The organism is Martelella sp. HB161492 (assembly GCF_013184775.1).
GTDB lineage: Bacteria > Pseudomonadota > Alphaproteobacteria > Rhizobiales > Rhizobiaceae > Martelella.
In genome coordinates this window covers 340,679-398,349 of the sequence record NZ_JAATVV010000003.1, presented here as the reverse complement: position 1 = coordinate 398,349, position 57,671 = coordinate 340,679, and the positions used below count along the sequence as shown (strand labels likewise).

The 57,671-nt window shown below is 60.1% G+C and carries 48 protein-coding genes (2 of these 48 running past the window's edge); 28 read left to right on the top strand and 20 right to left on the bottom strand.

Annotated features, from left to right (window positions below):
- The 3 genes from HCK86_RS07555 to HCK86_RS07545 all read right to left on the bottom strand — a co-directional run.
- Window positions 1-162, bottom strand: the beginning of a protein-coding gene (locus HCK86_RS07555; RefSeq protein ID WP_176083839.1) for a GNAT family N-acetyltransferase. It extends 327 nt beyond the left edge of the window; the window shows 162 of its 489 coding nt (coding positions 1-162); the start codon lies at window positions 160-162; its stop codon lies beyond the left edge, outside the window.
- A 198-nt stretch (window positions 163-360) separates the two neighbouring features.
- Window positions 361-774 carry a helix-turn-helix domain-containing protein gene (locus HCK86_RS07550; protein ID WP_176083838.1) on the bottom strand — a complete coding sequence of 138 codons (414 nt, stop codon included), beginning with the start codon at window positions 772-774 and terminating at the stop codon, window positions 361-363.
- Between the two features lie 382 nt (window positions 775-1,156).
- On the bottom strand, window positions 1,157-2,035 hold the full coding sequence (locus HCK86_RS07545; RefSeq protein ID WP_176083837.1) for a branched-chain amino acid aminotransferase: 879 nt from the start codon (window positions 2,033-2,035) through the stop codon (window positions 1,157-1,159).
- Window positions 2,036-2,419: 384 nt separating this feature from the next.
- Between HCK86_RS07545 and HCK86_RS07540 the strand changes: the two genes are divergently transcribed.
- On the top strand, window positions 2,420-3,070 hold the full coding sequence (locus HCK86_RS07540; RefSeq protein WP_176083836.1) for a haloacid dehalogenase type II: 651 nt from the start codon (window positions 2,420-2,422) through the stop codon (window positions 3,068-3,070).
- Between the two features lie 15 nt (window positions 3,071-3,085).
- Entirely contained in the window at window positions 3,086-3,859 is a 774-nt protein-coding gene (gene tam, locus HCK86_RS07535; RefSeq protein WP_176083835.1) for a trans-aconitate 2-methyltransferase, read from the top strand.
- A 62-nt stretch (window positions 3,860-3,921) separates the two neighbouring features.
- On the opposite strand, the gene HCK86_RS07530 is transcribed toward tam, so the two are convergent.
- Complete coding sequence (locus HCK86_RS07530) at window positions 3,922-4,347, bottom strand: organic hydroperoxide resistance protein (protein WP_176083876.1); 426 nt, start codon at window positions 4,345-4,347, stop codon at window positions 3,922-3,924.
- A 169-nt stretch (window positions 4,348-4,516) separates the two neighbouring features.
- Between HCK86_RS07530 and HCK86_RS07525 the strand changes: the two genes are divergently transcribed.
- Window positions 4,517-4,975 (top strand): MarR family transcriptional regulator, encoded by a 459-nt coding sequence (locus HCK86_RS07525; protein WP_176083834.1) that lies wholly within the window; start codon window positions 4,517-4,519, stop codon window positions 4,973-4,975.
- Between the two features lie 132 nt (window positions 4,976-5,107).
- Complete coding sequence (locus HCK86_RS07520) at window positions 5,108-5,887, top strand: DUF6492 family protein (RefSeq protein WP_176083833.1); 780 nt, start codon at window positions 5,108-5,110, stop codon at window positions 5,885-5,887.
- Window positions 5,888-5,941: 54 nt separating this feature from the next.
- On the opposite strand, the gene HCK86_RS07515 is transcribed toward HCK86_RS07520, so the two are convergent.
- From HCK86_RS07515 to focA, 4 genes are all read right to left on the bottom strand, one after another.
- On the bottom strand, window positions 5,942-6,937 hold the full coding sequence (locus tag HCK86_RS07515) for an asparaginase (RefSeq protein WP_176083832.1): 996 nt from the start codon (window positions 6,935-6,937) through the stop codon (window positions 5,942-5,944).
- Between the two features lie 103 nt (window positions 6,938-7,040).
- Complete coding sequence (locus HCK86_RS07510; protein ID WP_176083831.1) at window positions 7,041-8,042, bottom strand: NAD(P)H-quinone oxidoreductase; 1,002 nt, start codon at window positions 8,040-8,042, stop codon at window positions 7,041-7,043.
- Between the two features lie 241 nt (window positions 8,043-8,283).
- A complete protein-coding gene (locus HCK86_RS07505) occupies window positions 8,284-8,841 on the bottom strand; it encodes an HdeD family acid-resistance protein (protein WP_176083830.1) in 558 nt (185 codons plus the stop codon).
- 164 nt (window positions 8,842-9,005) lie between these two features.
- On the bottom strand, window positions 9,006-9,869 hold the full coding sequence (gene focA, locus HCK86_RS07500; protein ID WP_176083829.1) for a formate transporter FocA: 864 nt from the start codon (window positions 9,867-9,869) through the stop codon (window positions 9,006-9,008).
- A 351-nt stretch (window positions 9,870-10,220) separates the two neighbouring features.
- Between focA and betI the strand changes: the two genes are divergently transcribed.
- The 7 genes from betI (at window position 10,221) to HCK86_RS07465 (ending at window position 18,624) form a co-directional block, all read left to right on the top strand.
- Entirely contained in the window at window positions 10,221-10,826 is a 606-nt protein-coding gene (betI, locus tag HCK86_RS07495; protein ID WP_176083828.1) for a transcriptional regulator BetI, read from the top strand.
- Entirely contained in the window at window positions 10,823-12,349 is a 1,527-nt protein-coding gene (gene betC / locus HCK86_RS07490) for a choline-sulfatase (RefSeq protein WP_176083827.1), read from the top strand. Before betI ends, betC begins: the two co-directional genes overlap by 4 nt.
- 2 nt (window positions 12,350-12,351) lie before the next feature.
- Window positions 12,352-12,996 (top strand): glutathione S-transferase family protein, encoded by a 645-nt coding sequence (locus tag HCK86_RS07485; protein ID WP_176083826.1) that lies wholly within the window; start codon window positions 12,352-12,354, stop codon window positions 12,994-12,996.
- Between the two features lie 3 nt (window positions 12,997-12,999).
- Window positions 13,000-14,466 (top strand): betaine-aldehyde dehydrogenase, encoded by a 1,467-nt coding sequence (gene betB / locus HCK86_RS07480; protein WP_176083825.1) that lies wholly within the window; start codon window positions 13,000-13,002, stop codon window positions 14,464-14,466.
- A 22-nt stretch (window positions 14,467-14,488) separates the two neighbouring features.
- Window positions 14,489-16,138 (top strand): choline dehydrogenase, encoded by a 1,650-nt coding sequence (gene betA / locus HCK86_RS07475; RefSeq protein WP_176083824.1) that lies wholly within the window; start codon window positions 14,489-14,491, stop codon window positions 16,136-16,138.
- A gap of 232 nt (window positions 16,139-16,370) precedes the next feature.
- Window positions 16,371-17,768, top strand: a complete 1,398-nt coding sequence (locus HCK86_RS07470) for a chloride channel protein (protein WP_176083823.1) — start codon at window positions 16,371-16,373, stop codon at window positions 17,766-17,768.
- A 133-nt stretch (window positions 17,769-17,901) separates the two neighbouring features.
- Entirely contained in the window at window positions 17,902-18,624 is a 723-nt protein-coding gene (locus HCK86_RS07465) for a phosphoadenylyl-sulfate reductase (protein ID WP_176083822.1), read from the top strand.
- Between the two features lie 298 nt (window positions 18,625-18,922).
- Here HCK86_RS07465 and HCK86_RS07460 read toward each other — a convergent pair whose 3' ends face one another.
- The 3 genes from HCK86_RS07460 to HCK86_RS07450 all read right to left on the bottom strand — a co-directional run bounded on the left by HCK86_RS07460 (window position 18,923) and on the right by HCK86_RS07450 (window position 22,727).
- Window positions 18,923-19,951, bottom strand: coding sequence for a LacI family DNA-binding transcriptional regulator (locus HCK86_RS07460; protein ID WP_176083821.1), 1,029 nt, complete (start codon window positions 19,949-19,951; stop codon window positions 18,923-18,925).
- A 273-nt stretch (window positions 19,952-20,224) separates the two neighbouring features.
- On the bottom strand, window positions 20,225-21,442 hold the full coding sequence (locus HCK86_RS07455) for an FAD-dependent oxidoreductase (RefSeq protein WP_176083820.1): 1,218 nt from the start codon (window positions 21,440-21,442) through the stop codon (window positions 20,225-20,227).
- Between the two features lie 178 nt (window positions 21,443-21,620).
- The gene (locus tag HCK86_RS07450; RefSeq protein ID WP_176083819.1) at window positions 21,621-22,727 is read right to left on the bottom strand and encodes a TRAP transporter substrate-binding protein; all 1,107 of its coding nucleotides are present in this window, start codon (window positions 22,725-22,727) and stop codon (window positions 21,621-21,623) included.
- A 471-nt stretch (window positions 22,728-23,198) separates the two neighbouring features.
- On the opposite strand from HCK86_RS07450, the gene HCK86_RS07445 reads away from it, so the two are divergent.
- The gene (locus HCK86_RS07445; protein ID WP_176083818.1) at window positions 23,199-24,695 is read left to right on the top strand and encodes an adenine deaminase C-terminal domain-containing protein; all 1,497 of its coding nucleotides are present in this window, start codon (window positions 23,199-23,201) and stop codon (window positions 24,693-24,695) included.
- 258 nt (window positions 24,696-24,953) lie between these two features.
- On the opposite strand, the gene HCK86_RS07440 is transcribed toward HCK86_RS07445, so the two are convergent.
- Window positions 24,954-25,124, bottom strand: a complete 171-nt coding sequence (locus HCK86_RS07440) for a hypothetical protein (protein WP_176083817.1) — start codon at window positions 25,122-25,124, stop codon at window positions 24,954-24,956.
- Window positions 25,125-25,352: 228 nt separating this feature from the next.
- Between HCK86_RS07440 and HCK86_RS07435 the strand changes: the two genes are divergently transcribed.
- From HCK86_RS07435 to HCK86_RS07370, 14 genes are all read left to right on the top strand, one after another.
- Window positions 25,353-25,928, top strand: a complete 576-nt coding sequence (locus HCK86_RS07435) for a TetR/AcrR family transcriptional regulator (RefSeq protein ID WP_176083816.1) — start codon at window positions 25,353-25,355, stop codon at window positions 25,926-25,928.
- Window positions 25,925-26,893 (top strand): HlyD family efflux transporter periplasmic adaptor subunit, encoded by a 969-nt coding sequence (locus HCK86_RS07430; RefSeq protein WP_176083815.1) that lies wholly within the window; start codon window positions 25,925-25,927, stop codon window positions 26,891-26,893. The genes HCK86_RS07435 and HCK86_RS07430 overlap by 4 nt, the downstream gene beginning before the upstream one ends.
- Window positions 26,890-27,828, top strand: a complete 939-nt coding sequence (locus HCK86_RS07425) for an ABC transporter ATP-binding protein (RefSeq protein ID WP_176083814.1) — start codon at window positions 26,890-26,892, stop codon at window positions 27,826-27,828. Before HCK86_RS07430 ends, HCK86_RS07425 begins: the two co-directional genes overlap by 4 nt.
- A complete protein-coding gene (locus tag HCK86_RS07420) occupies window positions 27,818-28,963 on the top strand; it encodes an ABC transporter permease (RefSeq protein WP_176083813.1) in 1,146 nt (381 codons plus the stop codon). The genes HCK86_RS07425 and HCK86_RS07420 overlap by 11 nt, the downstream gene beginning before the upstream one ends.
- A 175-nt stretch (window positions 28,964-29,138) precedes the next feature.
- Window positions 29,139-32,468, top strand: coding sequence for a transglutaminase family protein (locus HCK86_RS07415; RefSeq protein WP_176083812.1), 3,330 nt, complete (start codon window positions 29,139-29,141; stop codon window positions 32,466-32,468).
- The gene (locus HCK86_RS07410) at window positions 32,468-34,897 is read left to right on the top strand and encodes a circularly permuted type 2 ATP-grasp protein (RefSeq protein WP_176083811.1); all 2,430 of its coding nucleotides are present in this window, start codon (window positions 32,468-32,470) and stop codon (window positions 34,895-34,897) included. The genes HCK86_RS07415 and HCK86_RS07410 overlap by 1 nt, the downstream gene beginning before the upstream one ends.
- 12 nt (window positions 34,898-34,909) lie before the next feature.
- Window positions 34,910-35,797: a transglutaminase family protein gene (locus tag HCK86_RS07405; protein WP_176083810.1), complete on the top strand. Its 888-nt coding sequence runs from the start codon at window positions 34,910-34,912 to the stop codon at window positions 35,795-35,797.
- A gap of 217 nt (window positions 35,798-36,014) precedes the next feature.
- Window positions 36,015-38,474 carry a glycogen/starch/alpha-glucan phosphorylase gene (locus HCK86_RS07400; protein ID WP_176083809.1) on the top strand — a complete coding sequence of 820 codons (2,460 nt, stop codon included), beginning with the start codon at window positions 36,015-36,017 and terminating at the stop codon, window positions 38,472-38,474.
- Window positions 38,474-40,687: a 1,4-alpha-glucan branching protein GlgB gene (gene glgB / locus HCK86_RS07395; protein ID WP_176083808.1), complete on the top strand. Its 2,214-nt coding sequence runs from the start codon at window positions 38,474-38,476 to the stop codon at window positions 40,685-40,687. Before HCK86_RS07400 ends, glgB begins: the two co-directional genes overlap by 1 nt.
- Window positions 40,688-40,703: 16 nt before the next feature.
- Window positions 40,704-41,966, top strand: a complete 1,263-nt coding sequence (glgC, locus tag HCK86_RS07390) for a glucose-1-phosphate adenylyltransferase (protein WP_176083807.1) — start codon at window positions 40,704-40,706, stop codon at window positions 41,964-41,966.
- 4 nt (window positions 41,967-41,970) lie between these two features.
- A complete protein-coding gene (gene glgA, locus HCK86_RS07385; protein ID WP_176083806.1) occupies window positions 41,971-43,413 on the top strand; it encodes a glycogen synthase GlgA in 1,443 nt (480 codons plus the stop codon).
- A gap of 3 nt (window positions 43,414-43,416) precedes the next feature.
- Entirely contained in the window at window positions 43,417-45,045 is a 1,629-nt protein-coding gene (locus tag HCK86_RS07380) for an alpha-D-glucose phosphate-specific phosphoglucomutase (protein WP_176083805.1), read from the top strand.
- Window positions 45,046-45,052: 7 nt separating this feature from the next.
- Window positions 45,053-47,059, top strand: coding sequence for a glycogen debranching protein GlgX (glgX, locus tag HCK86_RS07375; protein WP_176083804.1), 2,007 nt, complete (start codon window positions 45,053-45,055; stop codon window positions 47,057-47,059).
- A 40-nt stretch (window positions 47,060-47,099) separates the two neighbouring features.
- Window positions 47,100-47,588: a MaoC family dehydratase gene (locus HCK86_RS07370; protein WP_176083803.1), complete on the top strand. Its 489-nt coding sequence runs from the start codon at window positions 47,100-47,102 to the stop codon at window positions 47,586-47,588.
- On the opposite strand, the gene HCK86_RS07365 is transcribed toward HCK86_RS07370, so the two are convergent.
- From HCK86_RS07365 to HCK86_RS07345, 5 genes are read right to left on the bottom strand one after another with little or no spacing between them, the layout of a single operon-like run.
- Window positions 47,589-48,146 carry a sarcosine oxidase subunit gamma family protein gene (locus HCK86_RS07365; RefSeq protein WP_176083802.1) on the bottom strand — a complete coding sequence of 186 codons (558 nt, stop codon included), beginning with the start codon at window positions 48,144-48,146 and terminating at the stop codon, window positions 47,589-47,591.
- Window positions 48,139-51,096 (bottom strand): sarcosine oxidase subunit alpha, encoded by a 2,958-nt coding sequence (locus HCK86_RS07360; protein ID WP_176083801.1) that lies wholly within the window; start codon window positions 51,094-51,096, stop codon window positions 48,139-48,141. Before HCK86_RS07360 ends, HCK86_RS07365 begins: the two co-directional genes overlap by 8 nt.
- Window positions 51,093-51,401: a sarcosine oxidase subunit delta gene (locus HCK86_RS07355; protein WP_176083800.1), complete on the bottom strand. Its 309-nt coding sequence runs from the start codon at window positions 51,399-51,401 to the stop codon at window positions 51,093-51,095. The genes HCK86_RS07360 and HCK86_RS07355 overlap by 4 nt, the downstream gene beginning before the upstream one ends.
- Before the next feature lies 1 nt (window position 51,402).
- Window positions 51,403-52,239: an alpha/beta hydrolase gene (locus HCK86_RS07350; protein ID WP_176083799.1), complete on the bottom strand. Its 837-nt coding sequence runs from the start codon at window positions 52,237-52,239 to the stop codon at window positions 51,403-51,405.
- Between the two features lie 11 nt (window positions 52,240-52,250).
- Window positions 52,251-53,504 carry a sarcosine oxidase subunit beta family protein gene (locus tag HCK86_RS07345; RefSeq protein WP_176083798.1) on the bottom strand — a complete coding sequence of 418 codons (1,254 nt, stop codon included), beginning with the start codon at window positions 53,502-53,504 and terminating at the stop codon, window positions 52,251-52,253.
- Window positions 53,505-53,907: 403 nt separating this feature from the next.
- On the opposite strand from HCK86_RS07345, the gene rpsU reads away from it, so the two are divergent.
- Window positions 53,908-54,120, top strand: coding sequence for a 30S ribosomal protein S21 (rpsU, locus tag HCK86_RS07340; protein ID WP_141149114.1), 213 nt, complete (start codon window positions 53,908-53,910; stop codon window positions 54,118-54,120).
- Between the two features lie 159 nt (window positions 54,121-54,279).
- Window positions 54,280-55,140 (top strand): tetratricopeptide repeat protein, encoded by an 861-nt coding sequence (locus HCK86_RS07335; RefSeq protein WP_176083797.1) that lies wholly within the window; start codon window positions 54,280-54,282, stop codon window positions 55,138-55,140.
- A 135-nt stretch (window positions 55,141-55,275) separates the two neighbouring features.
- On the opposite strand, the gene HCK86_RS07330 is transcribed toward HCK86_RS07335, so the two are convergent.
- The 3 genes from HCK86_RS07330 to HCK86_RS07320 all read right to left on the bottom strand — a co-directional run.
- Window positions 55,276-55,641 carry a VOC family protein gene (locus HCK86_RS07330; protein ID WP_176083796.1) on the bottom strand — a complete coding sequence of 122 codons (366 nt, stop codon included), beginning with the start codon at window positions 55,639-55,641 and terminating at the stop codon, window positions 55,276-55,278.
- A gap of 38 nt (window positions 55,642-55,679) precedes the next feature.
- Window positions 55,680-57,212, bottom strand: a complete 1,533-nt coding sequence (locus tag HCK86_RS07325) for a TonB family protein (protein ID WP_176083795.1) — start codon at window positions 57,210-57,212, stop codon at window positions 55,680-55,682.
- 117 nt (window positions 57,213-57,329) lie between these two features.
- On the bottom strand, window positions 57,330-57,671 hold the 3' portion of the coding sequence (locus HCK86_RS07320) for a hypothetical protein (protein ID WP_176083794.1). Its footprint extends 105 nt past the window's final position; the window shows 342 of its 447 coding nt (coding positions 106-447); its start codon lies off the right edge, out of view; its stop codon occupies window positions 57,330-57,332.

Below are 57,671 nucleotides of genomic sequence, written 5' to 3'. Positions count from 1 at the left end.
AAGGTCACGCCGCAGATCGTCTTCATTGGCTTCCAGCCCATCGCCGTGATGGGCAGCCAGAAGGCCTATCATTTCTAGGAGTTCGGGTATATCGGCCTCAATCACCCGGCGGATCGTCACGATCGCCGGCCGTTCCAGCACGATTTCGGTATCTTCAGTCATTGTGGTCGTCCCTTGGTTCTGGTTCACCGCCGGGACGTTTTGTTCAAAACCTTGCCGCCCCAGGCGGCCGGTGTTGAACATGATCAATCGCGGCCGCTTCTATCGAAACAGCCAAAAATACTTTGCAGTGTGGAGCGCGATGTTGATCATGCGGCATTTGATGCGCCGAAAAGCGGCATCTGTCAACTCAAAATGGTCTCAATGCTCGTGCTCGCACAGGCTATGATCTGATAGTGAGCGCAGCACATAGCACTCGCCAACCGCATGGCCATCGCATCGGGAGGCGATCCGCTCCAGCTCGGCTTCGAGCGTCTGCAGCCGCGCAATCTTGCTGCGGATGGACGCCAGATGCTCCCGCGCGATGGCATCGGCTCGCCCGCACGGCTTTTCCGGATGGCCTGACAGTTCGATCAGCTCCAGAATTGCCTCCAGCGACATGCCGAGATCGCGCGCATGACGGATAAAGCTCAGTCTTTCCAGCTCTTCCGTGCCATAGCGACGCTGGTTGCCCTCGGACCGCTCGGCCGGGCGAAGCAGGCCGCTTTGTTCATAATAGCGGATCGTCGGCACCTTCACGCCAGTGCGGCGGGAGAGTTCACCAATGGAATACATGCGCGTCCTCCTGCTTAAAAGCTCCAGAGACTAGAGATATGGGGATCATGGCCGCCAAAGGCAAGCGCCGCGGACGCGCTGCGCTGCAGCGCATAAAAAACGCCCGGCAGACTGACCGGGCGTCGGATTGCTGACAAAGTCATTCAGATTGCCTGTTTGGGGCGGAATAGCCGCGCCCTCCTTCGTCATCCCCGTGCTCGTCACGGGGATCCAGGCTCTTCATAGCATTGATTATAAGAGTCTTTCGCCGTGCAGACGCACGGCGGCTGGATGCCTGTGACAAGCACAGGCATGACGTCAGCGAAAGGGGAAGCGGTTTATCAGCAATCTGAACGCCCGGCACAATGACCGGGCGTTCCAGATCGCGGAAAGCCAGAAAGCGTTATTTCTTGCAGGTGGCGCGGGCCCAGTCCATGTAGAGTTCCATGGCTTTCTTCGCCATCGGGCCATGGGCAAACTGGCGGTCATCAAGCTGGATGACCGGAGTGACCTTGCTGTAATTGCCCGTCAGGAACAGCTCGTCAGCTTCCATGAAATCCTTAACCTGCAGTGTCTTCTCTTCAGCCGGAATACCGTTGTCACGGAACAGCTTCAGGATACGCTTGCGGGTGATGCCCGCCAGGAAGCAGCCATTGTCTGCCGGCGTCATCGGAATACCGTCCTTGACCAGGAAGATATTCGCCGATGCGGTTTCGGCAACATTGCCGTTCATGTCGCGGGCCAGCGCATTGTCGAAACCGCGGGACCGCGCCTCGATCATCATGCGGCCGGAATTGGGATAGAGCGAGCCTGCCTTGGCAAAGGTCATGGCGACTTCCGGCGACGGACGGCGGAAGGGCGAGACGGTGAGCTTGACCGGCGTGGTCGAGGTCATCGGCGTTTCAAACAGGCAGAGCGCAAAACGGGTCGACGCCGGATCGGCAGGAACGAGACCGCCCATGCCATGTTCAGCCCAATACATCGGCTTGATATAGACCGCCTTGTCGCCAGCGAATTTTTTCAGGCCTTCCCAGACCAGCGCTTCGATTTCTTCCGAGGTCTGGGTCGGCTTCAGGCCGAGATTGGTCGCCGAGCGATTGATGCGCTTGCAATGCTCATCGAGATCAGGCGCCATGTTCTCGAAATAGCGTGCCCCGTCAAAAACAGTCGAGCCAAGCCACATGGCATGTGAGGTCGGCCCGATCAGCTTGGGATTGCCGGGAAGCCACTCGCCATCGACATAGGTCCAGGTTGTGGAAGCGGGGGAAGTATCGACTGCCATTTCATTCTCCTTGCGATGCCGCCGGTCACCCGTCACACCGCCATCGCACCAGCGCCGGAAACATGGCTGAAGCCGGTCAGAGCAGCGTTCGGTCGGGCGTGAAAGGAGGCGGCCAAAACAGATGCCGCAGGAAAGACCACGCGGGCAAACAAGGTCAAGCGCAATCTGTGCGAAACAGTGTGTTTGCTACCATTAAGCACAGAACCAGACCTGGAAATCTCCAAAAAGTTGCCGATACTTCACCGGGAAAGATGGATGCATCAACAACATTTATGTGGCCAGAATGAAACGTTTCGACGCAATTCCATCCTGACCCGATTGAAGATGGTTAACGAAGCGCCTACAAGCATTGGCACAACAGGCATGTCGAAGAGGGATTCATCAATGTCACATGAAGCTTACATCTTCGACGCCTATGGGACTCTCTTCGATGTCCATGCTGCAGCGCGAAAGCACGCCGATCGCGCCAATGGCCAATACAAGCTTCTGTCCAATGTCTGGCGCGCCAAGCAGCTGGAATATTCGTGGGTGCTGACACTTTCCGGCCAGTATGAGGATTTCTGGACGCTGACGGAGCGGTCGCTGGATTTCGCCATGCACTCGATCGGCCTGATCGACAAGAGCCTGCGGGCGGACCTTCTCGACACCTACTGGACACTCGACTGCTATTCCGAAGTGCCGGAGGTCCTGCACCGGCTGAAGGCGCGCGGCGCCAAGATTGCCATTCTCTCCAATGGTACCGTCGCCATGCTGGAAGCAGCTGCCCGCAAGGCCCACATCGAGGATCTGCTCGATGACATTTTCTCCGTCGAGGCTTTGCGTCGTTACAAACCCGCGCCGGAGGTCTATGATCTGGTCATCTCGTCCTACCGGGTGTTTCCCGATGCCGTGTCGTTCCAGTCATCAAACCGCTGGGACATAGCGGGGGCGGCCAATTTCGGCTTCCGCACGGTCTGGATCAACCGGCATCAGACACCCAATGAGTATGAGGGCATGGGGCCGAACCTGATCCTGCCGACACTGGACGGGCTTTAACACTGGGAGCCAGACATGGCGTGGTCGGCAACACAATATCTCAAATTTGAAGACGAACGGTCCCGGCCTGCCCGAGACCTCCTCGCCGCCCTGCCCGATATCGCTGTGGGTCACGCCTATGATCTTGGCTGCGGCCCGGGAAATTCAACGGCACTGGTCAAGCAGCGCTTCCCCGATGCCGCAGTCACCGGCGTCGATCTTGATGACGACATGCTTGCAGAAGCGCGCCGCCGCATGCCGGATACTGAATTCCTGCAGGCCGACCTGGCCGGCTGGCGCCCGGCAAAAGGCGCGGATCTGATCTTCTCCAATGCGACCTTTCAGTGGCTACCGGATCATCTGAGCCTTTTGGCGGCACTGGCCGGTTCCCTCGCCGATGGTGGGGTGCTCGCCGTCCAGATGCCGGACAATCTCGGCGAGCCGACGCATCTGCTGATGGAAGAGACCGCCCTTGACGAGCCCTTTCGTGAAAGCTTCCTGCGAAACAGTGCAAGGCGCACACCACTTCCCGGCCCGGAACGCTATTATGAAGCGCTGACCGCGGCTGGCTGCCGGGTCGATATTTTCCATATCGTCTACCACCACCCACTGTCGGGGCCGGCGGCGATTGTCGAATGGGTCAAGGGAACCGGGCTCAGACCCTATCTTGACCGCGTTCCGCAGGCCCTGCGGGCTGACTTTCTTGCCGGTTACGAACGCCGCATCGCTGCCGCCTATCCTGCCATGGCCGATGGCAAGGTTCTGCTTCGCTTCCCGCGCCTGTTCATTGTTGCGGCGCGTGCGGGCTGACCCCAGAAGACAAGGGCCGGCGCATGGCACCGGCCCTTTCGAAAACTGATCGTTTCAGATCCTCAGTCAGCAAGACCGACCGGAACCTCGTAGCTCACCCGCAGCGCATGGCTGTATGGGCAGACGATATGGGCCTTCTTGACCAGATCTTCGGCGACATCACGGTCAAGGCCGGGGATCGAGACGGTGAGAGCGACATCGATGCCGAAGCCCTGGCCGTCATCGCGCGGTCCGACACTCACCGTTGCCGTTACGGCAGTGTCATCCGTCAGCTTGATCTTTTCGCGCATGGCGACATTGCGGAGCGCGGAGTGGAAGCAGGCAGAATAGCCGGCGGCAAAGAGCTGTTCCGGATTGGTGCCATCGCCGCCGGCGCCGCCCATCTCCTTAGGCAGAACCAGCTTGACTTCGAGCTTGCCATCTTCGGTCTTTGCCGTGCCTTCACGTCCACCCTTGGATGTTGCTTTGGTCGTATAGAGCGCCTTGATCATGGTCTTCGTCCTTTCGTCTCCAGCCTTCCGGCCGCTGTGACTGTCTGATTGCGTTACGCGTCAAACGGCAGATCGTTCCGTCCGGCGTTGCAAAAATTAAATAGCGCCAAATTAAATTGTGTGCAATACAATTTTGCAAATTTTATTTTTCTGCTATAACGGCGCCATGAACACAGATGAGAACAATGCGCCCTCGATTGCCGAAATGATGCATCTGGACAACCAGATCTGCTTTTCGGTCTACGCTGCCGCCCATGCCTTTGCCCATGCCTACAAGCCGCTTCTCACGCCGCTCGGGCTGACCTATCCGCAATATCTGGTCATGCTGGTTCTGTGGGAAAGTGCTGCGCTTGGCGTGAATGAGATCGGCCAGCGCCTGGGGCTCGACTCGGGCACGCTTTCGCCGCTGCTGAAACGGCTGGAGGCGGCCGGGCACATTGTCCGCAAGCGCGCCGACGGCGACGAGCGCCGCGTCGTCATCTCGCTTACGCCGCAGGGCAAAGCGCTGCAGAAGCAGGCAGAGACCGTTGCCGCGGCAATCGGCCGGAAAACCGGTTGCACCATCGAAGACGCCGTTGACTTACGGAACCGGCTCAACTTATTGTCCGCGCAACTCAGAGCCTGATACGCAAGGCGGCATCAACACATGACCAAAGAACCGCAGGCGCGGTATAGGCACAAGGCGTCGGAAACGATTGATACGCTTGTCAGTGTCTGTTCAGCGCGAGACATCAAAGTCTGGCGTTTCACGGCAAGAATGACAGTCAAACATATCGAAGCACGGCGGTATTGCGTCATCGTTCCCGATGACGCTGTCGCATTGTTCCGTCAGGAATCACCGGAAAACTACGATGTCATTGCCGAGGGTGCGATCGCAGCACCCTATATTGACATGCTGCGCGAAGCCGCTGCGGCTTCTGGGTCGAAGCGCTTCGGCTGGTATCTTCAGCAATTGCTGAAAATCTCCTTTTCCGCCAGCTGTGACGATGACGCCCTCGTGGTGATCTGGGATGCGGACACCGTGCCGCTCGTCCCCTTGCGTTTCACCGATGAAGACGGGCGCCTTCAGATCTTCACGTCGGACGAATACCATCAGCCCTATTTCGCCAATATTGAACGCCTGACCGGCATGAAACGGCGGGTCGAACACTCCTTCATTGCCCAGTGCCTGCCCTTCCGTGCAATCTGGCTCAAGACACTTCTCGGCGAGATTGCCGCCGCAAGCAACGGCCTCAGCCCGGAACAGGCCATCATTCGCTCGATCGATTTCCATGAGGATTCGGGCTTCAGCGAATTTGAACTGATCGGCACCTATATGGACGCACACCATCGTGCCGATATCAGATATAGCGACAGACGCTGGACAAGGGATGGCTACCGGCTATTCGTCAAACCCGAATTCACCCAGAGCCGTTCAGCGCGGCTGATCAATCGCGGCTATGATTTCGTCGCGTTCGAGGGCTGGAACAAGCCCGGCCGCAAGCAGCGGCGCCGGCGCCGCATCCTGCTGACGGGGGCACGGGCCATCCTCGGCTGAGGCCGGCCGCAAACGTCGATCCGATCTGTTCGAACCGGCACGTCAGCCCATTCTTCAGGCCGGCAGCACAGCGCGCACTTCGCCAACAGTGATCCCGTTCCAGTTCTTCATCACCGTCTTTGCACGGCCGCGAAGAGCCTCTGCAATATCGCCGTCGAAATAACGGGAGAGTACGGCGGCAACCATGGCCTCTGCTGCCCGCGTGGTTCCATCTTCGCATTTGAGCGCAATTCCGATGCCCTTCTCGGGAATGGCAGCACAGAACACGCCTTCGGCACCGGTCTTGGCGTAGAGGCGGCCCGGCGCCAGCGCCATCAGTTCGGTGCAGGCCCGGCCGGTTCCGGCGACATAGAAAGGCTCGGCCATGCAGGCACTCAAAATCCTTTTGCCAGCCGCCGCCCGCACGGTGCCAAGACCATTGCCGGTGGCAAGCTTGGCAAATCCATGCGCCAGCGCCCTCAGCGGAACGGCATAGGTCGGGATCGAGCAGCCATCCGTTCCGCAGGTGTCGGCGCCGACGACTGCGCCGGTCACGTCTTCCATCGTCGCGCGCAATTCGCGCTGAAGCGGATGATCGTAGCCGACATAGCCACGCGGATCGATATCCTGATGGCAGCAAGAACAGATGAAGCCGGCATGCTTGCCGGAGCAATTGTTGCAAAGCGCATTCGGGTGATCCATGGTCCGGGCCTGATGGATCAGCGTCGTCTGATCGGACGACCAGTGCGCACCGCATTCAAGATCGGCAACGGAGCGGCCGGCCTTTTCAAGCATGGCCTGCGCCAGCACGATATGCGCATCCTCGCCGGAATGGGAAGACGACGACAGGGCGATCTCCCGATCGGTAAAGCCGTAGAAATCCGCCGCCCCGCTTTCGACGACCGACAGGGCCTGAATAGCCTTGCAGGCAGAGCGCGGAAATACCGCCGCCTCAATGTCACCCGCCGAATAGACCAGGCCGCCATCGCAATCGACAACCGCAATCATTCCGCGATGCCGGCTTTCAACCAGCGCGCCACGTGTGACTTCAACCAGAACAGGATTGGACATAAGGATCTCCCTTGCCGCCCGCAAAACGTTGCCCGAAAAACTGGCATTTGCCACGTTCAGACACGCCTCGCAAGCGGGTTTTGGCTTACCTCCCTCCGCTGCCTCACGCCAGGCTGAGAACCAGCTTGCCGATATGGCTGCTTTCTTCCATCAGCCGATGGGCTGCAGCAACGTCATCCAGGGCAAAGACCTTGTGAATCACCGGTGTCACCTGCCCGGACACCAGAAGTGGCCAGACCTGGGCTTCCAGCTCATCGCGGATGGCTTGCTTCTCCTCCTCGCTGCGCGGCCGCATGGCCGACCCCGTGATTGTCAGCCGCTTGAGCATGATCGGCGCGAGATTGACATTTTCGGCCCGGGCGCCGCCAAGAAAGGCGATGATGGACAGGCAGCCGTCCTTCGCCAGAACCGACAGGTTGCGCTGAAAATAGCTCGCGCCAATCATGTCGAGCACGACATCAACGCCTCGGCGCTCTGTCTTGTCCTTGATGACATCGACAAAGTCCTGCTTTTTGTAATTGATCGCCACATCAGCGCCGAGCCCAAGGCAGGCTTCGCATTTGTCTTCCGAACCGGCTGTGACAAAAACGGTCGCCCCGAATGCGCGGGCGAGCTGGATCGCGGTCGTGCCAATACCGCTCGTGCCGCCATGAATCAGCACACTCTCGCCCTCGGTCAGTCCGGCCATCTGAAACAGATTGGCCCAGACGGTAAAGAAGGTTTCGGGCAGTGCAGCTGCCGCAATCATGTCCATGCCCTGAGGGACTGGCAGAACCTGCCCCGCCGGCAGCAGGCAATATTCGGCATAGCCACCACCATTGGCGAGGCCGCAGACCTGATCACCGACGCTGAAGCGGGTCACGGCATTACCGATGGCAACAATGGTGCCAGCGACTTCCAGCCCCAGAACCGGGCTGGCGCCGGGTGGCGGCGGATAATTGCCCTGACGCTGCGCGACATCCGGGCGATTGACGCCCGCCGCGGCGACCTTGACCACAACATCATTGGCGCCAGGCGTCGGCCGCGGCCCGCTCACGATCTGCATGACGTCTGCAGCGCCGAATCCCTTCAGCGTCACATATCGCATCGATCCATCATGAGTCATGACTGTCTCCCTTTCCTGATCGGCATGATTTTTGGCGTTTCGCTATTGCTAGCAAATTTGCCCGCCAAGTCGAACCGCCAATCTGTCGCAAGCGCACCGACATGCAATCTGGCTGGCGCCGCGGCGCCCGAAAACTGCGACCGACGACCGGGCCGGCGGCGGAATGGGCGCCCGGCATGCCAATAAAAAAGGGACGCTGGAAAAGCGTCCCCGGCAGGCAGGTCACATTAAGACCGCGCCATCAATTGGTCGGCTTGATCGAAAGCGCGAAGACGACCAGTGAAATACCGTAAACCAGGAAGTCGACGGCAACGAACAGACCAAGCAGCCAAAGTGAACTATGCGCGAAATCAGACGCGATCATGATCGCACTCAGCAACAGAACAAGGCCTGAAATCACCAGCCAGCCCCAGCCCTTTATCGGCCGGAACGACATGCCAAGATACAGCCGGAAACCACCGGCAACGGCCAGGGAGATCCCGATAATCACGGTGAAAAGGCGTGACGCCATGATCGGATTGTAGATCACGAAGATGCCGGCAAGAATATATAGAATGCCTGTTGCCAGCCAGAAGATTACCTGCCCGCGCACCTTTGCATGCATGAGCTGAACCAGATGGAATACGCCAGCCAGCATGATCATAACGCCAAAAAAGACGACAGATGCAATGGTCGCCACGAACAGATTGGCAATCAGAACGATACTGAAACCAAGCAAAATCAAACCAAAAGCAAGGATCCAGCCCCAACGCTTCTGGATCGGCAAGATTTCCGGCTTTTCCTCCTCGAGAAAGACCATCGCGATTCATCCTTTCCTTCTGGCCATTTACAGCAAACACACTAGGTGTGAACCGGGGACGAATCAACCGGACTTAACCCTGCAGTGGACGTTTCAGCCCCGCAGATCCACTGAAATGTGTGCGGGGCTCCATGACAGTTCGTTTGCGCTAACGGGAAACCTGCCTAATGTGCTGCGTCACGTACACTCGGACGCAGATAGATCACCCAATAGGCAAGTCCGACGATCACGCCACCGCCGATGATATTGCCGATCGTGACGGGGATGAGATTGTGGAGCACGAAATTGGCCCAGGTGAGATCGGCAAACTTCGCCGGATCGGCACCGCTGGCCGCCCAGAATTCCGGACCGGCCAGATGCCGCGTCAGAATGGCCATCGGAATCTGGAACATGTTGGCGACGCAGTGCTCGAAGCCCGAGGCCACGAACATGGCAACCGGCAGGACCACGGCGAGAAGCTTGTCCGTCAGGCTGCGTCCGGCATAAGACATCCAGACACCAAGGCAAACGAGCACATTACACATCGCCCCCAGTGCAACGGCCTGAATGAAGCTGTGATGCAGCTTGTGCTGGGCGATTGCCATATAATTGATACCGAGAAGACCGCTGTCACTTTCCCAGTGCTTGGCGAGCTGCATGATGATGACGAGGCCGAAGGCGCCAACAAAGTTTCCGGCATAGACGATCACCCAGTTCTTGCCGAGCTCTGCCCAGGTGATCTTGCCGCTTGCCTTGGCCACCACGGTCAGCACCGTGGAGGTAAACAGATCGCCGCCATTGACGACGACAAGCATCAGGCCGAGAGAGAAGGCGAGACCGCCAATAAACTTGTTCGCGCCCCAGCCCATCGCGCCGTTATCCGTCGTCACCACGGTATAGAAGACAAAGGCGATACCGATGAAAGCCCCCGCCGTCATGGCAGAAACGAAACAGGACAGGTTATCCTTGTGAACCTTGGCAACACCGATATCTTCGGCCTTGCGGGCCATTTCATGCGGCGGAAACAAATCGAAACTCTGATTTTGCATGTTCTTGGCTCTTTTCGATTGCGCCGGCAGGCGCATGAATAGCGTGAAAGCATGTCCCGATCCGGCCGGCGAGCGCCATGCGCAAAACGGGATGGCGTGGTCCGGCAGCAAGGTCGGGAAGCTGAACGAGAAGGTCTTGGGGCCCTTCCCACGCCCTTGATCTAGCAGACTGAACCAGCCCCTCGTTGATCTCGATCATAAAGGGACAGTGCGGCATACCGGATGAGACTGGGCCTGTTGCGGCACTGCGTCAATCATACCGTTGTACAGCTTGCCAGCAGCTTTCCGTTTTTTTGATTGATTAGTCAATTAAAAACATTACCCTTGGGACAAGGCCACGCAGGAGACATCATGCCGAAACTCGGAATGGAAAAGATAAGGCGTCAGGACCTGATCAGCGCGACCCGCCAGTGCATCGCCGCGAGCGGTTCCCTGAACGTCACCATGGCTGAAATTGCGCGGGTCGCAGCCGTTTCACCGGGCCTTGCGCATTTCTATTTCCAATCGAAGGATCAGCTGATCCGCGCCATGTTCACGCGCCTTATCAGCGAATATCGGACGGATCTGCAGCTTTCATCACGGCAGGCAATCACCCCGAGGCAAAAGCTCTCGGCCTTTGCCAATGCCTGTTTTTCCGAGAAACACTTCACGACAGAGGCGATTTCCGTCTGGCTGGTATTTTTTGCAAGTGCGAAGGAAAACCCCGAGATTGCGCGGCTGTTCTCGATCTATGCCCGGCGGACACGGTCCAATCTGCGCGCCGTACTGACAAGGCTGGTGCCGGCGGAAAAGGCCCGTTTCATCGCTGAGGGCATCGCCGCCATGGTTGACGGGCTCTACATCGCCCATAGCCTTGAAAGCCCGGTCCGCAACCGCTCTGACGCGGTTCGGCTGCTGGAAAACTATATCGACATCCAGCTTTCCGGACACGCAAGCAAGGAAAACTCCGCCGCATGAAGAAAAGCCCCGATATCCTCATCATCATGGTCGATCAGCTGAATGGCACCTTCTTCGATGACCATCCAGCCGGCTTTCTGCATGCACCGAACCTCAAGGCGCTGGCGAACGGGGCGGCCCGCTTCACCCGCAACTACACCGCCTCGCCGCTCTGCGCCCCTGGCCGCGCCGCCTTCATGGCCGGCAGCCTGCCAAGCCGCACCGGCGTCTATGACAATGCTGCAGAATTTGCCTCCGACATTCCGACCTATGCCCATCATCTGCGCCGCGCGGGCTATTACACTGCGCTTTCCGGCAAGATGCATTTCGTCGGCCCTGATCAGCTGCATGGTTTCGAAGACCGGCTGACCACCGATGTCTATCCGGCCGATTTCGGCTGGACGCCCGATTATCGCAAGCCCGGCGAGCGGATCGACTGGTGGTATCATAACATGGGCTCCGTCACGGGAGCGGGAACCGCCGAGATCACCAATCAGCTGGAATATGACGACGAGGTTGCCTTCCTCGCCAATCAGAAACTGCACCAGCTTTCCCGCATGAATGACGATCAGGACCGCCGCCCATGGTGTCTGACGGTCTCCTTCACCCATCCGCATGATCCCTATGTCGCGCGCAGACAATATTGGGATCTTTATGAGAACTGCCCGGCGCTGGAACCGGAAATCGGCGCGCTGCCGGAGACAGAGCATGATCCGCATGCGCGCCGCCTGCTGCGCTCGCTGGATTGTGCCAGTTTCGATATCACACCGGATGATATTCGCCGGGCAAGACGGGCCTATTTCGCCAATATTTCATATCTCGATGACAAGATCGGCATGCTTCTGGCGACGCTGGAGAAAACCGGCATGCGCGATAATACCGTCATTCTGTTCTGCTCCGATCATGGCGACATGCTCGGCGAGCGCGGCTTGTGGTTTAAAATGAGCTTCCGCGAGGGATCAGCCCGTGTGCCGCTGATGATTTCCGGTCCTGGCATAACCGCCGGCGCCCATGACGCGCCAAGTTCGAACCTCGATATTCTGCCGACGCTTTGCGCGCTCGCCGGCATTGATCCTGCGCCGCTTGCAGCCTGGAGCGATGGGACAAGCCTTATCCCCACCATGAACGGCGAAAGCCGGACAGAGCCGGTGCTCATGGAATATGCCGCCGAGGGGTCCGAAGCCCCGCTGGTCGGCATCCGCGCCGGGCGCTGGAAATATGTCCATTGTCCGCTTGATCCCGATCAGCTCTTCGATCTTGAGGCTGACCCGCATGAGATGGTCAATCTGGCGGAGGATCCGGCTTGCACAGAGGTGCTTTCGGCGTTTCGCCAGCAGCGCGACCAGCGCTGGGATATGGCCCGTTTCGATGCTGCGGTTCGCGAAAGCCAGGCAAGGCGGCTCGTCGTCTATGAGGCACTGCGCAACGGCGCCTATTACCCGTGGGACCATCAGCCGCTGCAACAGGCATCAGAGCGCTATATGCGTAATCACATGAATCTCAACGTGCTTGAAGACAGGCAGCGTTACCCGCGAGGAGAATGAACATGCTGAAGATCTGGGGCCGGCGGACATCGTCCAATGTGCAGGCATTGATGTGGGCAGTCGGCGAACTTGGGCTCGATTATGAGCGCACCGATATTGGCCATAAATACGGGGGCAACAGGACGCCGGAATTTCTGGCGATGAACCCGAACGGCCTCGTGCCGGTGCTCAAAGACGGCGCGGACGGTGAGCCCTTGTTCGAAAGTGCCGCGATCATACGGTATCTTTCAAGCCGTTATGGCGCCGCCCCGTTCTGGCCGGAAGACCCCGTCGCCCGCGCCCATGTCGACAAATGGGCCGAGTGGGCCAAGGCAACGGTGGCCCCTGCCTTCACCATGCCGATCTTCTGGCTTGCCGTGCGCACGCCTGAAGCCGAGCGTGATCCGGCAAAGCTTGAAGCCGCTGTCGCCAATTTCGCCCGGCTTCTCGATATTGCCGAGGCCGAACTTGCCGCCCATCCCTTCCTTGCCGGGGATGATCTGACCGTCGCCGATATCATGTTCGGCCATCTGCTCTATCGCTATTTTTCCGCCGATGAGATCGCGCGGCCATCACATCCAGCCGTCGAAGCCTATTACAGCCGACTGACGGAGCGTCCGGCCTACCGGGAACATGTGATGGTTTCCTATGAAGAACTGAGGGCCTGAACCATGCGCGCGCAGCCAAAAGCCAGCCATTTCATCGACGGCGCCTATGTGGAAGACGCTGACGGCACCATCATCGAGAGCATCTACCCGGCCACCGGCGAGGTGATTGCCCGGGTGCATGCGGCAACGCCGGCAATCATTGAAAGGGCTGTTGCTGCGGCTGAGCGTGCACAAGCCGGCTGGGCGGCCATGCCCCCGCGTGAGCGTGGCCGCATTCTCCGCCGTGCTGCGGAGATGATCCGCGCGCAAAACCGCGAGCTGTCCGAGCTTGAGACGCTGGACACCGGCAAACCGATCCAGGAGACCACGGTTGCCGATCCGCTGTCGGGTGCCGACAGTCTGGAATATTTCGGTGAGATCATAGCCTCGGCGCTGAATGGCGAGCATATTCCTCTGGGCGATGACGGCTTTGCCTACACGAAACGCATGCCGCTCGGCATCTGCCTCGGCCTTGGCGCATGGAACTACCCGCAGCAGATCTGCTGCTGGAAGGCAGCACCCGCGCTGGCAGCCGGCAATGCGATGATCTTCAAACCGTCGGAGGTTACCCCGCTTGGTGCGCTGAAGATCGCCGAGATCCTTGCAGAAGCCGGTGTGCCGAAGGGCGTTTTCAATGTAGTTCAGGGCGACCGCGACGTCGCGCCCCTTCTGGTCAGCCACCCTGAAATCGCCAAGGTTTCCCTGACCGGCTCCGTTCCGACCGGTCGCAGGGTCTATGCCGCTGCAGCTGAAGGGCTGCGCCATGTCACCATGGAGCTTGGCGGCAAGTCGCCGCTGATCATTTTCGAGGATGCGGACATCGAAAGCGCGATCGGCGCTGCCATGCTCGGCAACTTCTATTCCACCGGCCAGATATGCTCCAACGGCACCCGTGTTTTCGTACAGCGCAGTATCAAGGAACGGTTTCTGGAGCGGCTGAAGGCACGCAGTGAAGCCATCAGGATCGGCGACCCGCTGGATCCGGAAACACAGCTCGGGCCGATGGTCTCCATGGCACAGCGCGACAAGGTTCTGGCGCTGATCGCCACAGCGGAACCGGAAGGCGCGCGCCTGATCACCGGCGGCGGCATCCCGGCAGACCGTGCCGGTGAAGGCTACTATATGGAGCCGACCGTTTTTGCCGATGTCGCTGACCAGATGACGATTGCACGGGAGGAAATTTTCGGGCCGGTCATGTCGGTTCTCGATTTTGATGACGAGGCGGAAGCCGTTGCCCGCGCCAATGCCACCGCTTTCGGCCTGGCGGGCGGCGTCTTCACCGCCGACCTGGCCCGCGGTCACCGCGTCGCCGACCGGCTGGAAGCCGGCACCGTCTGGATCAACGCCTATAACCTGACACCGGTGGAAATGCCGTTTGGCGGCATCAAGCAGTCGGGTTTCGGCCGCGAGAACGGCCACGCTGCGCTGCAGCATTATACCCAGCTGAAGAGCGTCTATGTCGGCACGGCGCCGGTCAGTTCGCCCTACTGAAAGAAAGACCAAGAGTAAGACCATGCAAGCGGATTATGTGATCATCGGTTCGGGCTCGGCGGGTTCGGCACTCGCCTACAGACTGTCCGAGGACGGAAAGAATACGGTTCTGGTGCTGGAGTTCGGCGGCAGCGATGCCGGACCTTTCGTCCAGATGCCGGCTGCCCTCGCCTATCCGATGAACATGAAGCGCTATAACTGGGGCTATCAGAGCGAGCCGGAGCCCCATCTCAACAATCGCCGCATGATCGCACCGCGCGGCAAGGTGATCGGCGGGTCATCCTCCATCAACGGTCTGGTCTATGTTCGCGGCCATGCCGAAGACTACAATCGCTGGCAGATGCTTGGCGCACACGGCTGGGCCTATGCCGATGTGCTGCCCTATTTCAAGCGCATGGAAACGAGCCATGGCGGTGAAGCCGAGTGGCGCGGGACCGACGGTCCGCTGCATGTGCGTCGTGGCGATGTGCGAAACCCGCTCTATCACGCCTTCATCAAAGCCGGTCAGCAGGCAGGCTTTGAAACGACGCCAGACTATAACGGCGCCAAGGGCGAAGGCTTTGGCCTGATGGAACAGACCAGCCATCAGGGCCGGCGCTGGTCTGCGGCCAATGCCTATCTGAGGCCGGCGCTCAGACGAACGAACTGCGATCTCATACGATGCCTCGCCCGCCGGGTGATCATCCGCGACGGCCGCGCGATCGGCGTCGAGATCGAGCGTGGCGGCAAAATCGAGGCCGTGATGGCGAACAAGGATGTGATCATCGCCGCCTCCGCCTTCAACTCTCCGAAACTGCTGATGCTGTCCGGTATCGGCCCGGCTGCCCATCTCGCAGAACACGGCATTGACGTCGTCGCCGACCGGCCGGGCGTCGGCGCCAATATGCAGGATCATCTCGAATTTTACCTGCAGCAGGAATCGCTCGAGCCGATCACGCTCTATTCCAAGAACAACCTGTTCTGGATGGCGGTTATCGGCGCGCAATGGCTGTTCCTGAAGACAGGACTGGGAACCTCGAACCAGTTTGAAGCCGCTGCCTTCATCCGCTCGGCGGCGGGTATCAAATGGCCGGATATCCAGTATCACTTCCTGCCTATGGCCATCTCCTACGACGGCTCGTCACCGGCAAAGTGCCATGGATTTCAGGCGCATGTCGGTTACAACATGTCGAAATCGCGCGGCAGTGTGACCCTGCGCTCCAGCGAGCCGAAAGCCGATCCGGTGCTGCGTTTCAATTATATGAGCGATCCGGAAGACTGGGTGAAATTCCGCCATGCCGTGCGCATCACCCGCGAGATCTTCGCGCAGGATGCCTTTGCCCCCTATCGGGGCCGCGAGCTAGCCCCCGGCCCCGACGTGCAGTCGGATGATGAAATCGATGGCTTTCTGCGCGAACATCTGGAAGGCGCCTACCACCCCTGCGGCACCTGCCGGATGGGGGCAGCGACTGATCCGATGGCCGTGGTCGACCCAGAAACCCGCGTCATCGGCATCGACGGATTGCGCGTGGCTGATTCGTCCATCTTCCCGCATATAACCTATGGCAATCTCAATGGCCCCTCGATCATGGTTGGCGAGAAGGCGTCCGATCACATTCTGGGCCGGACGCCGCTGCCGGCATCCAACCAATCCGCCTGGATCAACCCTAGATGGCAGACAAGTGACCGTTAACAGGTGCATCCCCCGTTCGATTTGATCTCTGTCAGCGGCGCAAATCACTGTGGTTGCTGATGAACAATCGCGTCTGATACCCCGATCATGCTTGCACGGGGAGCGATTCTTCCCGATGATGCAAAGATGCCACTTGAAACTTGGAGGTATCACTCCTATGGCCAAGGGCGCATGCCGACCGCGCCACGCGCCGCCGGGACGAAATATTTGAATCCAGCACCGAAAGCCAGCCATGCGTCCTCGTTACAAGAATGTGAAAATGTTCCGCCGTTCACGAGTGATGTGGGGTTCCTGGCGCATCTGGGAGCCGCGACTGGTCTTTTGGTTCGGCGCTCTGGCCATCGGCGTCATCTCGGTTCTGTTTGCCCGTGCCGCCGACCGGGCACAGGAACTGTTTGACACGCTGCGGCATACGACGGAATTCTCGCCCTATCTGCCGCTGATCATCACGCCGCTCGGCTTCATGTTCTGCTCCTATATTGCCTCGACGGTCTTTCCCAATTCGCAAGGCTCAGGCATTCCGCAGGCGATTGCCGCACGTCATCTGCATGAGCCGCAGCTGCAGCACCGGCTCCTCAATCTCAGGATCGTCATCGGCAAGATCGCCCTTACCATCGTCGGGCTGTTCTGCGGTGCCTCGATCGGCCGTGAAGGGCCGACCGTGCAGGTTGGCGCATCGATCATGATCCAGACGGCGCGGCTTGGGAAAATGATCCAGACCAAGGGGCTGATCGTTGCCGGATCTGCTGCCGGCATTGCCGCCGCATTCAACACGCCGCTTGCCGGTATCGTCTTTGCCATCGAGGAGATGAGCCGGTCATATGAATCGCGCGCCAATGGTCTGGTGATCTCGGCCATCGTGCTCTCCGGCCTGGCCGCGATCGGCCTTGCCGGCAATTACACCTATTTCGGCTATGCCTCGGCGATTGCCGTCAAGCCGGAAGACTGGCTGGCCGTGGTGATCTGCGGCGTCGGCGGCGGTGTTCTCGGCGGTCTGTTTTCGCTCTATTCGCTCAAGGCCGCCCGGCGCCTGAAACGCTGGGCCCAGCCGGATCCGGTCAAGCGCATGGCGCTGTTCGCCGGAATTTGCGGGCTGATTATCGCCGTGATCGGCATCGGTTTCGGCGGCGAGACCTTCGGTACCGGCTATTCCCAGGCCAAGACCGTTATTGAAGGCGGATCGATCAATCCCGGCTATTTCGTCGGCAAGCTGGTTGCGACCTTCCTGTCGCTGGCATCTGGCATTCCCGGCGGTCTGTTCGCCCCGTCGCTCTCCGTTGGCGCGGGCTTCGGTTCATCGGTTGCGACCGTGCTCGGCATTTCTGTCAGCCTCGGCGCCATTCTCGGCATGGCCGGCTATTTCGCCGGTGTCGTCCAGTCGCCGATGACAGCCTTCGTCATCATCCTCGAAATGACCGACAATCACGACGGCATCATCACGCTGATGGCGACGTCGATGCTGGGCTATATCGCCTCGCGCGTCATTTCCGCAGAGCCGCTTTACCATGGCCTGTCGCGTGCCTTCATCGCCGACAGCATCAAGTATCAGCGGGCTCAGGTACGTTCGACCTCGGAAGACGGCCCCGCGACCAAGGAAAAGGATGGGACGGAAGCGCCGCGTTCCGCTTGAGGGAAGTGTTTTTCCAAACAGGCGCTGAAGACGGCAAGCTTTTGCCAAGAACTGTCATTTTGCAAAATCCCGTTGGCTGGCGAAATTGTCGCACTGTTGCGATAGTGTCGTCAGGAACCGGAAAGGCGATGACATGCAGGAAATTACGATTGAATCCGCTGAAACGCTAAATGACCAGCTCGCTGCGCTTGCGCTCGAGGAACGGCTGGCGCTTGTCGCCGGGCTTGGCGGCGATGCGGTTTTCACCACCAGCCTTGGCCTTGAGGATCAGGTAATCACGGCAGCGATAGCGCTCAACGGGCTTCAAATCCGCGTGGCGACGCTTGATACCGGGCGGCTCTTTACCGAGACCGTGACCTTGATAGCCGAGACCGAGAGGCGCTTCGGCATCGCGATCGAACGTTTCCGTCCCGACCCTGCTGCCGTTACCGACTATGTCAGCCGCTACGGCCGCAACGGTTTTTACGACAGTGTCGAAGCCCGCCATGCCTGCTGTCAGATCAGGAAGCTGGTTCCGCTTGCCCGCGCACTGCAGGGCGCCGGCTTCTGGGTTACCGGCCTTCGCCGCAGCCAGTCCGGCAACCGGGCCTCAACACCCTTTGCCGAATATGATGCCGAGCGGAACCTCATCAAGATCAACCCGCTCGCAGACTGGTCGATCGAAGACGTGAAAACCTATGTCGCCGACAATGCCGTTCCCGTCAATCCGCTGCATGAGCGCGGCTACCCCTCGATCGGCTGCGAGCCCTGCACCCGTGCGATCAAGCCCGGAGAACCGGAACGCGCCGGCCGCTGGTGGTGGGAAAATGACGCCAAGCGCGAATGCGGCCTGCATGTGGCACAGGCAGCCGGTTAACAAAGGCGAATTTGAGCCAGGGACTAAAAACGCCGCATATGTTGCGGTGTCAGATTGCTTACAAAGCCATTCCGCTTACCTGTTTGGGGTGAATAGCCGCCCCCTCCGTCGTCATCCCCGTGCTCGTCACGGGGATCCAGATTCATAAAGCATTGAATAGACGGGGTCTTTCGTCGCGCGGACGCGCGCCGGCTGGATGCCTGTGACAAGCACAGGCATGACGACAGCAAAAGGGGGGCAGCTCTGTCAACAGCCCTACGCCGCAACAGATGCGGCGTTTTTGTCCACGGTTCAGGCGTCAGAAACGCGTTGTCCGTCCTTCAATGATCGTCGCATCCAGACGGACCGCATCATTGGGCCTCTCCCCTTCGCTCATGAAGCGGATGATCAGTTCAGCGGCCTTCTCGCCGATCTCATAGAGGGGCACCTGAACCGTTGTCAGCGGCGCATTATCCATGCCGGCAAAGGACATGCCATCGTAGCCGCAAATACCGAAGTCTTCCGGCACTCTGAGGCCCAGCTGCACCGAACGGAAATAGACGCCAAGCGCCAGCTCATCACTGTGGCAGAAGGCAGCATCCATATCCGGCCGCTGCGCATGGAGCTGATCAAGAAGCACCATGCCGAATTCCAGCGAATGTTCGCGCTCGGAATCGATCACCAGTGCCGGATCATAAAGTCCGGCGTCGACCAATGCATCGCGATAGCCGTCAAACCGCCGGCGAGAGCGGATATCCTTGCTGGCGCCCAGCGACGCTATGCGCCGGTAGCCCTTGGAAATCAGCATCCGGGTGGCAGCAGCCGCCGCCTCGCGGTGGCATATGCCAACCCCCATATCCAGGGGATCGAGACTGGTATCCATCATCTGGACAACCGGGCAGTCGATCTCGGCAATCAGCTTCTTGTTGACGGGAAATTCGGCAAAGCTCTCGATAATGATCCCCGCCGGGTTCTGGGCCAGAAACAGCTTCAGCTGCTGCGCTTCTTCGGCAGCATTGAGACCGGTATTGGCAAATTGCGTGCGCAGATCAGAGCGCTGGAAGCGATCCTCCACACCCTTTGCCGCCAGCGAAAACGCGCGCGACCCCAGAATGGGACCAAGGACGGCAACGACGCCGCTATGCCGGCTGGCCAGCGACCGCGCGGCAAAATTCGGGACATAACCGATGTCATCGACGATGGCCAGGATCTGTTCGCGCAGCTTGTCGCTAACCTTCTGTGGCTCTCGGAGCGCGCGTGAAACCGTGATCGGGCTGACACCTGCGATATTGGCGACATCATTCAAAGTTGTTCTTGGCTTGGCACCACCACGCTGACGAGAAGACAAATACGTATCCTTTTCCATTCGCCCAAGGCGCTCAATCGGTCCGAGCCGACACCGCATCATTTATCTCTGAGAGCCAGAACACTACACACGCACAACTAAAAATAACGTAGTCACCCCCATTTTGTTCCAACAGAATGCAAGCTCAAAATATTTTTTTTGTGACCGGCGAATTACTTGCCCGCAGCCTCATCGAATCATTCATTACAACCACATATTAGTAAAATACGATAATCCGGCAAGCAGGCTTGCCGCCGCCCCCGCCGATAAATTGGCTCAGCCAAGCAAGGACTTCAGGTCCGTCTCGGGATCTGCAATCCGTTCGGGGGACGGATTGGTTCCTGCGGCCAGCATCTTCTTGGCGGAGACATAGGCCTTCGCATCGTTGACCGCATCCACCGCCAGCAATTCCCCGCCCCGGAAATACCAGACGGAAACCGCACCTTCGCGCTGACCGGGCCGTGTCACCGTGCGGTCATAGCCCTGATTGAAGCCGGCAGTCTGCAACTTGACATCATATTGATCGGACCAGAACCAGGGCTCGGGCAGATAGGGCCTATCGTCGCCCGCCAGGACAGCCGCAACGGCATCCCCCTGATCGACGGCATTGGGGACCGATTCCAGCCGGATGCGAGCACCGCGGAACGGAAGTTCCGCACAATCGCCAACGGCAAAAATCGCCGGATCCGAGGTTCTGGCCCGGTCATCAACGACAATGCCATTGGCAACCTCCAGGCCGGCATCCTTGGCCAGCTGGTCGTTCGGCGTCACGCCGATGCCGACAACAACAATATCGGCGGCAATCACCGTGCCATCGGACAGAACCGCGCCCGTTACCCGGCCATTGTCGCCGACAAGCCGCTCAAGCCCGGTCTGCTCGCGGATCGTCACGCCGTGTGACTGATGGATGGCGCGCATGATATCGGCCGTCGCGGGAGACGCCACACGCTTGAGAATGCGGTCTGCCATTTCGATGACCGTCACGGCGAGCCCGAATTTGCGGGCGACGGCTGCGGCCTCCAGGCCGACATAGCCACCACCGATCACGAGAAGCGATTTTCCAGCCTCCATCACGCCGGCAAGACGGTCGGCATCGCGCTTTTCGCGCATGACAAAGACGCCATCAAGATCACCGCCAATGGCCGATGGCAGCTTTCGGGGCGTGGCTCCGGTGGCAATCACCAGATGCTCATAAGCGATCACCTCGCCATTCTGCATCACCACCGTTTTGGCAGACCGATCGATTGCCTCGACGAAATGCCCGAGCCTGAGATCAACATCATTGTCCGCGTACCACGTCTCGGGGCGGAACATCAGGCGGTCAAAGCTCATCTCCCCGAGCAGATATTTCTTCGACAGCGGCGGACGCTGATAGGGCGGAACGGTTTCGGAACCGATCATGGTGATGGGACGCGGATCCTTCAGCGCCCTGAGCTTTGCCGCGACCGCAAATCCACCCTGTCCCGCACCCACGATTACCAAACGTCCAGCCAATGCCCGCTCCTGTCACCCGATCGAAAAACAACCCGTACTGCTTAAGTCCGCGGCACCAGAGCGTCAATTCCGCCAGTTCCATCAAATAGGCATCGGCCTGTGCGCCCAAAGTGTTCCCTGACAAAAAAGCCCGGGCTCATCGCCCGGGCTTTCTGCAATGCCTTCGATCCCAGAGAGATCAGAGGTTGTTCTTGCGCTGCTGGATCATCATGAACTTGTCGAACGAGAATTCGGCAAGCTGCATCCAGAGATAGGCGTCCTTCTTGAAATCGATCTGGCTGTCATAGATCTTCTTGAAGGTTGGGTTGTCAGCCGAAATCTGGGCAAAGACTTCCTTGGAGGCGGCGAAGGCTGCTTCCATGATGTCATCGCTGAAGGGCTTGAGAACCGCACCCTGAGCAACGAGCTCGCGCAGGGCCTTCGGGTTCTTGGCATCATACTGCGCCAGAACATCGAGGTTCACCGCGTCGCAGGCATCAATCATGATGCGCTGGTAATTCTTCGGCAGGCTTTCGAACTTCGCCTTGTTGATGAAGGCATGAATGGTCGGGCCACCTTCCCACCAGGCAGGATAGTAGTAATATTTCGCCACCTTGACGAGGCCGAGGCTCAGATCGTCATAGGGGCCGACAAATTCACTGGCATCAATCGAGCCGCGCTCGAGTGCCGAATAAACATCGCCGCCGGCGATCTGCTGCGGGGTGACGCCAAGCTTGGCCATAACCTGGCCGGCAAGCCCTGCAATACGCATCTTCAGACCCTTGAGGTCATCAACCGAGTTGATTTCCTTGCGGAACCAGCCACCCATCTGGGCACCGGTGTTACCGGCCGGACGGCCGACAAGGCCCTGCGTGGCGAAGAATTCGTCAAACAGCTCATTGCCGCCGCCCTGATAGAGCCATGCATTCTTCAGGCGTGCATTCATGCCGAAGGGAACAGCCGTTCCAAGACCATAGGTCATGTCCTGACCGATATAGTAATAGGACGGCGTATGGCACATTTCGATCGTATCGTTGCGCACGGCATCCAGAACCTGCAGCGGCGGAACAATCTCACCGCCTGCATAGACCTGGAGCTTGAACTTGCCGTCCGTCGCTTCAGCCACACGATCGGCAATGCCGGTCGAGGCGCTGTAGAGAATATCAAGCGACTGGGGGAATGCAGATGAGAGACGCCAGTTGATCTCAGGGCTTTCCTGAGCAATGGCCGGGGCTGCCAGCGCAGCCGGGACGAGGGCACCCGCCGAAGCGACGCCCGCCTTTTTGAAGAATGTGCGGCGGTCCATGGATGGTTTCCTGCTTCATGTTTCTTGGGGCCTGGGCCGGGAAAACGATCCCGGCTGTACCGTACCGCGCGGTACTAATTACTTTTGTTCAGACTTTCAAGCCCCCACCACCCGAAATTGCCGCGTCGCAGCAACTTTCTTGCCTTATTTGCCTAACAAGGCGAAATTTTAGGCGCGAAACCAGCCTCAAGATGCGATCTTTATTGCCGGAGGCGATGATTTCGGCTGTCTGGCACCCGGCAACGGCAATGCAAGAGGCAGCCGTGACAGTGGCACGGCCTCAGCGGGATTGCGTGAGGATAAGCCTTTTTCGCCCCCCACCTATACGAATTTGTCGTTGATTTGACACAGCAACGACCTATTTAGGCGCTAAAAGCAGCGCATACACAACCAATACGCTGATTCTTGCGATCAAGACACGCCGCGCGGTATCTGAACGAAGGCCGCGCCGTCACACGGAAAGATGAAAATATGGCCGGCAGAACATCGTCGGAAGCCCGGTCCACGGTAAAGAGCGTGGGCGGCAGAACGGCTACACCAAAAAGCGACGCGCCTGATCTTGTGATCCGCCGCGCGACGCTTGTCGATGTGACGACGGGAGAACTGCGCCCGGCCGATGTCTGCGTGAAGGCAGGCCGGATCACCGCCGTTCTTGCCCCCGGCAGTGCGGGCAAGGCCCGCAGCGAGATTGACGCCTGCGGCCTGTTTCTCGCCCCGGGCTTCATCGACATGGCTGCGCGCATCGAAACGGCGATGGTGTCACCGCAGCATTATGCCGATACCGTTCTGCCCCATGGCGTCACGACGGCCGTCTGGCGCAAAAGCGAGCGGCCATCATCCGGACAGGCCACAGGGAACATTGTCAAGGCGGCAGGCAAACTGCGCCTCTTGAGCTCTGTCGACGATCTTGGCGGCAATGACAGCTTCGTCATAGCCACCTCGGCTGGCGAACTCACGGCCATGCTGCGTGACGGGCTTTCCGTGATCATCGACGGCTCCTACCCCCAGGCCCTGCCCGACTTCGTCAAGGCCTTGAAGCGGCTGCCACAGTTTCCGCTGTCGCTCACGCTCTCAAGCGGTCACTGCCTGCCGGACACGCTCGACCGCGAGGGCGGGCTGATTGCACTGATGCAGCGCCTCGTGCGCAACGGCCTTGCACCGTTGCATGTCATCAAGGCCGCGACCATTAATGCCGCCATCGCCCTTGGCCGCAAGGATCTCGGCATTGTGGCGCCGGGCCGAGCGGCGGATCTCGTGCTGCTTGACGATCTGAACGACCTGACCATTCACACCGTCATCGCCGGCGGAACGATTGTCGACAGGACGGCCATGCGCAGACCCGTCATCGCAGCCACAGGCGCTGGCGTACCGCTGCCCTGCGGCCACATAGAAGCCGATCACTTCCGCATTGCGACCGACAGTCCCGCAATCTCCGTCGCCGCAGCGCCCGGCGATGCGCCTTACGGTCAGATGGAAGGCAAGATCCGCAAGGGCATGCTTGCCCTGCCGGATGACGTGGTCATGGTGGCCCTGATTGATCCGCATTCCAAACGCGCAGCGAAGCCGGACATCCGGTTCATCTCGGGTTTTGGCCGTTGGCGTGGCGCCTTTGCCACCACGCTGTCTTATGCGCCGGGAAAGCTTCTCGTGATTGGCCGTGCGGAACAGGATATGGCCGTTGCAGCCAATTCCGTCATTGATGCCGGCGGCGGTATGGCCGTTGCCGCCGATGGCTGGGTTCATGCGCTGATGGCGCTGCCGCAACATGATATCGGCAACAGGCGCTCCCTGCCGGAAGCCGCCGAAGCCCTGGCGACAATCCGGGACGCGCTGGCAACGGTGGTGGACTGGCCGCAGCCCTTCATGCTGTTCCGGCTGCTGACCGGCCTCACCCCCAATGCCCGGCCGCCGGCCGCCAATGAAGCAGAAGACGCTCAGTCGCTTATGCCCATCGCTGCTGCCGGCTGAGCGCGGCCGCGTCCCTCTGCGCGGTCATGAACTGCAGGCCCCGACCACTGACGGGGCGCGGCAACGGGCTTCGCCGTCGCCCCGTCTCATTGCCCTTTTGCGCGCTGATCGATCAGCTTTGCGCTCGCCAGGCCTGAGGGCAATGCGGCACGGCCATGTCGGAGCGAAAAGCCCTTCTTGACCGAGTGCATCTTGCAATCTTGTGGTTTCGGCCCGGCGCTCTGCGTGACTGTTCATGCCCCCTTGATCCTGTCGCTCTCAGGTCAGGCTGGCCGGATCACGCGCCAGATCGTCCCGCCCCTTTGCCCCCCCGCCGGTGCTTACGGCCATCCAACGGCCAGAGCCAATGCTCGACACCATCGCGCCCCCCTTCCAGGTCCGACGCTCGCCGCCATCGCCCCCACCGCTCGGGTCGATGCTTGCTCTCATCACGCCCGCTTCTCGGGCCGATGCTTGCCGCCATCGCGCCCTTTCCTTGGGCTGACGCTTGCCGCCATCGCACCGCCCTCTCCGCCTGCCCGAACATCCGCAAGTTCTGGTTGCCGTAGCAGGCCACCGATGATATGACTGACTGGTCAGTCAGAAAAATGGAGCGATTTCACGGTGACCACGACGGAGCGGAAACGGCAGGCGATACCACCGGAGGAGCGGCGACGCATGATTCTGGAAGCAGCGCTGACGGTCTTTGCCGAAAAGGGCTTCGCCAGCGCGCGGATCGAAGACATTGCGCGGGCGGCCGGGCTCGGCAAGGGGACAATCTATCTCTATTTCTCCGACAAGCAGGCGCTGTTCATGGGACTGGTGGCCGAGCTGATGACGCCGTTGATCACCAATGGCGAGCAGTTGCTGGCCCATGAGGAATTCACCGCGCGGGACATCCTCGCCTCGGTCTACCAGACCTTCTCCGTCGAAGTTCTGGCCACGCGCAAGGCCGACCTCCTCCGCCTCGTCATCACCGAAATGGGCAACTTTCCCGAACTCGCGGCCTATTATCACAATAACCTTATCCGCCCGGGACTTGATCTGCTCGGTGTCCTTCTCGAGCGGGCAAAGGCGCGCGGTGAGCTGCGCTCCACCATCGTGATGCGCGCGCCGCAGGTGATCTTCGCTCCGCTGGTGATGACCGTGGTCTGGAACACGCTGTTCCAGCGGTTCGGCCGCTTCGACAGCGAGGCAGCCTTCCAGTTCTTCCTCGATTCCCTGTTTCACCCCGCTGAAGGAGCGGAGCAATGAAGCGTTTCATCGCGATCGTCGCTGTGCTTGTCGCTGGCCTTTCGGCAGCACTCTATTTCTTCGCCCCCAAGACCGAACAAGGCTGGCTCGGCTATGTGGAGGCCGACATGCTCTATATCGGCGCGCCATCGACAGCGCGGCTGACATCACTGAGTGTTACCGAGGGGGACGAAGCGCAGGCGGGACAGGTGCTGTTCACGCTTGAAAGCACCTCAGAACAGGCCGCTGTTGACACGGCAGAGGCCACGCTTGCGCGCCAGCAGGCCGCTCTCTCACTGGCAAAAGCCCCGCAGTACCGCCCGGAAGAGCTGCAACAGCTTCAGGCTGCCAAGGCGGAAGCGGAAGCCGCCCTGACCTATGCCAAACAGGCGCTTGAGCGCGCCCGCGCGCTTTACCAGCAGCAGACCGGCACCAAGGCCAATCTCGACAACGCCGTCAGCGCCTTCGAACAGGCAAAGGCGGCGCTCGACAAGATCAATGCCCAGATTGCGCTTGGCAAGTTGCCGCAGCGTGACGAAAATATCGCCGAAGCCGAGCAGGCCGTGTCTGCAGCCAGATCCGATCTTGCCGCTGCCAAAGCCGTCGTTGCGCTGAAAACCATTTCAGCGCCCGCTGCCGGCAGCGTGCAGGAAACCTATTACCGCACCGGAGAGGTTGCTCCGGCTGGCCGGCCGATCGTGGCGCTTCTGCCGCCCGGCAATATCAATATCGAATTCTTTGTCCCTGAAGGCGACATCGCCAGCCTGAAGGTCGGGGACAAGGTGGCGCTATCCTGCGACGGCTGCAACGGCGAAATGGCGACTGTCAGCTTCATGGCCCGGTCGGCCGAATATACGCCGCCGGAAATCTTTTCCCGCGAGGAACGCGCCAAAATGGTCTATCGGCTGAAGGCGAAGCCGGATAATCCGCGATCGCTGCCCGTTGGCCTTCCCGTCAGCGTTTCGAAAGCCGGAATGAAGCCATGAGCGATGCGGGCGAGAATGTCATCGAGGTCCATGAGCTTTCGAAAAGCTTCGGCGGCAAGACCGTGGTCGACAGGCTGTCCATGGCGGTGAAAAAAGGCACGATCCACGGCTTTCTCGGACCCAATGGCTCCGGCAAGACCACCACGATCCGCATGTTGTGCGGCTTGCTGACACCTGATTCCGGCACCGGCACCTGCCTTGGTCTCGATATTACCAGGGATGGCGAGCGTATCCGCCGGCGGGTCGGCTATATGACCCAGCGCTTCTCGCTCTATCAGGATCTGACGATCCGCGAGAACCTCGAATTCGTCGCCCGCATTCATGGCCTGAAGGATCCGAAGAAGCGCGCCTCTCAGGCGATTGAAAAGCTCGGCCTCGGCGGCCGTGAAAAACAGCTCGCCGGCAATCTTTCCGGCGGCTGGAAGCAGCGCCTTGCCCTTGGCGCCTGCACGCTGCCCGATCCCGATCTCTTGCTGCTGGACGAACCGACCGCGGGCGTCGATCCCAAGGCCCGTCGCGAATTCTGGGCCGAGATCCACGCACTTGCCGCAGACGGCCTCTCCGTGCTCGTCTCGACCCACTATATGGACGAGGCGGAGCGCTGCCATGAGATTGCCTATCTCGCCTATGGCAAGCTGGTGGTCTCCGGCTCGGTGGATGATGTGGTCGCCGCCTCGGGCCTGCAGGCCTGGATGATCTCGGGGCCGAACGTGCATCAGCTGCAGGGCGAGCTCGAGCGTCTCGACGGCATCGACCTGGTCGCGCCCTTCGGCGCCTCGCTGCATGTCTGCGGCCATGATGCCGCTCTTCTGGAGCAGTCGCTTGCACCCTATGCGGCGCGCAGCGATATCCGCTGTGTCTCGGGCGAAGCGACGCTGGAAGACGCCTTCATCTACCTCATGAACGCCTCGAAGGACAATTTCGATGATGGCTGAACGGGGATCCTTTGCCGCATCCTTCAACCGGTTCCGGGCGATGACCATCAAGGAATTCATCCAGATGACCCGCGACCGGCTGACGCTCGGCATGATGGTGATGCTGCCGATCATGCAATTGCTGCTGTTCGGCTTTGCCATCAACACCACACCGCATCACCTGCCAACCGCGATGATGATGTCGGAGAGCACCGACACTTCGCGCGCCATCATCGCTGCGCTGGAGAATACGGATTTCTTCGATATCACCGAAACCGTGACCCGTCCTGCGGACATGGACAGGCTGCTGGAATCCGGCAAGGTTCTGTTCGTCGTGGAAATTCCGCCCAATTTCGAGCGTGACATGCGCCGCGGCCTGTCACCGGCGCTGCTGGTGGCAGCCGACGCCACCGACCCGGTGGCCTCCTCCTCGGCGCTCGGCGCGCTTTCGGGCATCATTTCGACCTCGGTGGCGGGACTGCGCCATGTCCGCATCGAGGCGGCGACCGATCCGCCCTATCAGATCATCCAGCATCGCCGCTACAACCCGGCAGGAAAATCGACGCTCAACATCATTCCCGGCCTGCTTGGCACCATCCTCACCATGACGCTGGTGGTCTTCACAGCCCTTGCGGTGACCCGCGAGACCGAGCGCGGCACGATGGAAAATCTGCTCGCCATGCCGATCACCCCGCTGGAGATCATGCTCGGCAAGATCACACCTTACGTGCTGATCGGGCTGATGCAGGCGCTTCTGATTATCACTTTCGGCCTGTTCATCTTCCGCGTACCGGTGCTGGGCGACCCCTGGTCTCTGGTCGGGCTGACGCTTCTGTTCGTGATCACCAATCTTTCGATCGGCTACACCTTCTCCACTATAGCTGCCAATCAGCTTCAGGCCGTGCAGATGTCGGTGATGTATTTCATGCCGAGCATCCTTCTGTCCGGTTTCATGTTCCCCTTCGACGGCATGCCGAAATGGGCGCAATATCTCGGCGAATGCCTGCCGCTGACCCATTATCTCCGGATCGTGCGCGCAATCATGCTGAAAGGTGCCGATATCACCCTGCTCGGCTATGATTCTCTGGTTCTCGGCGCCATTGCCGTGATCGCCATCATCATTGCCGTGACCCGTTTCCATACGACGCTCGACTGAGGCCGATTATCCGCCGGCGCAACGGCCAGCCGGACCAGGGGTGCGGCGGCGGAGACACGGATACGCTGCAAGCGCGATCTGCGTTCAAATGGCGCTTGCTTTATTGACAGGCTTTGCCCAAACTTTCTCCGATAAGAATGAGGGGAAGAGGCCGGAATGGCCGGACAGGATAATAATGTCAATTAAAGCAGCAATTTATCATCTGACTCATTACAAGTACGACAAGCCCGTTATTCTCGGGCCGCAGATCATAAGACTAAAGCCCGCTTCCCATTCCAAGACCAAAGTCATCTCCCATTCGCTGAAGGTCACGCCGTCCAACCACTTCGTGAACCTGCAGCAGGACCCCTATGGCAACTATCTTGCCCGCTTTGTCTTTCCCGAGCCGGTACGCGAACTGAAGATCGAGGTCGACCTGGTTGCCGACATGACGGTCTATAATCCGTTCGACTTCTTCGTCGAGGAACAGGCGACCAAATATCCTTTCGAATATGACGAGGGCATCGCCGAAGATCTTTCGATCTACATCAAGCCCGAGCCGATGGGCCCGCGCCTCGCCGCCTATATGAAAAAGCTCGACCTGACGCCCGGCCAGACAACCGTCGATCTGATTGTTGGCATCAATGCCGGACTTCAGCATGACGTCAACTACATCATCCGCATGGAGCCGGGCGTGCAGACGCCTGAGGAAACGCTGGAACGCGCCTCCGGCTCGTGTCGCGATTCCGCCTGGCTGCTGGTGCAGATCCTGCGCAATATGGGGCTCGCCGCCCGGTTCGTCTCCGGCTACCTCATCCAGCTGGAACCGGATCTGAAGGCGCTTGACGGCCCCTCGGGCACGGATCACGACTTCACCGACCTGCATGCCTGGGCCGAAGTCTACCTGCCGGGTGCCGGCTGGATCGGCCTTGATGCAACCTCCGGCCTTCTGACCGGCGAGAGCCATATTCCGCTGGCCGCCACGCCGCATTTCCGCAATGCCGCGCCGATCTCCGGCGGCCTTTATGGCGACGCCGAAACGACGTTCGACTTCGACATGAAAGTGTCGCGCGTGGCCGAACATCCGCGTATCACCAAACCCTTTTCGGATGAAAGCTGGGAGGCGCTGAACGCGCTTGGCGAAAAGGTCGACACGATCCTTGAAGATACGGACATGCGGCTCACCATGGGCGGCGAGCCGACCTTCGTCTCGATCGATGATTTTCAGGCCGACGAATGGAATACCGGCGCCGTCGGCCCGATGAAGCGTGGTCTTGCCGACACGCTGATCAGGCGGCTGCGCGAGCGCTTCGCGCCCGGCGGCTTCCTGCATTACGGTCAGGGCAAGTGGTATCCCGGCGAAAGCCTGCCGCGCTGGACCTTCTCGCTCTACTGGCGCAAGGATGGCCTGCCGATCTGGAACAAGCCGGAACTGATTGCCGAGGAAAAGAAGGAAACCGGTATCGACGAGAATGATGCCGGCCGCCTGCTGCAGGCGATTGCCACCGAGCTCGACATCGCACCCGAAATGGTTGCTCCCGCCTTCGAGGATCCGGCAGAATGGATCATGCGCGAAGGCTCTCTGCCGGAAAATGTCGATCCGTCCAACTCCAAGCTCAAAAATGCCGAGGACCGCGCCCGCATTGCCCGCGTCTTCGAGCGCGGACTGACACGGCCGACCGGCTATGTCCTGCCGGTGCAGGCCTGGCAGGGCCGTGCCTCCGGGCTCACCTGGGTGTCGGAGAAGTGGACGACGCGGCGCGGCCGCATCTTCCTCATTCCCGGCGACAGTCCGGTCGGCTTCCGCCTGCCACTCGATTCGCTTGCCTATATTCCGGCCGCCCAATATCCCTTCATCAACCCGCTCGACCCATCGGTGAAACGCGATCCGCTTCCCGATTTCCGCCACGATGAGGGACGCCCGCTGCCGCAGGCAAGCTTCAAGCCCTTCGAGGATACGCCGACCTCCGCCAATCCGGTTGCCGGACAGTCGATCGGCGGCTTTGTGCGCACGGCGATATCGGTTGAACCGCGCGACGGGCGGCTCTGCGTCTTCATGCCGCCGACGGTGACGCTGGAAGAATATCTTGATCTGATTGCCTCGGCCGAGCGCGCCGCCGAAAAACTCGGACTGCCAGTGCATATCGAAGGCTATGCGCCGCCGCAGGACGAGCGCATCAACGTGATCCGCGTTGCCCCCGATCCGGGTGTCATCGAGGTCAATATCCATCCGGCGTCCAGCTGGAAGGATATCGTCAGCACCACAACCGCGCTTTATGAAGAAGCCAGGCAATCCCGGCTTGGCGCCGACAAGTTCATGATCGACGGTCGCCACACCGGTACCGGCGGCGGCAATCACGTCGTCGTCGGCGGCGCCAATCCGGGCGACAGCCCGTTCCTGCGCCGGCCCGACCTTCTGAAAAGTGTCGTGCTGCACTGGCAGCGTCACCCTTCGCTTTCCTATCTGTTTTCCAGCCTGTTCATCGGCCCGACCAGCCAGGCACCGCGTATCGACGAGGCCCGGCACGATTCGCTTTATGAGCTGGAAATTGCACTGTCGCAGATCCCGCATCCGCAATCGGGCTATCTGCCGCCGCTGCCCTGGCTCGTCGACCGGCTGTTCCGCAACCTGCTGATCGATGTTTCGGGCAATACCCACCGGGCGGAAATCTGCATCGACAAGCTGTTTTCGCCGGACAGCTCGACCGGGCGTCTCGGCCTTGTCGAGTTCCGTGGATTCGAAATGCCGCCAAATGCGCGCATGAACCTCGCCCAGCAGCTTCTGGTACGCGCCCTTCTGGTACGCTTCTGGAAGAACCCGCTGGATGGCAAGTTCACCCGCTGGGGCACAGCGCTTGCCGACCGCTTCATGCTGCCGCATTACATCTGGACCGACTTCATGGATGTGCTGGGGGATCTGAAGCTCAACGGCATCGAGATGCGGCCGGAATGGTTCGAAGCCCAGCTTCAGTTCCGCTTCCCCTTCTTCGGTGAGGTCGAATATGAGGGCAATCGCCTCGAACTGCGCCAGGCCCTTGAGCCATGGCATGTCATGGGCGAGCAGGGAGCGCCGGGCGGAACAGTGCGTTACGTCGATTCTTCCGTGGAACGATTGCAGGTGCTGCTGGAAAGCAGCGCTCCGGACCGCTATATTGTGACCTGCAACGGGCGGCAGGTTCCGCTGAAGCCAACCGGAAAATCCGGTGTTTCAGTGGCGGGTGTCCGTTTCAAGGCCTGGCAACCGGCCTCGGGCCTGCATCCGGTCCTGCCGGTCAACTCGCCCCTGACGTTTGATATTTACGACACATGGTCGGCTCGTTCGATAGGCGGGTGCATATACCATGTTGCACATCCCGGCGGGCGGAACTATGAGACCTTCCCCGTCAACAGCAACGAGGCAGAAGCGCGGCGACTGGCGCGGTTCGAGGCTTCGGGCCATACTGGCGGCTGGCACACGATCTATCGTGAGGCCCCCTCGCCGGAATTCCCGACGACCCTCGATCTCAGGCGTCCCGCAGGACTTTAATGGCAGAAGCACAGGCAGCCAGAGCGGCTGAAATTGACGAGAAGGCAACCGAGCCGGACGCCTCCTCCGATTTGAATGCTGCGGACTACAGGTCCCTTCCCGGTGTCCCCGATGAAATGGTGGACGCGGAAGGCAACATGCGCCCTGTCTGGAAGCCATTTCTTGACGCGCTTCAGGCCATGTCCGGCGACGAGCTTGCCGAGCGCTTTGCCCGCGCCGATCGCTATCTGCGCGATGCCGGCGTGTTCTACCGTGCCTATGACGGACAGGAGGGCCCGCGTGCCTGGCCCTTCTCGCATATCCCGGTTCTGATCGATGCAGGCGAATGGGAAATGCTTTCGGAGGGGCTGAAACAGCGCGCCGATCTGCTTGAGGCGATGATGGCGGATTTTTACGGCGAAAACCGGCTGGTTCAGGAAGGTTTTCTGCCGCCGTCGCTGATCGCTGCAAACAGTGAATTCCTGCGCCCGCTCGTCGGCATTCAGCCCGCTGGCGGGCATTTCCTGCATTTCATGTCGTTTGAGATCGGCCGTGGACCGGATGGTCACTGGTGGGTGCTGGCCGATCGCGCCCAGGCGCCCTCGGGTGCCGGTTTCGCACTGGAAAACCGTGTCGCCACGGCACGTGCATTCTCCGATATTTACGGCGATCTTCATGTCCACCGCGTTGCCTCCTTCTTTGGCGCGTTTCGCGATGCGCTTCAGGCCGAAAACAACGATGGCGAAGGCCGGATTGCCGTTCTGACGCCGGGTCCGGCCAATGAGACCTATTATGAGCACGCTTATCTTGCCCGCTATCTCGGTATCTCGCTTCTCGAAGGCGAGGATCTAATCGTCTCCAATGACCGCGTCATGGTCCGCACCGTTGCCGGCCCGAGACCTGTCAATGTGCTGTGGCGGCGTCTTGACGCGTCCTACACCGATCCGCTGGAACTGAACCAGAATTCGCGCATCGGCACGCCCGGCATGGTTCAGGCGATCCGCGCCGGCAATCTCACCATGGTCAATGCACTCGGTTCGGGCATCGTCGAGACCCGCGCCCTGCTCGCTTTCCTGCCGGCGATTTCCCGGCGGCTGCTCGGGGAGGAGCTCAAGGTACCCTCCGTCGCCACATGGTGGTGTGGCGGTGGCGCGGAACGCGACCATGTGGCGCAGAACCTGCAGAATATGGTGATCGGACCGGCCTATTCGCGCATGCCCTTCTTCGATGATTACGGCCAGTCCTTCACCGGCACGAAACTGGCCGACCGCAGGCCCGGCTCGGTCGAGCGCTGGCTGGAAAAGCGCGGCCCCTTCCTCGTCGGCCAGGAAGCCGTGAAGCTTTCGACCGCACCTGCCTTCGTCGACGGCAAGCTGACGCCACGCCCCTTCTCGCTGCGTGTCTTTGCCGCCCGCACCAAGAATGGCTGGCACATCATGCCCGGCGGCTTTGCCCGGATCGGCTCCAGCGCCGATGTCGCAGCCCTCGCCATGCAGACCGGCGGCCGCGCAGCCGATGTTTGGATCGTCAGCCAGACCCCGGTGGCACGGCCGAGCCTTTTGACGCATGAATCGCGTGTGCCGCGCAACCGCCCGTCAAACCTGCCGAGCAGGGCCGCTGACAACCTGTTCTGGCTTGGCCGCTACATCGAGCGCGCCGAAGGATCCTTGCGCATCCTGCGCGCCTGGCACAGCCGCTTCGCCGAAATCGCCGATCGCGAGCAGCCGCTTCTGGCTGAAGTCGAAGACTATCTCGAGACGCTCGGTATCGACCTTTCGGAAACGGCCCTGCCCCAGGCGCTTCTGCGCGACATCGACAGCGCCGTCTATTCCGCCGGCAATATCCGCGACCGGTTCTCGCCCGATGGCTGGCTGGCGCTGCGCGATCTTGCCAAGACCACGCGCCGCTTCGTTGACATCATCAAGCCCGGTGACGATGCCGCCCATGCGACGACCGTGCTGTTGCGCAAGCTCGCAGGCTTTGCCGGCCTGGTGCATGAAAACATGTATCGCTCCACCGGCTGGCGTTTCCTGTCGATTGGCCGCTATCTTGAACGCGGCCTTCACATGACCCGGCTGCTTGCCCGCCTTTCCGGGGAAGACGCGCCCGACGGGGCCTTCGACATGCTGCTGGAAATTGGCGACAACGTCATGACCCATCGCCGCCATTACAATGTTGATACCGACCGGGTTACGGTCACCGACCTTCTGGCGCTTGATCCGCAAAATCCGCGTTCGATCCTGTTCCAGCTCAATGAGCTTCTGGGTGAGGTCGAGCAATTGCCGAGCCAGGCATCGCAACTGCAGATGTCACCGCTGCATCGCGAGACCATGCGGCTGCAATCCGGCTTGGCGGTGATGACGGCCGACACGCTGACACCGGAGTTTCTTCAGGCGCTGGAGCTGGATCTGGAAGCGCTTTCCGACTGTCTGGCCCAGACCTATCTTTGAGGACGGGAATTCATGCTCTACGACCTGTCACTGAAGATGGAATATACATATGACACGCCAGCCTCGCTGGCGCGTCACATCACGCGCGTCATGCCGCTTTCCGGCACGAAGCACCAGCGGCTGATCGCCGGCAGCGTGAATTTCGATCCCCGGCCCGACGAAGAGCACGGCTTTGTCGATTTCTTCGGCCACCCTGCAATCTCCACCCTTGTTGCGCCGCCGCATGAAAGCTTCACCATCATGATGAAGGCGCGCGTTGCGGTGGAACCACCGAGCCCGATCGTCGAATATGCGCCGCCGCGCGCCGTGCTCAGGGAGGAATATGGCCGCGCACTTTCCTTGAGCGCGGATTCGCCGCACCACTTCCTCTCCCCCAGCCCGCGTATCCCTTTTGACCGGCAGATCGTTGCCTATGGACATCAGGTCCTGAGCGAACGGGACATGACCGTGTTCCACATCGCCCGGGAAATATGCAGCCTGATCCACCGCGATTTCAAATATGATCCGGAAGCAACGACGGTCGACAGCTCGCCCGCAGAAGCCTTCATGCTGAAGGGCGGCGTCTGCCAGGATTTCTCGCATGTGATGATCTGCGCCCTGCGCGGTCTCGGCATTCCGGCGGGCTATGTGTCCGGCTATCTCAGAACCATCCCGCCGCCCGGAAAGCCCCGGCTTGAAGGGGCGGACGCCATGCATGCCTGGGTCAGGGTCTGGTGCGGCGAGCGGCTGGGATGGATCGAATTCGACCCGACCAACGACATTACGGTCAGCAGCGATCATATCGTTGTCGGCTATGGCCGCGATTATTCCGATGTCGCGCCGGTGGTCGGCGTGCTCAAGACCTATGGCGAACACCAGGCCACCCAGGCCGTTGACGTCGTGCCTGTAGCGGCGGAATAGGCCATAAAGCCGCGACTTACATACAAGTCGGACTGCATGCAAAACTGTTCTTGTCTTCCAATCGTCAAAATTAATTTGTCTTGTTGCACGCGGCTTTATTGCAACTGCGTCACATCAGTGCATAAACTGTGCCTCATAAGACGCGCATGACAGGTGGCTCAGTCCTAACCGGCTGATCATTCTTTACTTTATCGCTATTCATTGACGGATCCCTACAATGAGCCAAGTGACAAATCCCGACCTGCCGCTTCCCACGCCACGCTCCTTTGATTCCAAGAAGCTCGCGGCGGATATTCTCGAAAAGCTAACCTATACTGTCGGCAAGGACACGATCGTTGCCGAGCCCCATGACTGGCTCCGCGCCATCAGCCTGACCGTGCGCGACCGCATCGTCGACAAGTGGATGGAATCCACCCGGCAGGCCTATGACACCGGCGCCAAGCGCGTTTACTACCTCTCGCTCGAATTCCTGATCGGCCGCCTTCTGCGTGACGCGATCTCCAATATGGAGATGGTCGAGCAGATCAATGAAGCGCTCGAGCATCTGAATGTCTCGCTGGTCGAAATTGCCAAGCTGGAACCTGATGCCGCGCTCGGCAATGGCGGCCTCGGCCGTCTGGCGGCCTGCTTCATGGAAAGCCTCGCCACGGTCGATGTACCCGCTTACGGCTATGGCATTCGCTATGTTAACGGCCTTTTCCGACAGGAAATCGCCGATGGCTGGCAGGTCGAACTGCCGGAAACCTGGCTTGCACATCGCAACCCCTGGGAATTCCACCGCCGCGAAGCCGCCTATGAAATCAATTTCGGCGGCACGGTTCAGATCATCGAGAATGGTGGCGACGAACCGAAATATGTCTGGAAGCCTGCCGAGCGCATGCTGGCTGAAGCCTATGACACGCCGGTCGTCGGCTGGCGCGCCAAGCGCATCAACACGCTGCGCCTCTGGTCAGCCAAGGCGATCGACCCGATCCTGCTCGACAAGTTCAATGCCGGTGATCATATCGGCGCATTGCAGGAGAGCACCAAGGCGGAAACCCTGACGCGCGTCCTCTATCCGGCAGACGCCAATCCCGCCGGACAGGAACTGCGCCTGCGCCAGGAATATTTCTTCTCGTCCGCTTCGTTGCAGGACGTGCTGCGCCGCCACATCGAGCAGTTCAAGGATATCATGCTGCTGCCGGAAAAGGTGGCGATCCATCTGAACGACACCCATCCCTCGATTGCCGTCGTTGAGATGATGCGGCTTCTGATCGACAAATATGACGTCGAATTTGACACGGCCTGGGATCTGACGACCAAGACCTTCGCCTACACCAACCACACGCTCCTGCCGGAAGCGCTGGAAAGCTGGCCGGTTCCGCTGTTCGAACGGCTGTTCCCGCGCCTGATGCAGCTCGTCTATGCCATCAACGCCAAGATACTGCTCAAGGCCCGCAAAGAGAGCAGCGCTGCCGATGACGCGATCCGCTCGATCTCACTGATCGATGAGGGTGGTGAGCGCCGCGTGCGCATGGGCAATCTCGCCTTTCTCGGCTCGCATTCGGTCAATGGCGTTTCAGCGCTGCATACCGATCTGATGAAGGAAACGGTGTTCTACAATCTGCATCGCCTTTACCCGGACCGGATCAACAACAAGACCAATGGCATCACCCCGCGGCGCTGGCTGAACGAGTGCAATCCGAAGCTCACCGCCCTTATCCGTGATGCGATCGGTGACGGGTTCCTGGATGACCTGGAACGGCTGCAGGACCTCAACAATCTTGCGGAGGATTCGAGTTTCCAGGAGAAATTCGCCGCCATCAAACGTGAAAACAAGGTGGTTCTGGCCGGCGAAATCGGCAGACGGCTTGGTACGCGGATCGACCCCTCTGCGATGTTCGATATCCAGATCAAGCGCATCCACGAATATAAGCGCCAGCTGCTGAACATCATCGAGGCTGTCGCGCTTTATGATCAGATCCGCTCCCATCCGGAAATGGACTGGGTTCCGCGGGTCAAGCTCTTCGCCGGCAAGGCCGCGCCGAGCTATCACAATGCCAAGCTGATCATCAAGCTGGCCAATGATGTCGCCCGCGTGATCAACAATGATCCATCGGTGCGTGGCCTGCTGAAGGTCGTCTTCATTCCGAACTACAACGTCTCCACTGCCGAGGTGATGATCCCGGCGGCTGACCTTTCGGAACAGATTTCGACCGCCGGCATGGAGGCATCCGGCACCGGCAACATGAAATTCGCCCTGAACGGCGCGCTGACGATCGGCACGCTGGACGGCGCGAATGTCGAGATGCGTGACTGGATCGGCGCCGAAAACATCGTCATCTTCGGCATGACCGCGGCGGAAGTCGACAAGGTCAGGGCCGAGGGGCATAACCCGCGCGAGATCATCGAAGGTTCGCGCGAACTATCCCAGGCGCTGAACGCGATCGCCTCAGGGGTTTTCTCGCATGATGATCCAGATCGTTACAAGGACCTGATCGGCGGTCTATATGATCACGACTGGTTCATGGTCGCAGCCGATTTTGATGCCTATGCGGCAGCCCAGCGCGAGGTGGACGCGATCTGGACGGATAAGGCGGCCTGGAACACCAAGGCCATACGCAACACCGCCCGCATGGGCTGGTTCTCGTCGGATCGTACGATCCGGGAATATGCACGGGAGATCTGGAGAGCTTGATGAAAAAGCCGGAATCAAAAGGTCCGGACAAGGAGCGGGGCGACACCCCGTCGCGGGAGGACATCGACAGAATTCTTGATGCCACACATTGGGACCCCTTCGCAGTCCTTGGCATCCAGCAGACAGCAGGCGGCGGCCACGTCGCGCGCTGTTTCATTCCCGGTGCGGAAAAAGTCGAGGCGTTCAGCCTCGACGGCACCCCGCTTGGGAGCCTGAAATGTCTCGATCCGGCCGGCTTCTTTGCCGGTCCTGTCTCCCTCAACAGCTTTGTCCCGGTTCGCTACCGCGCCACACGTGCGGATGTCGAATGGACTGTCACCGACCCCTACAGCTTCTGGCCGGTTCTCGGTCCGATGGACGATTATTTCGTTCGTGAAGGCTCGCATCTGAGGCTGTTCGACAAGCTCGGCGCCCGCCCCATGGTGCATCAGGGTGTCGCCGGCTATCACTTCGCCGTCTGGGCCCCCAACGCCAAACGCGTTTCCGTCGTCGGCGATTTCAACAACTGGGACGGCCGGCGTCACATGATGCGGCTCAGGCGGGATTCCGGTGTTTGGGAAACCTTCGCACCCGATGTCATGGATGGCTCGGCCTATAAGTTCGAGATCATCGGCCCTAACGGCAATGTGCAGCCCCTGAAGGCTGATCCCTTCGCAAGACGCAGTGAATTGCGGCCGAAGACCGCGTCGATCACGGCGCCGGAACTGAAGCAGAAATGGGATGATGCCGCACACCGCAAACATTGGGGCACGACCGACAAGCGTCGGCAGCCCATGGCGATCTACGAGGTGCATCCGGGTTCCTGGCAGCGCGGCGACGACGGCTCGTTCCTCACCTGGGACGAGCTGGGCGACCGGCTGATCCCCTATTGTGCCGACATGGGCTTCACCCATATCGAATTCCTGCCCGTTTCCGAATATCCCTATGACCCCTCCTGGGGTTATCAGACCACCGGGCTCTATGCGCCGACAGCGCGCTTCGGCGAACCCGAAGGCCTTGCCCGCTTTGTCAACGGCTGCCACAAGGTGGGCATCGGCGTCATCCTTGACTGGGTGCCCGCGCATTTTCCGACCGATGAACACGGGTTGCGGCAGTTCGACGGCACGGCTCTTTACGAGCATGCAGACCCGCGCCAGGGCTACCATCCGGACTGGCACACGGCCATCTATAATTTCGGCCGTACGGAGGTCGCCTCCTTCCTGCTCAACAACGCGCTTTACTGGGGCGAAATATTCCACGTCGACGGATTGCGCGTCGATGCGGTGGCCTCGATGCTCTATCTCGACTATTCGCGAAAGCATGGCGAATGGGTGCCGAATGAATATGGCGGCAATGAAAATCTCGGCGCCGTGCGTTTCCTGCAGGAAACCAACAAGGCGGTATACGGGCAACACCCGGAGATGATGACGATCGCCGAGGAATCGACTGCTTGGCCCAAGGTCTCACAGCCCGTGCATGAAGGCGGTCTCGGTTTCGGCTTCAAGTGGAATATGGGGTTCATGCATGACACCCTGTCCTATCTGGCGCGCGAACCGATCCATCGTCGTCACCATCACACCGAAATCACCTTTGGCCTTCTCTATGCCTTTACCGAAAACTTCGTGCTGCCGCTTTCGCATGACGAAGTGGTGCATGGAAAGGGCTCGCTGATTGCCAAGATGGCTGGCGATGACTGGCAGAAATTCGCCAATCTGCGGGCCTATTACGCTTTCATGTGGGGCTATCCGGGCAAGAAGCTGCTGTTCATGGGGCAGGAATTTGCCCAATGGAGCGAATGGAGCGAAGCGCGTTCGCTCGACTGGAACCTGCTGCAATATCCGATGCATGAAGGTGTCAGGCGGCTGGTGCGTGACCTCAACTTCACCTACCGGGCCAAACCGGCACTGCATGCCCGCGACTGTGAGCCGGAAGGCTTTGAATGGCTGATCGTTGATGATCACGAGAATTCCGTCTTCGCCTGGCAGCGCAAAGCACCCGGCGAAAAGCCGGTCATCGTGATCTGCAATTTCACGCCGGTGGTGCGTGATTTCTACAATGTTCCGCTCCCCAAGGCAGGTTTCTGGCGTGAGATTCTCAATACCGATGCAGAAATCTACGGCGGCAGCGGCAAGGGCAATGGCGGGCGCGTCCGCGCTGATGTCAACGGTGATGGTGCCATTACCGCAAGTGTGACACTGCCGCCGCTAGCGACAATCATGCTTGAACCAGAATAAGATGCGGGAGGATGGAATGAACAACCGACATAGTCACCCACTGGCCCGTGACGCGATGGCCTACGTCCTCGCAGGCGGCCGCGGCAGCCGGCTGAAGGAACTGACCGATACGCGCGCCAAACCCGCCGTTTATTTCGGTGGCAAGGCACGGATCATCGATTTTGCGCTTTCGAATGCACTCAATTCCGGCATCCGCCGCATCGGCGTCGCGACCCAGTACAAGGCGCATTCGCTGATCCGTCACCTGCATCTCGGCTGGAACTTCTTCCGCCCCGAGCGCAATGAAAGCTTCGATGTCCTGCCAGCCTCGCAGCGCGTGTCCGAGACACAGTGGTATGAGGGCACGGCCGACGCCGTCTACCAGAACCTGGACATCATCGAATCCTACGGCCCCGAATATATGATCATTCTGGCCGGCGACCACGTCTACAAGATGGATTACGAGCTGATGCTGCGCCAGCATGTCGATGAGGGCGCGGACATCACCATCGGCTGCCTGGAAGTGCCGCGCGAAGAGGCCCGCGGCTTCGGCGTGATGCATGTCGACGAAAATGACCTGATCGTCGATTTCGTCGAGAAACCCGCCGATCCGCCCGGCATTCCCGGCAATGAAGACATGTCGCTTGCCTCGATGGGCATCTACGTCTTCAAGACCAGCTTCCTGGCGGAGTGCCTGCACCGCGATGCCGCCGATCCGACATCAAGCCGCGATTTCGGCAAGGATATCGTTCCCTATATCGTCAAGCACGGCAAGGCGATCGCCCACCGCTTTTCAAAATCCTGCGTGCGCTCCAGCCAGGAAAAACAGTCCTACTGGCGCGATGTCGGAACGGTGGATGCCTATTGGCAGGCCAATATCGATCTGACGGCGATCGTTCCGGAACTCGATATTTATGACAAATCCTGGCCGATCTGGACCTATTCGGAAATCACGCCACCAGCGAAATTCGTTCATGATGATGAGAACCGCCGCGGCTCGGCGATTTCTTCCGTTGTGTCCGGCGACTGCATCATTTCAGGTTCCCAGCTCTACAAGAGCCTGCTGTTCACCGGCGTCAGGGCCAATTCCTATTCCCGCCTTGAAGGCGCCGTCATCCTTCCGCACGTTCACATCGGGCGGCATGCCCGGCTCAAGAATGTGGTGATTGATCACGGCGTCCAGATTCCGGAAGGCCTGGTCGTCGGCGAGGATCCCGAACTCGACTCCAAGCGCTTCAGGCGGACGGATAACGGCATCTGCCTGATTACGCAGACGATGATCGACAAACTGGAAAAGTGAAGACATGAAGGTACTTTCCGTCGCCTCGGAGATCTATCCGCTTATCAAGACCGGCGGCCTTGCTGATGTGGTCGGTGCACTGCCTCTGGCATTGACCGGCTTTGGCGTTGAAACCCGAACCATCATTCCCGGTTATCCGGCCGTGATGAAGGCGATCGATGCGACGGAACCCTGCCTGGAAATCCCAAATCTTCTCGGAGAACCGGCAAAGATCTTTGCTGCCCACCATGCCGGCCTTGATCTTCTGGTGGTTGATGCACCTGCCTATTTCAGCCGCTTCGGCAATCCGTATAATTCCTCGAGCGGTGAAGGCTATTCCGACAACTGGCGCCGTTTTGCCGCTTTTTCCAAAGCGGCCGCCATGGTCGCGGAAGGTGTGCTTGGTGACTGGTCACCCGATGTCGTCCATGTGCATGACTGGCAGGCGGCGATGGTGCCGATCTATATGCGCTATTCCGACGTGCCGGAAAAACCGTCCGTCCTCACCATCCACAACATCGCGTTTCAGGGCCAGTTCGATGCGACGATCTTCCCCTATCTGCAATTGCCGGCGCATGCCATGGCGGTGGATGGGGTCGAATATTACGGTTCGGTCGGCTTCCTCAAGGGCGGACTGCAATCGGCCTGGGCTGTTACAACCGTCAGCCCGACCTATGCCGAGGAGATCCAGACGCCGCAATATGGCATGGGGCTCGAAGGCCTCATCTCCGTACGCTCGGATACGGTAAGCGGCATTGTCAACGGCATCGACACGGATGTATGGGACCCGGAGACCGACGATACGATCGTCAAGCCTTATAATGCCGCAAAGCTGCGCCAGCGCGTGAAGAACCGCGAGATCGTCGGCGAACGATTCGGGCTCGACAATGACGATGCACCGATATTCTGCGTCGTGTCGCGTCTGACCTGGCAGAAGGGCATGGATCTGCTGGCCGAAGCGATTGACGAACTGGTGGCACTCGGCGGCAAGCTTGCGGTGCTTGGTACCGGCGAACATCATCTGGAGCAAGCCTTTCTGGAGGCGGTGCGCCGTCATCCCGGACGGGTCGGCGTGATCATCGGCTATGACGAGAAACTGTCGCATATGCTGCAGGCTGGCGCGGATGCAATCGTCATCCCGTCACGTTTCGAGCCCTGCGGCCTGACACAGCTTTACGGCCTGCGCTATGGCTGCGTGCCGGTTGTCGCGCGCACCGGCGGTCTGGCTGATACAGTGATTGACGCCAATCCGGCAGCGCTTTCGGCCAATGTGGCAACGGGTGTCGTCTTCGCCCCGGTGGAAACGGGAACGCTGATCCGTGCGATTCGCAGAACAATCAGGCTCTATTCAGAAAAGAAGGTCTGGAGCCAGATCCAGAAACAGGGCATGAAGTCGGATGTCTCCTGGGATGCCAGTGCAGCACTCTATTTTGACCTTTATTCCCAACTCAAGCCTATGGCGACTTGAACCATGACCAAGACCGTTTCGACCACCCCCTTTGCAGACCAGAAGCCCGGCACATCGGGCCTGCGCAAGAAAGTTCCGGTTTTCGCCCAGCCGCATTATGCGGAGAACTTCATTCAGTCGATCTTCGATTCGCTTGAAGGGTTCGAAGGCAAGATGCTGGTGATCGGCGGCGACGGCCGCTATCTCAACCGCACGGTCATCCAGACGGCGATCCGCATGGCCTCGGCCAATGGTTTCGGCAAGGTCATGGTTGGACAGGGCGGCATATTGTCGACGCCGGCCGCCTCGAACATGATCCGCAAATACGGCGCTTTCGGCGGTATCATCCTGTCCGCCAGCCATAATCCCGGCGGGCCGGAGGAAGATTTCGGGATCAAGTACAATACCGGCAATGGCGGCCCGGCACCGGAAAAGATCACCGACGCGATCTTTGCCTGCTCCAAATCCATCGCAAGCTACAAGATCGCCGAGACGCCGGACCTGCCGCTGGATGTAATCGGCACCTATGATGTCGAGGGCATGGCGGTTGAGGTTTTCGACCCGGTTGCGGACTATGCCGCGCTGATGGAGGAACTGTTCGATTTCGACGCCATCCGCAGCATGATAGCCGGCGGCTTCCGCATCGCCTTCGACGCGATGAGCGCCGTCACCGGCCCCTATGCCAAGGAAATCATCGAGAACCGCCTCGGCGCGCCGGAAGGATCGGTACGCCATTTTGTCCCGCTGGAAGATTTCGGCGGCCACCACCCGGACCCGAATCTCGTCCATGCCAAGGACCTTTACGACGAGGTCATGAGCGCTGACGGCCCTGATTTCGGCGCCGCCTCGGATGGCGACGGAGACCGCAACATGGTGGTCGGCAAGGGCATATTCGTCACGCCGTCGGACAGCCTTGCCATTCTCGCCGCCAATGCCCATCTGGCCCCGGCCTACAAGACCGGGCTAGCCGGTATCGCCCGTTCGATGCCGACCAGCCAGGCGGCCGACCGCGTCGCCGAGAAGCTCGGCATCGGCGCCTATGAAACCCCGACCGGCTGGAAATTCTTCGGCAACCTGCTCGATGCCGGCAAGGCAACGCTTTGCGGCGAGGAAAGCTTCGGCACCGGATCGAACCATGTCCGCGAAAAGGACGGGCTCTGGGCGGTGCTGCTATGGCTCAACATTCTGGCGGTGCGCGCCGAACCGGCACTTGCCATCGTCACCGGTCACTGGGCCGAATATGGCCGCAACTACTACTCCCGCCATGATTATGAAGGCATTGAAACCGAGGCTGCCAACGCGCTGATGGATACGCTGCGGGCGAAGCTTGCAACCCTGCCCGGCAGCAGCTTCAACGCACTGACAGTGGCCAAAGCCGATGATTTCGCCTATCACGATCCGGTCGACGGCTCTGTCAGCCGGAACCAGGGCGTACGGATCATGTTTGAAAGCGGATCGCGCGTCGTCTTCCGCCTGTCAGGAACCGGCACATCGGGTGCAACCTTGCGCGTCTATCTCGAGCATTACGAGCCTGATCCGGCCAAGCACAGCGCCGACACGCAGGAAACACTGGCTGAGCTGATCGCCTATGCCGAACATATTGCCGCGATTGCCGAGAGGACCGGCCGGGATGCTCCGACCGTGATCACCTGAGCAGGAGATGATGACGACATCGCTTGAAAAACCAGGCGTCCGGATCACCGATCAGGGCGTCACGTTTTCCGTGTATTCGGAAACGGCAAATGGCATCGAGCTGGTGCTGTTTGATGAAGGCGGTGCGCTTGAAACCCGGCGCCTGCCCATGGCGCGTGGGGAGCAGAACCTGTTTCACCTCTTCGTCCAAGGTGTGAAACCCGGCGCCCGCTATGGCTATCGCGCCTTCGGCCGCTATGAGCCGATGAAGGGGAGCTGGTTTGATTCCTCCAAGCTTCTGGTCGACCCCTATGCCAGGGCAATCGACCGCCCCTACCGGTTTGATCAGTCGCTCGGTGAGCTTGGTGTCGATACGGCCAGTATCACACCGCGCGCGATCGTTGTCGAAGACCTGCCGGTCTGTGAAACCCATATTCCGTTCCCGACCGGTGGCCTGATCTACGAGGCAAACGTCAAGGCCCTGACACAGCTGAACCGCCACGTGCCTGAAAATGTCCGCGGCACGGTGGCCGCTCTCGGCCATCCGGCCATCGTCCGGCACCTGCAGGAACTCGGTGTCGATGCCATCGAGCTGATGCCCGTCACGGCATGGATTGACGAGCGCCATCTCGGCCCTCTCGAGCTCACCAATGCCTGGGGCTACAACCCGGTCACGTTCATGGCGCTCGACCCCGAAATCTGCCCCGGCGGCATTGCCGAACTGCGCGCTGCCTGCGAGGCGCTTCATTCCGCCGGCATCGGCGTCATTCTCGATCTCGTCTTCAACCATACCGGTGAGAGTGATCAGTTCGGCGGCACGCTTTCGCTGCGCGGCATTGATAACGCAACCTACTACCGGCACGCCGATGATGACCGCTCGGTTCTGATCAATGACACAGGCTGCGGCAACACGGTGGCCTGTGATCATCCGGTAGTGCGCCAGCTGATCATCGACAGTCTCTGCTTCTTCGTTCAGTCCGGCGGCGTTGATGGCTTCCGCTTCGATCTGGCGCCAATCCTTGGACGCAAGGCGACCGGATTCGAAACCAATTCCGAAACGCTGATGGCCATTCTCAGCGATCCGGTACTCAAGGATCATCTGATGATCGCCGAACCCTGGGATATTGGCCCCGGCGGCTATCAGGTCGGCCATTTCCCGGCCCCCTTCCTGGAATGGAACGACCGGGCGCGCGATGATATCCGCAGCTTCTGGCGCGGCGATGGCGGCATGACCGGCAGGCTTGCCGACGCGCTGGCCGGATCGTCACACCTCTTTTCCCATCACGGTGCCAAGGCAACGCGCTCCGTCAACTTCATCGCTGCCCATGACGGTTTCACGCTCAGCGATGTCACCGCCTATGCCCACAAGCATAATGGCGCCAATGGCGAGCATAACCGCGATGGCCATGATGAGAACCATTCATGGAACAACGGTATCGAAGGCGAGACCGATAATCCGATCGTCAATGAAAGGCGGCTTCAGGACGTGAAAGCCCTGCTTTCAAGCCTGTTCATCTCCCGCGGCGCCATCATGCTGAAGGCCGGTGACGAGGCCGGCCACAGCCAGGGTGGCAACAACAATGCCTATTGCCAGGATAATGAGATCACCTGGCTTGACTGGGACCGGTTCGACCGGTCGCTGATCCAGCATACCGCCATGCTGAGTGCATTGCGCAAGCGTTTTTCGGTCTTTTCCGAGGTCGATTTCTTCAGTCAGAAGGATGTCGAATGGCTGCGTCCGGATGGACGGCCAATGGAAATAGCCGACTGGGAGAACCCGGACTGCGATTGCCTGAGCATGGTGCTGCACACCATCGATCGCAAGAGCGGCCACAAGACACGTCTCGCCGTACTGATTAACCGCTCTTACGAAAGAATGGCCTTCGATCTCCCCGTTATCGACGATCACGGCTGGCATCTCCTGCTCAATGAAGCCGGGAATTCCATCGAGATCGCTCTTGAACCACGATCCGTATCGTTTTATGCGGAAGAACTGAATGCGATCGATGCGCAAACGGCGCTAAATCCAGAGTAACCCGGCAAAACAGCGCCGCTATTGCACGTGAAGGACTGACATGCCCAAGGAAATTTCGCTTGCCGAGGTCAGAGGCCTTGTCGGGCAGGAAGTCGGTGTGTCGCGGTGGTTCACCGTCGATCAATCGATGATAGACACGTTCGCCGATGCGACGCTCGACCACCAGTTCATCCACACCGATCCGGAACGGGCCAGCGCGGAAACGCCCTTTGGCGGGACCATCGCCCATGGCTTCCTGACCCTGTCGCTGCTTTCGGCCATGAATTTCGACTGCGTGCCGCGCGTGCGCGAACAGACCATGGGTATCAATTTCGGTTTCGACAAGGTCCGCTTCATGGCTCCGGTCAAATCCGGCGCGCGCGTGCGCGGTCATTTCATGCTGCGTGAAGCACGGTTTCGCGGCGCTGAGCTTCTGTCGATCGGCTATGGCGTGACGGTCGAGATCGAAAATGAGCGCAAGCCGGCACTCACGGCCGACTGGATCACACTCATCCAGTTTCCGGCCGAAGCGCGCCCTGCAAACGCCTGATCAGACGCGTGCGGCATCCCGGGCGCCTTCATCGAGAAGCGCAAAAACATAAGGCGCAAAGGATCGCCAGCACTCCACGTGATAACGCTCCGTGCCCGCCCGGTAGAGCACGATCTCTGCCTTGCCAAGAACCGTGCGGGTGACCTTCCCCACCGGAAAGGCGTGATCGCGCAGGTCGATCGGGCAGGCAAAGGCAAGGGCCGCCGCCGCGCCCGGCCCATCCAGAAGAATGGCAGCGTTGCGATGCGCGATATCAACGGCGGCATGGGCGGCAACGACCGACGCACAGAGACCGGCCAGATCCGCCGCATCCGTATCGATCAGCAGCCATTCATCCGGTCCGAGCCAGAAGGCAGTCCGCGCACCGGCAAGCGACGAGCCGCCGGGTGAGACCGGAAGCGTCAGGCCGAGCGCCTGAGACAGCGCATCAATGGCCTCGGAGCCCGCGCGCAGCGAAATCCGGCTGGCCGGTTTGGCCACCGACAGCCGCGCAACCTTTGAGCCGCCAACCATGTCTTCAAGGACGACGTCGCGGTCCATTTCACCAAGATCAGCCATGGATGCGGATCCCTTCCCTGTCATAGAATATCGTGTCGCAGATCTCGACGGCGATGGGCCCATCCGGCATGGCGACATGGAGTGTTTCGCCGATCCGGCTGTGCCCGCCTTCAATCAGCGCCATGGCGATGCCGGAGCCGCAGTTTTCCGACCAGTAGGACGAGGTGACATGGCCGAGCGGTTTTGCCGGGCTGGCGCCAGGATCGGCGACCAGATGCGCGCCCTCTTCCAGAACCGTCTTCGGATTGCGTGGCTTCAGCCCGACAAGCTGTTTGCGGTCCGGTTTCACCAGATCAGGGCGCTTAAGCCCGCGAATACCGACGAAATCGGCCTTCTTCTTCGAGACTGCCCAGCCAAGACCGGCGTCAAACGGCGTCACCGTGCCATCGGTATCCTGACCGACGATGATGTAGCCCTTCTCCGCTCTGAGCACATGCATGGTCTCGGTGCCATAGGCACAGCCGCCGACGGCGACAACCCGCTCATGCACTGCCTTCCACACGGAAAGCCCGTAATCGGCGGGCACATTGATTTCGTAGCCGAGCTCCCCGGTGAAGGAAACACGGAACAGCCGCGCTGGCAAACCGGCAAAGCGGCATTCGGCAATGCTCATATGCGGGAAGGCTTCGGCGGCAATATCGACCCCCTCGACAAAGGGCTGAATGATCTCGCGGGCCTTCGGGCCCTGAACGGCGATCACCGCCCATTGCTCGGTCGTCGAGGTCAGCCAGACTTTCAGATGCGGGAACTCGGTCTGGAGATAATCCTCCATATGATTGAGCACGCGTGGTGCACCACCGGTCGTCGTCGTGACGTGGAACCGGTCCGGCCCGATCCGGCCGACAACGCCATCATCATAGATGAAGCCGTCCTCGCGCAGCATCAGGCCATAACGGCACTTGCCGGGCTTCAGCGTCGACCAGGCGTTGGAATAGAGAAGATTCATGAAGGTTTCGGCATCGGGACCGGCCACTTCGATCTTGCCAAGCGTGGAGGCGTCGAAAATGCCGGCGGTGCTGCGCACCGTGGTGCATTCGCGATCGACCGCCTGGTGCTGGGTTTCGCCGGCGCGCGGAAAATACCAGGCGCGCTTCCAGTTGCCGACATCTTCGAAGGCAGCCCCTTGCGCTTCTGCCCAGTCATGGATCGCCGTCTTGCGCGCCGGATCAAACAGATCGCCGCGCGAATGATTGATCAGCGTCCCGAAGGTGACTGGCGTGAACGGCTGACGGAAGGTGGTGAGCCCCACCTGCGGGATCGGCCGGTCCAGCATCTCCGCGGCGATTGCAAGGCCGTGCATATTGGAAAGCTTGCCCTGATCGGATGCCATGCCATTGGTGGTGAAGCGCTTGATATGCTCGATCGAAGCCATGCCCTCATGCACCGCCTGGCGGATATCCTTGGCGCAGACGTCATGCTGATAGTCGATAAAGGCCTTCACATGATCGTCCGGCCCTGCGCCGTCTGCTGCGCCCAGCATACCGCCGGTCCAGACATGGGCGGCCTCAGCCGTCACCGACAGGTCGCCACCGCCGGCCGCGACCGATTCGGCGATCAGCGCCCCAAGCGCGTCGGTCCCGTTGCAGGCACCGACCGAAACGGAATTCTGCACGTGGAGATTGGGCAAGAAACGCTGATTGTCCGCATCGAATGCCAGTTTGCCACGTGATTGCGAGAACAGATGAACCGACGGCGTCCAGCCTGCCGATGTAACAAGGGCATCGACGCGGATATCGCGCGTTCTGCTGCTGCCCGGCGCGCGCACGGTGATCGACGAGACGCGCAAACGTCCCTTCGTGCCGACAACACCATGCTCGGTCAACACTTCGATGCCGAGGGATGCGGCCTCGGCAAGCAGGCCGTCGCCCGGTGCAGCCCGGCTGTCGATGATCGCTGCCACGTCGACACCGGCGCGCTTCAGATCGAAAGCAGTGTCATAGGCGCTGTCATGGGCGGTATAGACGCCGACCCGCCGGCCGATCGCAACGCCGAAGTGATTGAGATAAGTGCGCGCCGCCGATGACAGCATGATGCCCGGCCGGTCATTTTCGCCGAAAACCATCGGCCGCTCGATCATGCCGGTTGCAAGGATCACCTTGCCCGCTCTGACCTGCCACAACCGCTCGCGCGGGCCCGTTGCCTTCTCGTTTGGAAGGTGATCGGTCAGACGCTCGGTGAGCGCGACAAAATTATGGTTGTAATAGCCGAAAGCGGTCGTGCGGGTCATCAGCCGGACATTGGGCATGGCCGCAAGTTCTGCTGCCTTTTCCTGTGCCCATTCATAGCCTGGCTTGCCATCGACCAGGGTCGAGGTGTCGAAATGGAAGGCACCACCGGCTTCCGCCTGTTCATCGCAAAGGATGACATCGGCACCGGTGGCCGCCGCCGACAGCGCCGCCGTGAGCCCGGCAAGACCGGCACCGACCACCAGCACATCGCAATGGGCGAAGCGGTTGGCATAGCTGTCCGGGTCCTCCTCCTTCGGCGCGACGCCAAGACCGGCGGCGTGACGGATCACCGGTTCGTAAAGCTTGTGCCAGGCAATGCGCGGCCACATGAACGTCTTGTAGTAGAAGCCGGCGATGAAGAAAGGCGACAGATAGTCATTCACCGCGCCGACATCGAAGGACAGTGACGGCCAGCGATTCTGCGAACCGGCGACCATGCCATCAAAGACCTCCTGCACCGTTCCGCGAACATTGGGCTGACGGCGCGCGCCATCACGGGAAATGTCGAACAGCGCGTTCGGCTCTTCCGGACCTGCCGTCAGAAAACCACGCGGACGATGATATTTATAGGAGCGGCCGACCAGATGAACGCCGTGGGCCAGCAGCGCAGAGGCCAGCGTATCCCCCGCAAGCGCCGTATAATGCTTGTCATCAAAGGAAAAGCGCGCGGTTTTTGCCGGCGTCAGCCGACCCTTGCCGGCAATGCGAAACGCCCCGCTCATGCCTTTTTCTCCTCAAGCTGAAATGCCGCCAGATCCGGTTTCGGCTCGCCCGCCTTGTAGGTCAGCAGGATACGGTCGCTCACCGTGTCACGCACGGCATTGAAGAAGCGGCCGCATCCATGGCGATGGCGCCAGCGCTCGAAATGCAGCCCCTTCGGGTTGGTCCGCATGAAAAAGTAGTCCGCAAACGCGCTGTCGGAGACCTCCGCAATCATCTCCGGCCTCGCAATATGGGCTTCGCCGGCAGCGGCAAATTCCAGTTCGCTTCTTTCTTCTTCACAATAGGGGCAATGGATCAGCAGCATTCTACATTCCCTTGAGTTCGGGCAGCGTATCGGGGATTGCAATCAGGGCATCGAGAAGTTCGCGGGGTGCCTCAAGCGGCGGCAGATGGCCGGCATCCGGCAGATGATGCAGCGGCACGCCGATCTTGGCGGCCAGCGCCCTGCCGCGCTCCAGCGGGATCCACGGATCCTTCTCACCCCAGATCAGCGTGACCGGGCAGTCAATATCGCCAAGTTTCGGCTCGAAGGCACGGGTCAGCGCCTGATCGGCTTCGGCAAACTGATTGTAGAAGCTCACCTGCCCTTCCGGCGACATCCACGGCAGAACCAGCTCATGCAGGTCGGTCTCGGCGATCTCGCCGACCAGCGCCGAGCGGATATAGGCCTCGACGATCGCCGCATGGATGTGATGCGGCAGCGGCCGGAAAGCATCCAGATGACGCCCGACATGATCGAAAAACTCCGAGCCCCATGGGCTGAGCGCGACACAGTTCATCAAGATCAGATTGGTGAATGCGACACCATCAAGAAGATGCGCGCGCAGCGCAACTGCCCCGCTCAGGTCATGTGCCCAGACCGTTGGCCTGTCTATGTCCCAGATTGCAAGCATTTCGGCAAAGACTTTTGCCTGAACGTCGATCCCGGTGGCCTGCCCCTCTTTCTTCTCGGACCGGCCATAACCCGGCATGTCGTACCAGTAGACGCTATAGCCATGGCTCAGCGACAGCAGCACGCGGTGCCATATGAATGACGACCACGGCCAGCCATGGGCCAGCACCAGCGGCGGGCCGCTGCCTGCCGATCCCCACACCACGTTGCCGGCACTTGTCTCAGCCTTCTTGTTGACACTCCAGAGCATTGCTTCCTCCCTCAATGCGCAACGGCAGCTGCCGCCGCTTCGTCAATCAGACGGCCGCTATTATAGCGCTCAAGGGTCAATCCTGCAGCAAGGGGATGTGGTGCACTGCGCGCGATCAGATGGGCGAAGAGATGGGCAGACCCCGGCGTCGCCTTGAAACCGCCCGTGCCCCAGCCGCAATTGACGAAAAGTCCCGGTACCGGTGTCACGCTCTGGATCGGGGAGCGGTCGGGTGTATTGTCGGTGATGCCACCCCACTGGCGCATCATCTTGACCCGGCGGAAGATCGGGAACAGCTCGCAGATCGCATCCAGCGTGTGGGTGATGATCTGCAAACCGCCGGTCTGGGAATAGGAATTATACTGATCCGTGCCCGCGCCGATCACCAGTTCGCCCTTGTCTGACTGCGAGATATAGGCATGGACCGTGTTCGACATGACAACACAGGGGAAAATCGGTTTCAGCGGCTCGGACACCAGCGCCTGCAGCGGCTGGCTTTCCAGCGGCAGGCGGACATCGGCCATCGCCATGACCACCGAATTATGACCCGACGCAGAAACGCCGATCTTCTTCGCGCCGATAAAGCCGCGCGAGGTTTCGACGCCGGTCACAGCGCCGTCGGCACCGCGACGGATCCCGGTAACCTCGCAGTTCTGGATGATGTGGACACCGCGATCAGACGCTGCGCGGCCATAGCCCCAGACCACGGCATCATGGCGCGCCGTCCCGCCCCGTCGCTGCAGTGCAGCACCATTGATGGGATAACGGGCGCCGGCGGAAATATCGAGCGGCGGACAGAAGGCCTTGGCCTGCTCGGGGCTGAGCCACTCATTATCAATGCCATAGAGCCGGTTGACATGGACATGACGCATGAAGGACTGGCGGTCATGCTGGTTATGCGACAGCATCAGCACGCCGCGCGGCGAATACATGACATTGTAGTTGAGATCGAGCGACAGCCCTTCCCAGAGCTTCATCGAATGCTCGAAAATGTCCATGCTTTCCGGATAGAGATAGTTTGAACGGACAATCGTCGTGTTGCGGCCCGAATTGCCGCCGCCGATCCAGCCTTTCTCGATCACCGCGACATTGGTGATTCCATGTTCCTTGGCGAGATAGTAGGCAGCGCCCAGACCATGGCCGCCGCCGCCAATGATGATGACATCATATTCGGACTTCGGCTCCGGCGAGGCCCAGTGCTTTTCCCAGCCCCTGTGAGAACGCATTGCCTCGCGCGCCAGTGCGAAAACCGAATATTTGCGCATATGCTCGTCTCCGTCTGTGCGGGACCCGATAAGGAGGTCCTTTCTTTTCAAGAGAAAGCAAATCCAAAGACGGCGCAACGGTCTTTTTGCGACGCTTTTGCAACCCGTCTTTGACATTGGCAGCTCAGCCATGCGACACAATCGCCCAGTTGGGGTCCAGCCGGTCACGCAATCCGGGAGTTCCCCCCTTGACCTCGGCTGGAATCCCGCCGGCGACAAGAAAAAGGCGCCTTCCCCCTGATTCTTCGGCGATCCGGAGCCTGGAAGACTGGACAGACACGTCATGATCTGATATTCGCGGCGCCAGTTGCAAGGACATGGGCCCTTGCGTGATGATATTTGACGCCCGAAGCTGCGGCTGATGCTGAACGCGGGCACACCAAACCAAAGGATCGGGATACACGTGCAAGTACTTGTCCGCGACAATAACGTTGATCAGGCTCTCCGCGCTCTCAAGAAGAAAATGCAGCGCGAGGGTATCTTCCGCGAAATGAAGATGCGCGATTACTATGAAAAGCCGTCGCAGAAGCGCGCCCGTGAAAAGGCAGAAGCCATTCGCCGCGTCCGCAAGCTGGCTCGCAAGCGCGCCATTCGCGAAGGCCTGATTTCGCGCTAAGTGTTGCCGGGCAACACAGTTGATTGTCGATTCGGCGGGAGCGTCTTGCCCCCGCCTTTTTCTTTGCTATTGCTTGGTTCACGCTGCGCGATTCATGCCGTGAATCATCTTCGGTTTGCATGAACGGGCACTTCAACCACAGATCCAAGAGATATCGAGATGACAGCAGTAATGATCAGGCACAATAGCAGCAACCGGTTCAAGCTGGCGCAGAGCGTTCTGATCATCGGCGTCGCGGCGCTCCTGGCCTCCTGCCAGTCCGCCACGATGAACGACAATGTCATCGCCATTGATTCGACTCAGGGCTCGCAGCAGAACATCGCCTCGCTTTCAGCCGTCATCTCCAGTGATCCGAACAATCCTGAAGGCTACAATGTCCGCGGCTCCGCCTATGGCCGCGCTGGCGATACCCGTCGCGCCATGGATGACTTCAACCAGGCCATCAAGCTGAACCCGCAATATTATCAGGCCTATGCCAACCGCGCGCTCATCGAGCGCAGCATGGGCAGGCAGGTCGACGCACTGAACGACTATAACAAGGCGCTTCAGATCAATCCGAATTATGACGTTGCCTATATCGGCCGCGGCAATCTCTACCGCGAGGCCGGGCAGGACAATGATGCCTTTGCCGATTTCTCCCGCGCCATCGACCTCAATACCACCGATCCCCGCGCCTATCACAATCGCGGCCTGATCGAACAGAAGCGCGGCCAGCAGGAACAGGCCATCGCCGATTTCACCATTGCCATCTCGCTGTCGCCGAAATCCCCGCAGCCCTATAATGGTCGCGGCGTTTCCTATCTGGCGCTGAACGACGATGCCAATGCCAAGGCCAATTTCGACAAGGCGCTTTCACTTGACCAGACGGTTGCCGAGAGCTGGGCCAATGTCGGCCTGATCTACGAACGCCAGGGCGATCTGCAGAAGGCGGCCAGCTATTACCAGAAGGCCAAGAGCCTTGACCCGACCTACCAGCCGGCGATTCAGGGCATTTCCCGCACGCTCGGCAATGGCGCCTGAGCCGGCGCACGGACGAATTCCGCCCGTCTAGCGCATCGGGCGAAAAGTGGTTCCCGGTTTTTCGGAAACCCGATGCGGAATTAGAAAAAGCTGGATCATCGGGCACTTAAGATTCAGCGCCCGATGATCCAGCACTCAGCCCTCGATCACTTCCAGCAATTCAATCCGGTTGCCGAAGGGATCGGCGATATAGATACGCCGGATGCCGGGAAGGTCGATATCGCTGGCAAAGCCGATCTGACAGTCACGCAACCGTGCCTTGATCTGCGCAAGCGCGCGAACCCTGAACGCCGGATGCGCCTTTTTCGCCGGACGAAAAGGGGTTTCTACGCCGAGATGGATGCGACACTGGCCACTTTCAAACCAGCACCCGCCGCGATGGCGCAGCTCTTCGGGCTTCTCGACCGCTTTCAGCCCGAGAATATCGCAGTAAAATGCGCGGGCGTCCTGTTCCCGCCCTTCCGGCATGGCGAGCTGAATGTGGTGAAGTTCCAACAACATGGCATGCTCCGTCTTCAGATTGGCAGGGCATGCTCAGGTCAGCGTCTGAGATCCAGATTGACTGACATGGAAAAACCCTTGCTGTTTTCGGAATAGGCACCAGCGGGGAAAGGCGGAAATGGCCCTGCCCGTCCGGCGCGCTCGAGCACGATACCATCGACCTCGCTGTTGCCGGAACCGCGCGTCAGCCGGATACTGCCGACGCGGCCGGAACGGTCCAGCACAATACGCAGCGTAACGGTGACCTTGAGCCGCTCGGATATCCTGGAATAGTAACGTGATGGCGAGATGGCGCGGGCAAGCCGCCTCTGGATCTTGCCTTCGTAGTTCGTCCGTGACGCCTGCCCCGCACCGGAGGCTTCGGCACTCTTCCGTGCCGCATCAGCGGCCCGGGCATTTTCCTCACCACTGGCGACACCACGGCGTGCATCGGTGGCTGACTGGCCTTCATTGCCGTGGCTTGTGGTTTTCGGCTTTGGCTTCGGCGCAGATTTGGCAGGCCTGTCGGCCGGCTTTTTCGGCACGGCTGCACTCTTGTGCGGCGATGGTGTCGGTGTTGGTGTCGCTTCAGGTGGCGGCAGGGCGTCAGCTGTCGGGGCCTCGTCGGGGACCTCAGCCTTGATCTCCTCCGGCGTTTCCGGCTGAACGGGCTTGAGCGCAGCCGCCTCAACCGGTTCGGCCGGCGCTGGCGCGGAAGCTTCGGCCTCAGCCACATCAGGCGGAGGCGGCGCCGACGGGGCCACCGTATCTTGAGATGGCGTGGCAATTGGCGCAACGGCAAGAATATCGGGCACGTCCGGCGAAAGCGGGGCCGGTTCTGCGGCTTCAACCGGGACCGCCACCGGTTCGGCAACCGGCAGGGCGGCAACGGCGTCTTCTGTCACCGGCTCAGGCGGCGGCGGTGCAGGCTTAGCTGTCTCCGGCAAGACAGGCTGCGGCGTGACGGGCGAAAGCGCTGGCGGCTCAGGGGTAACCGGCAGATCCGGCGCTGTCGTTTCAGCCGGGGTAACGGGTTCCGGCTCGCTTTCAGGCGCAATCTCTGTCGTCTCGACCGGCGTGGCCTCGACTTCGACGGGATTGATGATCTCGTCCTTGCCGCCGGCAGCCGCGGCATCGACATTGCCGTCACCCAGCATGACAACGCTGACGGAAATGCTGCCCTCTTCCGCCGGCGCTTCGGGAATGGCGCGCACGATATTCAGTGCCATGGCCAGAAGCATCGAATGAAAGACAAGCGACGTCAGAACGAAAACGACCGTGCCCCGCGCCGGCAGCTTGGCCCCGGGCGGCACGATTCGCGGCAGGCTCGGCGGATCAATGTCCTGCGGCGCTTCATCCGCCACCGCGTCGTCCTCAGCCGGCATGCCGGAAGCTGCATCTGTCTCAGCATGGCTGCGTTTCGCCTGCGCGATCAGGTCAAAGACCGCCTGATCAAACAGACCATCGGCATCACCTGCACGATCGCCTTCTCGTCCGGCTTGCGGTGCGACTGACGGATCAGGCTCTCCCGCGTCGCGCTCGCGCACGCCGCCGGGCAAACCATTCGCAAAGGTCGACCTGTCAAAATCCATGGACATTCATCCGGTTCATGCAGACCCGCCAGGCGGGCAGGATGCGACAGAGGGCCGATTGCGCCCGGACCGCACCGCACTTTTACTTTCGCATGTGTTGCACTGCGGCGACAAGCCTCAGCCGTCGAAGCCAATCGTCGCTTTTGAACGGGTTTCGATCGCGGCGACGCATTGATCCCCGCCCCCCTCGCAGACCTTCACATCGTTCAGCAGCAATCCACTCAGCTCCTCGCAGGGCGCACCCTGCAGCTCAAATTGGCGAACGCGGCGTTTTTCGACCGGCAGATCCAGAAAATCCAGCATGGTCATCCGGTCGACAATGCCATCGGCGTTGAAAAGCGCCACCTCCGCCTTGAGGCTGGTAATCGGCATTTTCAAGCCATTTTCCACAACAAAAGTCAGCTTGCAGCCCTTCGCCGTCGTCATCACCGCGTTGAGTTCCAGCGAAACCGTCGCCTT

Bases quoted from the DNA above. Each gene is read 5' to 3' on its own strand.
- HCK86_RS07525 (WP_176083834.1), top strand. From the start codon at position 4,517: ATGAACACAGATGAGAACAATGCGCCCTCGATTGCCGAAATGATGCAT.
- focA (WP_176083829.1), bottom strand. From the start codon at position 9,869: ATGCAAAATCAGAGTTTCGATTTGTTTCCGCCGCATGAAATGGCCCGC.
- HCK86_RS07335 (WP_176083797.1), top strand. From the start codon at position 54,280: ATGACAGCAGTAATGATCAGGCACAATAGCAGCAACCGGTTCAAGCTG.
- HCK86_RS07405 (WP_176083810.1), top strand. From the start codon at position 34,910: ATGCTCTACGACCTGTCACTGAAGATGGAATATACATATGACACGCCA.
- HCK86_RS07330 (WP_176083796.1), bottom strand. From the start codon at position 55,641: ATGTTGTTGGAACTTCACCACATTCAGCTCGCCATGCCGGAAGGGCGG.
- HCK86_RS07465 (WP_176083822.1), top strand. From the start codon at position 17,902: ATGCAGGAAATTACGATTGAATCCGCTGAAACGCTAAATGACCAGCTC.
- tam (WP_176083835.1), top strand. From the start codon at position 3,086: ATGGCGTGGTCGGCAACACAATATCTCAAATTTGAAGACGAACGGTCC.
- glgA (WP_176083806.1), top strand. From the start codon at position 41,971: ATGAAGGTACTTTCCGTCGCCTCGGAGATCTATCCGCTTATCAAGACC.
- HCK86_RS07515 (WP_176083832.1), bottom strand. From the start codon at position 6,937: ATGTCCAATCCTGTTCTGGTTGAAGTCACACGTGGCGCGCTGGTTGAA.
- HCK86_RS07350 (WP_176083799.1), bottom strand. From the start codon at position 52,239: ATGCTCTGGAGTGTCAACAAGAAGGCTGAGACAAGTGCCGGCAACGTG.
- HCK86_RS07485 (WP_176083826.1), top strand. From the start codon at position 12,352: ATGCTGAAGATCTGGGGCCGGCGGACATCGTCCAATGTGCAGGCATTG.
- HCK86_RS07425 (WP_176083814.1), top strand. From the start codon at position 26,890: ATGAGCGATGCGGGCGAGAATGTCATCGAGGTCCATGAGCTTTCGAAA.
- HCK86_RS07355 (WP_176083800.1), bottom strand. From the start codon at position 51,401: ATGCTGCTGATCCATTGCCCCTATTGTGAAGAAGAAAGAAGCGAACTG.
- HCK86_RS07440 (WP_176083817.1), bottom strand. From the start codon at position 25,124: ATGAGAGCAAGCATCGACCCGAGCGGTGGGGGCGATGGCGGCGAGCGT.
- betI (WP_176083828.1), top strand. From the start codon at position 10,221: ATGCCGAAACTCGGAATGGAAAAGATAAGGCGTCAGGACCTGATCAGC.
- glgX (WP_176083804.1), top strand. From the start codon at position 45,053: ATGATGACGACATCGCTTGAAAAACCAGGCGTCCGGATCACCGATCAG.
- betA (WP_176083824.1), top strand. From the start codon at position 14,489: ATGCAAGCGGATTATGTGATCATCGGTTCGGGCTCGGCGGGTTCGGCA.
- glgB (WP_176083808.1), top strand. From the start codon at position 38,474: ATGAAAAAGCCGGAATCAAAAGGTCCGGACAAGGAGCGGGGCGACACC.
- betB (WP_176083825.1), top strand. From the start codon at position 13,000: ATGCGCGCGCAGCCAAAAGCCAGCCATTTCATCGACGGCGCCTATGTG.
- HCK86_RS07325 (WP_176083795.1), bottom strand. From the start codon at position 57,212: ATGGATTTTGACAGGTCGACCTTTGCGAATGGTTTGCCCGGCGGCGTG.
- HCK86_RS07345 (WP_176083798.1), bottom strand. From the start codon at position 53,504: ATGCGCAAATATTCGGTTTTCGCACTGGCGCGCGAGGCAATGCGTTCT.
- HCK86_RS07370 (WP_176083803.1), top strand. From the start codon at position 47,100: ATGCCCAAGGAAATTTCGCTTGCCGAGGTCAGAGGCCTTGTCGGGCAG.
- HCK86_RS07510 (WP_176083831.1), bottom strand. From the start codon at position 8,042: ATGACTCATGATGGATCGATGCGATATGTGACGCTGAAGGGATTCGGC.
- HCK86_RS07505 (WP_176083830.1), bottom strand. From the start codon at position 8,841: ATGGTCTTTCTCGAGGAGGAAAAGCCGGAAATCTTGCCGATCCAGAAG.
- HCK86_RS07450 (WP_176083819.1), bottom strand. From the start codon at position 22,727: ATGGACCGCCGCACATTCTTCAAAAAGGCGGGCGTCGCTTCGGCGGGT.
- HCK86_RS07550 (WP_176083838.1), bottom strand. From the start codon at position 774: ATGTATTCCATTGGTGAACTCTCCCGCCGCACTGGCGTGAAGGTGCCG.
- HCK86_RS07415 (WP_176083812.1), top strand. From the start codon at position 29,139: ATGTCAATTAAAGCAGCAATTTATCATCTGACTCATTACAAGTACGAC.
- HCK86_RS07540 (WP_176083836.1), top strand. From the start codon at position 2,420: ATGTCACATGAAGCTTACATCTTCGACGCCTATGGGACTCTCTTCGAT.
- betC (WP_176083827.1), top strand. From the start codon at position 10,823: ATGAAGAAAAGCCCCGATATCCTCATCATCATGGTCGATCAGCTGAAT.
- HCK86_RS07470 (WP_176083823.1), top strand. From the start codon at position 16,371: ATGCGTCCTCGTTACAAGAATGTGAAAATGTTCCGCCGTTCACGAGTG.
- HCK86_RS07435 (WP_176083816.1), top strand. From the start codon at position 25,353: ATGATTCTGGAAGCAGCGCTGACGGTCTTTGCCGAAAAGGGCTTCGCC.
- HCK86_RS07545 (WP_176083837.1), bottom strand. From the start codon at position 2,035: ATGGCAGTCGATACTTCCCCCGCTTCCACAACCTGGACCTATGTCGAT.
- HCK86_RS07400 (WP_176083809.1), top strand. From the start codon at position 36,015: ATGAGCCAAGTGACAAATCCCGACCTGCCGCTTCCCACGCCACGCTCC.
- glgC (WP_176083807.1), top strand. From the start codon at position 40,704: ATGAACAACCGACATAGTCACCCACTGGCCCGTGACGCGATGGCCTAC.
- HCK86_RS07520 (WP_176083833.1), top strand. From the start codon at position 5,108: ATGACAGTCAAACATATCGAAGCACGGCGGTATTGCGTCATCGTTCCC.
- HCK86_RS07380 (WP_176083805.1), top strand. From the start codon at position 43,417: ATGACCAAGACCGTTTCGACCACCCCCTTTGCAGACCAGAAGCCCGGC.
- HCK86_RS07430 (WP_176083815.1), top strand. From the start codon at position 25,925: ATGAAGCGTTTCATCGCGATCGTCGCTGTGCTTGTCGCTGGCCTTTCG.
- HCK86_RS07360 (WP_176083801.1), bottom strand. From the start codon at position 51,096: ATGAGCGGGGCGTTTCGCATTGCCGGCAAGGGTCGGCTGACGCCGGCA.
- HCK86_RS07420 (WP_176083813.1), top strand. From the start codon at position 27,818: ATGATGGCTGAACGGGGATCCTTTGCCGCATCCTTCAACCGGTTCCGG.
- HCK86_RS07445 (WP_176083818.1), top strand. From the start codon at position 23,199: ATGGCCGGCAGAACATCGTCGGAAGCCCGGTCCACGGTAAAGAGCGTG.
- HCK86_RS07410 (WP_176083811.1), top strand. From the start codon at position 32,468: ATGGCAGAAGCACAGGCAGCCAGAGCGGCTGAAATTGACGAGAAGGCA.
- HCK86_RS07365 (WP_176083802.1), bottom strand. From the start codon at position 48,146: ATGGCTGATCTTGGTGAAATGGACCGCGACGTCGTCCTTGAAGACATG.